Below are 56641 nucleotides of genomic sequence, written 5' to 3' on the forward strand. Positions count from 1 at the left end.
CCCCCCCCCCATAATTAGACTTGATGGAGTCTTCGATTGCTCGCGTGAAATGATTCGGGATATCAATGATGAAATCGGCTCCCTCGAATGGGATCGGGCTCCGACGACATCGGGTGAGCTTGACGATCATCGCACGCAATGAAGAGGCCAATCTGCCGGCCTGCCTGGCACCCGTGGCCGACGTGTTCGATGAAATCATCCTCATCGACACCGGTTCGATCGACCGCACGCGGGAGGTTGCCCGTTCCCTCGGGGCTCAGGTCTTCGACGTTCCCTGGATCGATGACTTCGCCGCCGCCCGGAACGCCGCGCTGGAACGGTCGACGGGCGACGTCATCTTCTGGCTCGACGCCGATGATCGGGTCGATCACGAGAATCGAGGTCGCCTGCGCAGTCTGCTTGACGGACTGTCGGACGTCGGAGCGGCCTTCGTCATGGGATGTCTGTCCGAATCGGTGAATGGAACCGAATCGGCGGTCCTGGCCGATCGGATTCGACTCTTCCCCAATCGCCCGGAGGTGCGTTGGGAGTATCGGGTCCACGAGCAAATCCTGCCCTCGCTTCATCGCGCCGGCATCCCGGTTCGCCGAGCCGACGTGACCATTCGCCACACGGGCTACACCGATCCCCAGACGCGCCGGCTCAAGGCCGAGCGGAACGCAAGGCTCCTCATGGCTGAGTTGCGGGACCGGCCGGGCGACCCGATCGTCCTCTTCAACCTCGCTCGGGCGGCGCTGGACCGCAAGGACACGCAAGCCGGGGTGAAATACCTGACGGAAGCCCTGAACGTCCTTACCCCGGGAGATCCGTTCGCCCGAGCGCTTCACGTCTATCTCGCGACGGCCTACCAGCTCCTGGGAGAGTGGGACGCGGCGTTGGAAGCCTGCGAGGCGGGGTTGGCGGCCGCGCCGGATGACGGAGAGCTGCTCTTTCGCGAGGCGGTCGTACGTTACCAGCTCGGGGACAAGGTGGGAGCGGGCGATCGTTGGCGGCGGATCCTGGAACTCGGGTGCCCCGAGCGTCCGACCTGCGTCACGCCGGAAATCTACGGGCACCTGACGCGCCGGAACCTCGCCATGCTCGCCGAGGAGCGGGGATCGCACCTCGAAGCCTTCCGCCTTTGGTCCGAAGTGCTCGCGGAATGCCCGAGCGATTCGCAGGCGATCTCCTCGAAGGCCCGGCTGACACGCAAATTCCTCCGGTCCCTCCCGGCCAGAGTGATGGACGGGTTCATGAGACGTGCTGGTTTCCGCTCCCGTTCGGCAGCAGTACGCGCCGACGACGAGGGTTGAATTCCTTCACCAAGGCGACTTCTGCTCCGAGCATTGCCTCGAATCGTCGGCATCGGATCGTTCTCGATGCTGCTCGAACCAGGCAAGGTTGCGAAAGGAGGCCGTTCCGATGGGGGGCACTGCCTGGCCGATTGTCGAACGGGCCGCGACGATGGCGCTCCGGCGGTTCCAGCAGTCGCGTCGCCTCGATCCCAACGACGCCCACGACCTGATCCAGGATTTTTGGCTCCATGTGATCGCGAATCAGGAAGCGATCTTCCGGACATTTCGCGGGACGACCGACGCCGAGTTGGGACGATTTACGTGGGTCCTTGCCGATCGGTTCGCGCGTCGCTGGCACTGGAGAGTACGAAGGAGACGTGCGCGCGAGGCCGAGGCGCTCCGCGGCTGCCCCGCGCCGGAACGCGAAGGCCCGGTCGAGGCGCGGGTCGCCCTGGCCATCCACGAGTTGAATACGCTCCTGTCCGACGAGGATCGTGCTCGCCTCCGGTGCGTCCGTGAGCATCTCGACGCGGCCGACGTGACGGATCGCTCGCCAGGCGTGCCACGCTCGACCAGGACCTATCGCCGCTGGCGTGAGGAGCTGTATCGCCGGTACGGCGACCGGATTCTCTGAGAGATTCCCCCGCGCATCCTCAACAGAGGTTCGAGTTTTTTCGGGATTTCGTGTCCACGCCACCCCCGCCTCGGACACTATGGAAAAGAGACGAGAGGAGAGCCACCCCGCCATCGTCCCGTCCCTCGGAGCCCAAACCCATGAACCGCAACGAATGGAAGCAGATGGTCCCCGGACTCCTCGGCATCGCTTCGGTGGCCATCGGATTCGTCGCCTGGGCGCTCATCCAGTTCGGTTCGCCCCGGGAGGCGGCATCCTACATCCAGGGCGACCGCCTGCTCATCGAACCGAGGATGGCCTGGGTCGGCGAGGGGCAAGCCGGAGAGGGGCGGCAGGCCACGTTCCTCGTCCGAAATCGCTCGAACGAGCCGGTCACCATCGTCGGCGCCAGTTCGTCTTGCTCCTGCGTGTTGACCGACCGCTTGCCGATCCAAATCCCGCCGGGGCAAGACCGTTCCTTACACGTCGAGTTCCACCTCGACGGGAAGCCCTCCGAGCGGGTCGAACAATCGCTCACGTACATCACCGACTACGCGCCGCAACCGACCATCCCTGTGAAAATCGCCGGACGCGTGGTTGAGCCCTCCGAGCCCCACTAGCCCCGAATTCATCACAGACTCATCCATACGATCCTACCTCGTTCGCTCGGTAATCTCGACCGCGGACTGTCCACGGTCGAATCGATTTCCTTGACAATCAGGAGGACGATCATGCGAGGGTTGCTTCAATTCCTTGGTTGGGCCAGCACAACCGTCTGCGCGACTGTGTTTTCGGGGGCCTTCCTCGTGTCACCAGCATCGGCGCAGGATGTTCCGCCTGTTTCGGACTGCGTTACGGAATGCACGTGTTCTCAGGTTACCCTTGACTGCGTGGGTACTCAAGTCACCGGATGCAAGACAACCTGCGATTGCACCGGCCTCGGACGAGGATGCGCATTTGAATGATACTGGGCGATGGGTTGAGGCGGGAATGTCCGAAATCAATCTTGCCTGGATCTTCCGCCAATCCAACTCACTGATCTTCAAAAGCGATCAGTGATGTTTACAAGAACGAAACACCGATCCGGGAATATTCAATGATCTACCCTCTTCTGGCCGTGCTCACAACACTGAGCTGGAATAGCCAAGTTGCATCGACGGATCTCGAAGCGGTTTGGCGCCGAGAGTATCCAGCCGCAGTGGCGCGGCTAGAGGAGGCGTCCCGAAAATTCACCAGTTCCGGCATTCTGACCAGGAGATCCCTGACCGGGAAGACAATCCTAACGAAGAACATCACATTGATTCGAGACCAGGACAGGAAGGTTCTTATTCGTGACAATCGCATTGTTCAAGGGACGAACGAACCATTCAACTCGGATGTGCTATGTACGACAGACGAGCATGTGTTCCGCCTTGTAAAGCCGCAGGGTGTTGGGCCTTGGGTCGTTGAGGCGTTCACGCTGCCGTCGAATTGGGAGACGCTCGCGGTACAATTCGAACTTCTCTTTGATCTCTATGTCGAAGCAGCCTATTCCGTCATGGGTATTTCCTTTTTCGAGAAAACGCGAGAAACTTCATTTTGTTTGGAAAAGATCGAAAGGATTTCGCGGTCCGGGGAATCTCTTATCCGGATCGACTATTCAATGGGTACTGGAGATGAGGCGGAAGCCGGAACAGTCCTTCTAGACCCACGCAAAGACTGGGCGATTCGAGAATGCGATGTCGAAGCGATGGTGAAATATCCAGGAGACGGAGTGGTAGAACGGCAACGGCATCACATGCAAGTCGACTATTTCACGAGAAGCGAGGGGTTTTTCCCGGAACGCATTCATTTCGTGACAAGGACCCCGAAACCCGAAGTCTTCGAAGAGATGCTGCTGGAATTCGATGAAATTCGGCTCGGCGAGGTCGATGAAGAGCGTTTTCAACTCACCGCTTACGGTTTGCCGGATATCCCCCTGACACCGGCACCCCGACCGCCGTCCTTGTTCTCGCTTCGGAACCCCATCTTCTGGGCGTCACTGCTCGTAGCGATCGCTGCATTCACCCTTCACCGTACCTTGCAACGCCGCACAGAGTCGGCTTCACATTAGGGGGGACTGAATACGAATGGTGCGATTGGCGTCTGGTGCCCTCTTCTGGCTGATCATCGTCTACGCGTTTGTCGCGCTCCTCGTCGAACTCTTCGGACAGAGCGAGGGGAGCCTTGTCTTCCGTGAGCCGACATTGAATTGCTCCGACCTCATTTCCGGCCGGGATTACGAACTGCTCCCGGTCCTTTGCAACGAATCCCGTCGGCCGATCCGAGTAATCGGCGCGGGGGCCAATTGCGGGAGCAACGGTTGCGTCTCCGTCGCCGGATTGCCCGTCGAGATCGCCGCGGGCGAGCGCCATCTCCTCGACGTCCGGTTCGAGGCCGGCGTGCCGGGACGATTCGAGCAAGAGTTACCGATCTATACGGATTGGCCGTCTCAGCCCTACCTCGTCCTCCGCATCGAGGGCGTGGTCCGATCGGGAGATCCGAGCGATGATCGTGAACCGACCGACGAATGAGCGTCCCGGGGAATCGACACGCGGCATCAAGGGGGACCACGGGCGGCCGTCCGGCTTCACGATGATCGAACTGCTGGTCGTGATCAGTGTCGTCGGGCTGTTGATGGCCCTGCTCCTGCCCGCGGTGCAATCGGCCCGCGAGGCGGCCCGGCGCGCCCAATGCACCAACAACCTCAAGCAGATCGGCCTGGCGCTCCAATCCTACGAAGGGGCGTTCGGCAGCCTCCCGCCCGGTCGGATGATGACTTACGACCCGCGCTACGCCGGTCCCCGGCCGCCTTGCACTTCGTCGATGGTCGATAAGAGCCTGTTCGTCCACATCGCGCCTTATCTCGATCATTCCCTCCTCTACGATTCGGTGAACAGCAGCCTGACGATCTTCGGCCACGAGAATCGGACCGCTCGGGCGGTCGCCGTGTCGACCTTCGCCTGTCCGAGCGACCCCGACGCCGGGGCCGTCCGACACGGTCATTCGGCCTCGCTCTACGGGCAAGGCTTCGCCGTTGCCGGCCAGCCCTATCCCGTGTTTTACGGCAGCTACGCGGGGATGTACGGTTCCTTCTACCACAACGCGATCCCCCGCGTCGCATCAGGATGCACGGTCCCCGCGGCGCAGATCGCGCAGGTCAACGGCGTCTTCAACGACCTCTCGCCGATCCGCCTGGCCTCGGTTTCCGATGGCCTGAGCCACACCATCTTCGTGACCGAGCGGGCACTTTGGCCGTTGAGAGAGACCTTCGACCATCAAGGGGCACTCTATAGCCGATATGGATGGATCATTTCCGGCAACTGGGGCGCTTCGCTCGTGTCCTCGTTTTACCCCCCGAATCTGTATCGCAAGGTCGCGCCGGGTCGAGGCTCGACCCAGTATTTCGCCGCGTCCAGCCTGCACCCGGGCGGCCTCAACGCGATGATGGGCGACGGCTCGGTCCGCTTCATCAAGGAAACGATCGCGACGTGGCCCTACAACCCGGAATCGGGCGGTCCCCTGGGGATTCGCACCTCGGATGAGGACGTCTGGGTGAACGTCCCCCCGACCGGGGTTTGGCAAGCCCTGGCCACCCGGGCGGGAGGGGAAGTCGTTTCCCTGGAATGATCGGACGCCGAGAGCAGGCGCTCGGATCGAGGTCATCCTCGAAAGCCTTCGCGGCAATGTCTGGCCTCGATCCTACGAGGGTCGGGACGGTTCTCAACCTCGTTTGCCAATTCCGAAGAGCTGTGATGGCTTAAGCCTGAGTGCCGGAAGGCCCCGATTCGGCCCTAAGCCGGTGTCCCAGCGGAGGCTCGATCCTCGTCCAGCAATCGTTTGCCGCTGCCGTCGTCGGGATGGCCGTCGGGTCCTCGACCGTGACCATCTCTCCGCCGAGGCGGGCCAGGGCCGCCTCGGCCTCATCGCGTTGCCGCAACTCGGCCCGCACCACGGGCACGTGCCTCGGCGCGTCGATGCCGAGGCGGACCTGCCCGCCTTCGAGCCGGACGACCGTGACGCAGATGTCGCGGCCGATGTAGAGTTTTTCCATGCGTTTGCGCGTCAGAACGAGCATCGTTGGCATGCTCCTGGGAGCGTCGAACCGGTCGTCCCGCCACCCTCGCGGCAGGGTCTGGTCGCGGTTCGTGCTCGCGGGGTCGAGGTGAGTCTCCAGGAACCTTAGGTCACACTTGGTCGACCCAATCGGCCGGTTCGCCCAGTTCCGCAACACTTTCCATCCCGCTCTGGGCGGCGACCCTCGAACTCTCGTATAATGCCCACTGGCGCGATCCGGCCGGGCCCCTCGCCCTTGCGCGAGCTGCCGGGGGCCGGCCGAGGCCCTCCGAGGCCGATTCAGGCGGCCCGGGGGCCGTTGCGTCAGGACGAACGACCCGGTGACGGAAGGGAACGTCGGGCCGCCGATGGCCCGTCGATCGATCGATTCAAGGTGAGGAAACGATGCCGCAGCACTCTGCCGTGATCATCATCGGTTCGGGCTCCGCCGGCCTGACCGCCGCGCTCTACTCGGCCCGCGCCAACCTCTCCCCGATCGTCTTCGAAGGCCGGGAGCCCGGCGGCCAGCTCACCCTGACCACCGACGTCGAGAACTTCCCGGGATTCCCCGAGGCCATCAACGGCCCCGACCTGATGAACAAGATGCGCGAGCAGGCCCAGCGATTCGGGGCCGACACCCGCTGGGAGACCGTCGTCGGGGTCGACCTCTCCGAGCGCCCCTTCCGCGTCAAGACGACCGACGACCCCAGCGGCGACCCCGAGAGCGGCACGATCACCGAATACACCGCCGACGCCCTGATCGTCGCCACCGGCGCCTCGGCCCGATGGCTCGGCAACGAGGGCCCCTTCAAGGGGGCCGGCGTCAGCACCTGCGCCACCTGCGACGGCCACTTCTACAAAGGCAAGGAAATCGCCGTGGTCGGCGGCGGCGACTCGGCCGTCGAGGAGGCCACCTTCCTCACCCGGTTTGCCTCGAAGGTCACCCTGATCCACCGCCGCGAGGAGCTGCGCGCCTCGAAGATCATGCAGGACAAGCTCTTCGCCAACGAGAAGATCGCCTTCGCCTGGAACTCCGTGGTCGACGAGGTGTACGGCGAGACCGACCCCCGGCCGATCCTCAAGGGGGTCAAGCTCCGGTCGACCGAGGAGACCGACACCGTCTCCGACCTGGACATCTCCGGCCTCTTCCTCGCCATCGGCCACATCCCGAACACCGGCGTCTTCAAGGGGAAGCTGGCCATGACCCCCGAGGGCTACCTCCTGACCCGGGCCGCCCTGGCCTGGGACGGGATCGAGGCCCCGGCCGACCTCCGCGATCGGATGCCCAACTACAGCTCCGCCACCGACGTCGAGGGGGTCTTCGCCTGCGGCGACGTGGTCGACACCCACTACCGCCAGGCGATCACCGCGGCCGGCTCCGGATGCGCCGCGGCCATGGATGCCGAGAAATGGCTCGAAGCCACCGACGCCGGCCACTGAGCCGGCCGTCTTGATTCTGCTTCGGAGGCCTGGTGGCGGTCGACCTGGAACGCCGCCTGGTCTACAATCGTAAGATCGAGGACCGGCTGGCCATTGATTTGCTCGCCAGCCACCCGCCCGACCCGAAGTGCCCCCGTCGGGCTGCCCAATTTAAGGACGGAACAACGAGCCGATGGAGAATCCGCGAGCCCCCAAAGACGGCGACCCCGACCGCAAGCCCGCCGATCGCCGCAAGCCCGGCAGTCAGAACTCCGGCGGCGGCGGTGGCGGCGGATCGACCGGCACGCCGACCCCCCCGTGGTCGCTCTTGTTCCTGATCGCGGCGATGGTCCTCGTCTTCTTGATGTGGAACCCGTTCAAGTCCGAGATCCGCGTCAGCTACTACCCCTGGTTCCTCGATCAGGTCAACACCGACAACGTCGAGTCGATCACCTTCCAGGGGCGCGACGTCCGCGGCAAGCTCCGCACCCCCGACGAGGAATACAAGGCCTCCGACAGCGCCAAGGCCCAGACCGTCTCCCAGTTCACCACCACCATCCCGACCGAGGACGCCCTCGATCGGGTCATGGCGGCCCTCCAGGGCGAGACCATCCCGGCCTCCGGCGAGGCCCGCTCGAACCCCCCGCCCCGGATCGAGGTGCTGGAGCCGCAGGCCCCCACCACCTTGCTCTGGCTCAGCTTCCTCTTGCCGATGCTCCTGATCGGCGGCCTCATCTTCTTCATGATGCGCCGCGCCCGCGACCAGTTCGACGGCGGCATCCTCGGCAACTTCACCAAGAGCCAGGCCAAGCGGCACGACAAGTCGAAGCAGCGCACCACGTTCGACGAGGTCGCCGGCCTGGAGAACGCCAAGTCCGAGCTGCAAGAAATCGTCGAGTTCCTCAAGACCCCCGAGAAATTCCAGCGCCTCGGCGGCCGGATCCCCAAGGGGGTCCTCCTGATCGGCCCCCCCGGCTCGGGCAAGACCCTGCTCGCCCGCGCCGTCGCCGGCGAGGCCGGCGCGCCCTTCTTCTCGATCTCCGGCTCCGAATTCATCCAGATGTTCGTCGGCGTCGGTGCCAGCCGCGTCCGGGACATGTTCAAGACGGCCAAGGAAAACTCCCCCTGCATCCTCTTCATCGATGAGATCGACGCCGTCGGCCGCGTCCGGGGGGCCGGCCTCGGCGGCGGGCACGACGAGCGCGAGCAGACGCTCAACCAGATCCTCACCGAGATGGACGGCTTCACCCCCAGCGAGACCGTCATCGTCCTGGCCGCCACCAACCGGCCCGACGTCCTCGACCCGGCCTTGCTCCGACCCGGCCGCTTCGACCGTCACGTCACCGTCGACCGGCCGACCCGCAAGGGACGCTTCGAGATCCTCAAGGTCCACACCCGCAACGTCCCCCTGGCAGACGAGGTCGATCTCGACTCCATCGCCCGAGGCTCCGTCGGCATGTCCGGCGCCGACCTGGCCAACCTTGTCAACGAGGCGGCGCTCATCGCCACCCGAGAGAACAAGGACAAGGTCGACATGCACGACTTCGAATCCGCCCGCGACAAGGTCATGATGGGGGCCAAGCGCGAGGAATACATCACCCAGAAGGACAAGCGAGCCACCGCCTACCATGAGGCCGGGCACGCCCTCGTCGCCTGGATGACCCCCAAGACCGACCCCGTCCACAAGGTCACGATCATCCCCCGCGGCCGGTCGCTCGGCGTCACCCAGTTCATCCCCGAGGAAGACCGCCTCGGCTACTCCGAGAGCCAGATCAAGGCCCGGCTCGACGTCCTGCTCGGCGGCCGGGCCGCCGAGAAGCTCATCTACGACGACCTCTCGACCGGAGCGGCCGAGGACCTGAAGCAGGCCACCCGCCTGGCCCGGATGATGGTCACCCAGTGGGGCATGAGCCCCCGCGTCGGCCCCGTCTACGTCCAGGGGGCCGAGGAACACCCCTTCCTCGGCCGCGAGATGACCGAGGCCCGCGACCACTCCGAGCACACCCAGCAGGTCATCGACGAGGAGGTCGCCCGCATCCTCCGCGAGGCCGACGCCCGCGCCTTCCGCCTCCTCGAAGAGAACCGCGAACATCTCGACCGCATGACCGACGCCCTCATCGAGCGCGAGGTCATCACCGACCTCGAGATCCAGGAGATGATCGGCAAGCGGGCCCTCGACCCGACCGACCCCCAGCCCGACGAGGTCGTCATCTCCACCGACGCCCAGCCCGGCAACCTCCCGTCCCAGGCCATCGACCAGAACGGGACGGCGGGATAGCGAGCGAGACGACCCCTGCGGGTCGTCTGGCCCGGCGCCCGACCGACGGGGCCGGGCCAGACGCTTCCCGACCCCGACCTTGCGCGGTAGCCTTGGGGGCCTGGGCATGCTCCCCCTCCGTTATTGATCCTCCCGCACCGTGCGAGGCCCGAGTTCACGATGTCCGCAACCGCTCCCAAGGGCACCCCGGTCGTTTGCGCCGGGGTGATCGTCGCCGATCACCTCACCCCGCCGATCGACCGCTTCCCCCAGCCCGGAGAACTCGTCAAGGTCGACGAGCTCGTCCTGAACATCGGCGGCCTGGCCGCGAACGTGGCCGTCGTGCTCTCGAAGCTGGGGGTCGGGGCCCGCATCTGCTGCCGGGTCGGCGGCGACGCCTTCGGCCGGTTCGTCGCCGAGACCCTCGAATCGGCCGGGGTCGAGACCTCAAGCCTCATCGTCGACCCCGACCGAGACACCAGCCAGACCCTCATCGTCAACGTCAAGGGGGAGGATCGCCGATTCATTCATAGCTTCGGCGCCAATGCCGCCCTCTCGGTCGCCGACCTCGACGCGGCCATCACGCCCGAGGCCCGCGTCCTCTACGTCGGCGGCTACCTGATCCTCCCCGGCCTCGACCCCGACGCCCTCGCCGACCGCTTCGCCCGGGCCCGATCCCAGGGGATCACCACCGTCCTCGACGTCGCCTGTCCCGGACCGGCCGACTACCTCTCGAAGCTCAAGCCGGTCCTGCCGCACACCGACGTCTTCCTGCCCAACACCGACGAGGCGGCCCTGATCCTCGGCGGCGAGACCGACGCCGTCCGCCAGGCCGAGGCCTTCCGCGCCCTCGGCGCCGCCCGGGTCGTCATCACCCGGGGCGAACACGGCTCGATCTCCCTCTCCGAGTCCCACCGCCTGAAGCTCGGCGTCTACCCGGTCGATTACGTCGACGGCACCGGCTCGGGCGACGCCTTCGACGCCGGTTACATCGCCGCCCTCATCTCCGGCCTCGACGAGCCGGGTTGCCTGAAGCTCGCCAGCGCCCTCGGCGCCAGTTGCGTCCGGGCCGTCGGCACGACCGCCGGCATCTTCTCCCGGCTCGAGGCCGACCGCTTCATCGCCGAGCACGACCTGCCCGTCGAGCCTTTCTGACCCGACCGGTCCCGACGCGTTGAGTGCCGAGATCTAGATATCCAGGATCAGCTCGGCAATCCAGCCGTCTCCCGTCCGCCCGAGTGATGCCCCGTGCTGGGTCGCCGCCTTCACTTCGTGATCCAGCACGTGCCGGTCGCGGTCGATCGCCTCTCCGACGATCGTGGCGTCGAGACTCCGACCGTCTTCGGAGAGCGTCAGGTCGAACCGCGTGTACAGCCGGTGCAACGTCTCGCACCGGAAGATCAGCTCATTGAGCCAGTCGATCAGCAGGTCCCCCGGCGATTCGGCCCGGAGGGAAACCGTCTCGCTCTCGACCGCCTGCACCCGGTCCCGATTGACGACGATGTAATCAAAGAGCCCCTCGGCGGCCGTCCGGAACAGGTCGGGCAGGTCGCCCGCCCGGACCCGAAACCCCACGTCGGCGGTATGTTCGAAATGCTCGACGGTGCCCATCACTCGCCCCTCCCCCCGGCCTCGTTCCGCGGCCACCTCGAAAACCGGCCCGCAATCGCGCCGGAAGCTCGGCCGCCGCGGCGCCTCGCACGCCTCCGACGGGCCAGGCCCGACGCCTCGCCGGCGGATCGCTGCCGGTTTCGGCCTCGGGACGCCCGCAACGACGAGGCTTCCCGGCCCCAATCGTCATGATACCCTCCGACCACCCCCGCAGGCTCGGCGTCACCCGGTTTCCTGCGTCGGCGGTGATCGACCGGGCCCTTTCACTTCGCCGACTCAGCCCCTCGTCACGTCCGGGATGATCATCACCCCCTCCTTGGGGTCGCCGACGGCGACGGCCCGGCCCTCTCGCCAGAGCCGGGCCGTGTAGGCGCAGACGATCGCGTCGAGCCGGTGTTCCGAGGCGTGCTGGCGGTCCAGCCCCGGCACCAGCGGCTTCAAGGCCCGTCGGATGCGACGACGGCCCTCGGGCGTCTTCTTGCCGGATGTCGGCAGGCCGAGCAGCCGGAGCGTGGCAAAGGGGTAGACCTCGATCGGCTCCACGCCCAGCCCCCGCAGCGCGGCCGCGACCCGCTCCCCTCGCCGGGCGAGGACCTTCAGCAAGGCGGTCGCGAGGGTGGGCACCCGCATCCGGCCCAGCTCGCGCTCGAGTTGCCGGCTCCGCGTGCCCGGGTCGGCCCGGCAAGGGCAGTCGTCGTCCAGGCAGCAGCGGCCCAGCGGGCGGGTCAGCGGCGCATTGATCGCCACCGTCCCCCCGGGGCCGGCCAGGCCCGCCAGGGCGATCACCTCGGCGTCGGGACCGGCCGAGGTCAGCAGCTCGAGCCGGCCGTCGACCAGCACCGCGACCCCGGTCTCTCGCCATTCCACCCCCGCCAGGTCGATCCCCACACATGCGGGCCGCCCCGCCGCCGCCAGTGCCCTGATCTTCCGCCCCCGCAACGTGGCCATCCGATCATTCTGACGATGTGCGGCGATCTGTACAAGTGGCCAGATTTGAGGGCGTGAAACCCGGGCAGGGGGGATCGCCCGGTCGACCGGATCGCCGGCCGACTCGTGGCCCCGGTGCCATCAGGATGCCCAGCGTCTATACTACTCGTCCGTCACGACGATGGTCGCGACGGAGCGTCGGCACCGACCACCCCAACGAGGAGCCCGTTCCATGGTCCCGGAAGGCCAGCCAGCCCCCGACTTCTCGCTGCCCGACCAGCACGGCAACCCCGTCTCCCTCTCCGGCCTCAGGGGCAAGCCCGTCCTGCTCTATTTCTACCCCCGGGACGCGACGCCCGGTTGCACGACCGAGGCGTGCGACTTCCGCGACGCCCGCGCCGACTACGAGGCGGCCGGCGCCGTCGTGCTCGGCGTGAGCCCCGACACGGTCGAGTCGCACCGGAAGTTCGCCGAGAAGCACGGGCTGCCCTTCACGCTCCTCGCCGACCCCGAGAAGGAGGCCATTCAGGCCTTTGGCGTCTGGAAGGAGAAGACCATGTACGGCAAGACGTCGATGGGCGTCGAGCGGACGACCTTCCTGATCGACAGGGACGGCGTCGTCCGCCGCGTCTTCCCCAAGGTCAAGGTGGCCGGCCACGTCGCCGCGGTGTTGCAAGCCCTGAAGGCGTTGTAACTCCGGCGCGGGTCGGCCTTCGGTGCATCCCGAGGGGGAGGCCGATGCTCGGGCGCGCCGGGGCAAGCCGTCGGTCGCCCGTCGAGCCTCAAGCCATCCCGCCCCCCAGGCGCCGCAAGCGCCCCGATGGCCCGGCCTCGCCGCCGGTCGTCCCGGCCCCTTGACTTCGGCCTGAGAATTGCGATGTGTTCGTGACATGGCTCGGTAAGTAGGACTGGAGCGGCGCCCCTCGCAGCCGAGGGGCGACACGTCCCCCGGCGATCGGGGACGAAAGGTGAGTTATGGGTGAAGGGCGGCCGGGAGACGACGCGGGTCGCGACGACCTCGCGATCGCTGGCACCATCTTGACCACCGTGCGCGAGCCGCTCGTCATCCTCGATGAATCCCTCGCCATCGAGCTGGTCAATCGCCCCTTCTGCGAGGCGTTCCAGGTCGGCCGATCGGAGGCCGAGGGCCGGTCGATTTACGAGCTGGGGGAGGGTCGATGGGACCTCCCCGGCCTCCGCGAACTGCTCGAGGTCATCTTGACGACGCGGCCCGCCGTCGAGGATTACCGGATCGAGTCCTGCGGCGACCACCGGACCCGCCGCGGCCTGTCGCTCAACGCGACGCGGCTCGACCCGGGCGGATCGAAAATCCTGCTCGCCTTTCGGGACGTCTCCCCCGTCGGTCACGCCGCTCGGCAGCAGCCCGACCCGGGCTCGGATCACCCCGAGGAGGCGAAGGCCCTGCTCGCCGAGACGCTCGACGCCCTGCCCAGCCACATCGCCGTGCTCGACGAGTCGGGCGTCATCCTCCAGGTCAACGCCTCCTGGCGGCGATTCGCCGAGGAGAACGGCCTGCGAGACGAGGCCTACTCCGTCGGCCGCAATTACCTCGATGCCTGCGTCCCGACCGACGACAGCTGTCTCGAGAATTCCACGATCGGGGACGGCATCCGGGCGGTGCTCGAGGGGCGATCGCCCAGCTTCTCCTGCGAGTACCCCTGCCATTCCCCGACCGAGCGGCGCTGGTTCGTCATGCGGGTCAACCGGTTCGGCGGCCCCGGCCCGACTCGCGTCGTCGTCTCCCACGACCTCATCACCGAGCGGGTCGTCGCCGAGGCGAGCCTGCGCGAGAGCGAGCGGCATCTGCAACTCGCCGTCGAGATCGCCCGCATGGGCACCTTCGAGATCGACCTCCGGACCGACGCGGTCACGGTCAACGAGCCGGGCCGGGCCATCTACGGCTGGGACGACCGCCACGGCACGTTCACACGGGTCCAGCAACACTTCCACCCGGAAGACCGAGACGCCGTGATCCGCCAGGTTGCCGAGGCCCTCGACCCGGACGGGCCGGGCAGCTTCGAGGTCGAGCAGCGGATCCTCCGGACCGACGGCGCCGTCCGCTGGATCCGGGTCCGCGGCAAGGCCATTTTCGAAGGCGAGGGCGAGGGTGTCGGCGAGGTCGAGGGGGATGGCGACGGCGACCCGGGCGGGCGACGGGCCGTCCGATGCGTGGGGACCTTCCTCGACATCACCGACCGCAAGGACGCCGAGCAGCAACGCGAGCGGCTCCTGGCCTCGCTCGCGCACGAGAAGTCGAGGCTCTCGACCATCGTCGAGCAGGCCCCGGCGTTCATCTGCACGCTCCGCGGGCCCGCTCACATCTTCGAACTGGTCAACGATCGCTACTACGAACTGATCGGCCGCGGGGGGATCATCGGCCTCCCCGTGGCCGAGGCCCTGCCCGAGGTCGTCGATCAAGGCTTCATCTCGCTCCTCGACCAGGTCTACCGGACGGGGGAGACCTTCTCGGGAGACGAGATCCCGGTGCTGATCCAGCGTTCCGAGAACGCCGAGCTGGAGCAGCGATTCGTCAATTTCGTCTACCAGCCCATGAGGGGCCCCGACGGCGCCGTCGAGGGGATCTTCGTCCATGGCGTCGATGTGACCGAGATGGTCCGGGCACGGCAGGCCGTCGCGTTCAGCGAGGCCAGCTTCCGCCAATTGGCCGACGCGATGCCGCAGATCGTCTTCGCCGCCCGCCCGGACGGGCACGTCGATTACTTCAACCGCAAATGGTTCGAGTACACCGGCTTCCTCGACGACGGGCGGACCGGCGACGAGAGCTGGGAGGCCGTGCACGAGCCGGGCAATCTCGATCGGATCAAGGCCGTCTGGTCCGAGGCCTGGAGCACCGGCCAGCCCTACGAGATCGAGTACCGCTTGCGGCGGGCCGACGGTGTCTTCCGCTGGCACCTCGGCCGGGCCTTGCCCATCAAGGACGAGGACGGCCGGGTCGTCCGCTGGTACGGCACCAACACCGACATCGACGACCAGAAGCGCGCCGAGGCCGCCGCGGCCGAGGCCCGGGACGAGGCCGAGGCCGCCAACCGGATGAAGGACCAATTCCTCGCCACCCTCAGCCACGAGCTCCGCACGCCGCTGAACGCCGTGCTCGGCTGGGCCCGGATCCTCCGCTCCGGCCCGATCGACGACGAGGACCTGCAGGAGGGCCTCGCCGCGATCGAGCGGAACGCGACCGCCCAGGCCCAGATCATCGAGGACCTGCTCGACGTCTCCCGGATCGTCTCCGGCAACTTCAAGCTGGAGGTCCAGCGGGTCGACGTCCGAGAGATCATCGAGTCGGCCCTGGCGGCCGTCCTGCCCGCGGCCAATGCCAAGGAGATCCGCGTCCAGAAGCTCCTCGATTCGCTCGCCGGGCCGGTTTCCGGCGACCCGGCCCGGCTGCAACAGGTCGTCTGGAACCTGCTCTCGAACGCCGTGAAGTTCACCCCGAAGGGCGGGAAGGTGCAGGTCCTGCTCGAACGGGTCAACTCGCACCTGGAGATCAGCGTCATCGACACCGGCATGGGCATCCGCCCCGAATTCCTCCCCCATGTCTTCGACCGCTTCCGCCAGGCCGACTCGACCACCACCCGGAGGCACGGCGGCCTGGGCCTCGGCCTCTCGATCGTCAAGCAGCTGGCGGAGCTGCACGGCGGTGCGGTGCGGGCCAAGAGCTCCGGGGAGGGGCAGGGCTCGACCTTCACCGTCATGCTGCCGATCACCGTCGTGCACCCCGAGCAGCCCTCGCCCGAACAGCCCAGGCCGAGGCCGTCGGAGCACCCGGACGAGTACTGCAAGGCGGGCGCGCTGGCCGGCGTCAGGGTCCTCGTGCTCGACGACGAGCCCGACGCCCGCCAGCTCATCCGCCGCGTCCTGTCCGAGTGCGATGCCGAGATCGCCCTGGCCTCCTCGGCGGCCGAGGCCCTCGGACTCATCGAGCAATTCCGCCCCGACGTCATCGTCAGTGACATTGGCATGCCCGATCAGGACGGCTATGATTTCATGAGACAGGTCCGGACGAAGCGGAACTCCCGCGACCTGCCCGCGGCGGCCCTGACGGCCTTCGCCCGGCCCGAAGACCGGAAGCAGGCCCTGCTGGCCGGCTTCCAGACGCACGTCGCCAAGCCGGTCGACCCCTCGGAGTTGGTGGCGGTCGTCGCGAGCCTCGCGGGGAGGACGGGAAGCATCCACGACCCGCCAATCCAGGGATGAGCCGACGATGAGCGACCAGGACGACCCCGCCCCCGGGACCCGCGTGTTGATCGTCGACGACAACGTCGACACGGTCCGCATGATGAAGATCCTGCTCAAACGCAAGGGCTTCCAGGTCCAGACCGCGAACGACGGCGCCGAGGCCCTCAACGCGGCCGCCACCTTCCGGCCCGAGGTCGTCCTGCTCGACCTGACCATGCCCGGCATGTCCGGCCAGGCCGTCGCGTCCGCCCTGCGCGAGGGCGCGACGACCGCCGACGCCCTGATCGTCGCCGTCTCCGGCTACGGCGACCAGGGCGTCCCCGAGGCGTTCGACCATCTCCTGGTCAAGCCCGTCGATCACGAGGCGTTGATGACGCTCCTGGAGCGAGCCGATCGCGGCCCCGGGGCGTGAGCAGCCCCTTCCGATCGCGCGGCGGCGCCCCGTCGTCTCCTCGATGACCGCACCTCGAAGCCCGATCGAGGCACCTGCGAGGTCGCCGAGATCCCGCCCGAAGCCGATCGCCCGACATGCCCCGGACCAGGGCGTCTCGCTCCGCCGCCCGCGAGGATGGGCGACCCCTGAACCCGACCAGGGCCGGGCGACCCGTCGGTCCAGGTCGGGCCCGGCTCTGGCGTCGTGAACGACGGTCCGATTACTCTTCGGCGGCCACGGGATTGCGGAGCACGCCGACCCCTTCCAGCTCGACCTCGACCACGTCCCCCGGCTCGATCGCCGAGGTCTCCCCGGGCGTGCCGGTGAAGATCAGGTCGCCGGGCTGCAAGGTGACGTACCGGCTGATGTAGCTGACCATGGTGGCGACGTCGTGGATCAGGTGGTCGGTCCGCTCCTGCTGCTTCACCTCGCCATTGAGGCGCAGCGTCATCAGCAGGTCATCCGGGTCCAGCCCCGTGGCGATGTAAGGCCCGACCGGCCCGAAGGTGTCGGCTCCCTTGGCGCGCCACCACTGCACGTCCTTGGCCTCGGGGTCGTTCTGCCAGTAGCGCTCGCTCACGTCGTTGCCGCAGGTCACGCCGAAGACGTGGTCGAGCGCCTCCTCCTCCGACACCTTGCGGGTCGTCTTGCCGATGACGACGACCAGCTCGGCCTCGAAGTGGACCGGGCCGGGCGAGTCCTTCGGGATGACGATCGGCTCGCCGTCGGCCACCAGGCTCGACGGGCTCTTGTAGAAGGGCTGCGGGATGCGGAACAGCGGCGGGATCTCCTCGTCTCCCAGGTGGCTCCGGTAGTTGCCGGCCAGGGCGAGCACCTGCGTCGGTTCGGTCGGGATCAAGACCTGCACCTCATCGAGTGCATAAGTGCGGTCGGTCTTGGAGAAGGAGCCGAACAGATCCCCGTCCAGCGCCCGCACGCGGTCCCCTTCCAGGATGCCATAGCTCGTGGTTTCCCCCACCTGGAACCGCAAATAGCGCTCACCTCCCTGGACCGGATCGGCGGCGATCGCCGCGGTCGCGGGAAGCAACAGCCCCAGGATGCCGAGCATCGGTGCCCAACGCAAACGTCTCATCATCAAAGTCCTTCGGGGGACGAGGTCTCGGGTTCTCACTGCCGAATCACGCCGAGGGCGGCAGTGGTCGAGGCCCCAGTCTGGGCCAGCCGCGGCCAAAGAGCAACAGAACACCCCCGTCCGCCCTCGCTTCCGGGCCGCCTGATGGGCCGGGATCGGCCTCCCCCGGGCGCGGCCCCGGTCAACTCGGACGGATGCCTCAATATTCATCGGCCGAGATGACTTCGTCGCCATCCCGGGTACAAAGCGACTGGAACGTTTGCTGGCGGATTGTCTCCTTGATGAACCGGACCGAGCCGTCGGCGAAGAGGAAATTGGCCCCCCCGGGGTGTCGGCTCCCGAAGTCCTCGACATGGCGATTCGGGTGGTTCGGCGTGCGGGGCGGGTCGACGATCCCGGCCGTGCCGAGGACCATCGCCCACGCCTCCTCCGGCTCGGGAGAGAACGTGTCGCCACCGCCCCCGACGATCAACGAGGTCTTGAACAGCCACCCGCCCCGCTGCCGGGCGAGCCAGGTGGCGTAACTGAGCTCCCGGCTCCGCTCGCCGACGGCGAGCGTCTGGCTCGTCCCGTCCCTGATGTCCCGGAATCGGACGCCGCTATTGCGGTAGAACACCCCCGTCCCCTCGCCGGGCGCATCGGCGATCCTGCCGATCCCATAGACCCCGACGTAGTTCGACGCCGGCAGCTCGGTGATCGTCACCGCGTTGTCCGCGTCGCGGACCGGCACGAGCGACGGCATGTCGTCGGAAGGGCAGAGGAACGTGGAGACCCGCACCGACCGGGGCGTGTAGTTGGCCGGGTCGGCCGGCAACAACTCCTGATTGATCGCGTCGTACAGCGCCTCTTGCTCAATCTGCCCGAGGATCGCCGTCCCCCAGGCCCATCCGGGGCCGAGGTCCGCGCCGGTCTCTGGGCTGACCACGCTCGCATAACCGGCCGGGAACTTCGAGCGGTTGTGAATCGCCAGGCCGATCTGCTTCAGATGATTGGCGCACCGCATCCGGCTCGCCGCCTCCCGGGCGGCCTGAACCGCAGGCAATAACAAGGCGATCAGGACGCCGATGATCGCAATGACCACCAGCAGCTCAATCAGCGTGAAGGCCGGCCGCCGTCGGCATCGGGAGCGGAAGGGCAGGGACATGGGCGATCGCTCCTGGAGCTCGTGAGGACCCCTCGCCCCCCATCGACCGAGAGGCGTCGCAATCCGCTTGCATCAAACGCTTCGAATCGTGAGGAATCCTTGGAGGCAAGTATCGTTCCGTCCGTACGACCGCCGAACCCGGGGGGCCTGCTGACGAACCCGCACCGCCCCGGACCCTCGGCGCGGTGGCTGTCCCCGGGGAGCGTCGAGGGACGGACCCCTCCGGTTCGCTCCCGGGTCGAGGGGGCAGCCCCGACCCCTCGACCGATCGGCCCCTCCACACCCGGCTCGTCGATCGTCAAGGGTCGATCACGAGAATTCGGCACGGTCTCGAACGCCTCACCAGGCGAAGGGCCGCCGCCCTCTCGTCGACCCCACGAGCAGGCCGACGTCATCGACGGCCACGGCGCCCCCCAGTGGCTCCGGACCCGTGCCGTCCGTCCTCCGCCCGACCGGCCGAACCGCACGAACGAACGACCTCCCTCGCCGACCGTCCCGAGAACGACGAGGGATTTGGGCCGCGACCGAGGACCGATCGGTCGACGGATCAGCCGACGAACCGGACGAACTCGTCTTGCTCATCCGCCGAGGGCAGATCCAGCTCGTCTCGACGGCCGGCAAGATGGCGTTCGAGCTTGCGGAGGGCCTTGTACTTCTCGTCGCTGACGCGGGCCGGATTCAGGGCGAGCGACTCGGCGATCTCGGGGACGGTCCAGCCCCGGGTCCAGAGCTCGACGATCCGGTCCTGCCGGGGAGACAGCACGGCGCGGCGGGCGGCCTCCAGGATCTCCCCCAGCTCCAGCCGATTGCGGTCGTCGTCCGAGGTGAAGCTCGGGGCGGTCTCGTCGAGCGGTTGGTACTTCTTCGACCGTTGGACGCGCTTGCGGACCATGTCGATGGCCCGGACCAGCTCGCGACGCTCGGGGGTGTCGTCCGCCAGGACCAGGTTCAAATCGAGCTGCCCGTCGCGGGCCTTGCCCAGCAACCGGACGCAGACCTCCTGCGTGCAGTCGTCCCAGAGGCTCGGGTCGAGGTGCGCATTCTTCCAGCAGACGGTGCAGTACCGCTGGATGTCGCGGACCAGGTCCGATTCCCGGGCGTTCGCCGTCAATGCGGCCAGGCCGATCACCAGGGCCGTCATGGCCGGGGCCGACTGGCGGATGCTCCGACTCGGGGCCGGGGTCGGGCTGGGAGGCGTCGACCTCGGCTGCGGCATGGGAGGGCTTTGGGGTGAATCACTCATCAATCGCTCAACTCCTCCTCGATCCGATCAAGGGGGCCGCGTCGTGCGACCGTCGCGGTCCCTTGAGCCGTCCTCGGATCCATCGGACGGCCTGACCGCTCAATCTGGCTCGCTCGTCCAGCTTTTCCCGGGAACTCAATGGGGCTTGCTGCCCGAGTGTTTGACGGTTCAATCCCCCTCGGGGGGCCGGCGATCGAGCCGGGGACGCCTGGGGGTCACGATCGTCCAGCCTTCCTGCAGGGCGAGCCTCCTGAGCTTCCGCCCGGGATGGACCACCACGGCGCGTCCGACGCGCTGCAGCAAGGCCCGGTCGCTCCAATTATCCGCGTAAGCGACCGCCAAGTCCATGTCGATCCCGCGTTCTTCGGCCCATCGTTCGGCCCAGTACAGCTTCCCCTCGCCGTAGCAGGCCGGGCCGGGGCCGAGGCCCGCGATCCTCCCGTCCTCGACCCGAAAGGGGGTGGTCAGCATGTCGGTGCAACCCAGGTAGAGGCCCAGCGGGGCGATCACCGGCGACGGGGACGACGACACCAGCACCAGCGGGGTGCCGGAAAACCGGAGCTGATTCAGGTGTTCGACCACCCCTTCATACAGCCTCGGCTTCACGTGATCCTTGAAATTCTCATAGGCCGCGCGTTCCAGCTCGACCAGCGGGATGTCCCGGATCAGCCGCAGGCCGTACTCGAGCAGCCGACCGTAGTCGAGCCGGCCGAACTTGTGCCGGAACCCGTGCAGGGCGGCGCGGAAGAGCAGCGACTTGTCGATCATCCCGCGGCGTCGGAGCAGCTTCCCGTACAGGTACGACGTGGTTTCTGCAAGGAGCGTGCCGTCGACATCGAGAAAAGCGATCGAGGGGGGATCGTCGAAGCTCGGCCAGTTCACGATGCGCTCCCCTCTCCGCCCGCGAGGCCGCCGATCGCCTCGGCCAGGCCCCGGGAGCGGTCGAGCCGGTCGGCCTCGGCGATCACCCGGATGATCGGCTCGGTGTTGCTCGCCCGGACGTGGACCCAGGCGTCCGGCCAGTCGAGCCGCAGGCCGTCGCGCCGGTCGGCCTTCGCCTCGGGGTGGGCGGCGGCGATGCGGTCGAGGATCGCGGCGATCGGCTCCGGGCCGGTCGGGAACTTCGTCTTGAGCATGGCGAACCTCGGCAGCTCGTCGACCAAAGCCGACAGCGGCCTGCCGGCCGTCGCCATCAGGTCGAGCACCAGGGCCATGCCGACGAGCGAGTCGCGGACCCAGCCGATCCTCGGGTCGATCACCCCGCCGTTGCCTTCGCCGCCGATCACGGCCTCCGACGCCTGCATCCCCTCGACCACATTGATCTCACCCACCGGGGTCCGGATCACCTCGCAACCGAACCCCCGGGCGACCTCCTCGGCCACCCGGGAGGTCGAGAGGTTCATCACCACCGGCCCGCGTTGCTGGCCGAGTCGGTGCCGGACGCAGAGGGCGAGCGTCAGTTCCTCGCCGATGTAACGGCCGGTCTCGTCGATGATCGCCAGCCGGTCGGCGTCGGGGTCGAGCGCGAAGCCGGCGTCGGCCCCGATGGCCGGGATGATGGCGGTGACCTCGCTCAGGTTCTCCTCGGTCGGCTCGGGGGTGTGGTCGTAGAGGCCGTCGGGCTCGCCGCCGAGCAGGCGGAGGTCGCACCCGAGCTGCCGGAGCATCCGGGCGGCCAGCCGCCCCCCCGCGCCGTGGTTGGCATCGACGACGACGCGGAACCGCCGCCCGGCGATCGCCGCCGCATCGACCAGCCCGAGGACCTTCGCCGCGTGAGCCTCCTGGCCTCCCGAATCACGCTCGATCCGGCCGAGGCGATCGAACGGGACCCAGCGGAAGTCGCGCCGCTCGAAGCGGTCGAGCATGGCCCGCCCCTCGTCCCGGCCGAGGACCGCCCCGCTGGCCTGGAAGAACTTCAGGCCGTTGTAATCGCCCGGGTTGTGCGAGGCGGAGATCTGGATGCCGCCGTCGGCCCCGGATTCCCGGACCAGGAAGCCGACCGTCGGCGTCATGGCCGGGCCGAGCGCCCTGGCGTGGCAACCCGAGGCCGAGAGGCCGGACAGGACCGCCCCGAGCATCATCTCGGCCGACCGCCTGCCGTCGTGGCCGACGAGGATCGTGGGGGCCTCCTTGCCCGACCGGGCGACGACCTCCGCCGCGTACGACGCCGCGAAGGCGGTCACGTCGACCGGGTCGAGCCCGTCGCCGATGATCCCTCGAAGTCCCGAGATGCTTGCGATCCGAGTCCCCATGCCTTGCTGCCTTTCAAGGAATCGCGGGCCGAGCCGACCGCGGCGGGCCCACTCATCAAACTCTAAGAAACAGTGCCCCCACCGGGCAAGCCGATGATCGGGCTCCGGCCGTCGATCGGGCCAGTCCTCGGACGGCCCGCCGTGAGGATTCGGGTGCCGACGCCAGAAACCTTGCGTCGGTCGGCCGGCCTCAGAAAATGTGCCGAACGGCCCCGGAAGGGACGTCGTCTCCCAACGTCCAACGCTGCCAGGAGGTTGGGACGACTGCCGGGGCTACCGCCGCCCGGGGCCCGCGTCATCGGCACGACTCCTGCCCTATGCTTGCGGAGCCGAAGGAAACGGATTTCCGGGGTGGGTCGCGACAGGGCGATCGAGCCGGGACCGTTGGACCTGGGACCTTCCTTTCCTCCCTGATCGAGGCCCGAGCCATGCCCCTCCGAAGCCGAGCCGGAACCTTGCTCCTGCTGATCGGCGGACTGGCCCTGGTGGGTTGGATGGGCTATGCCCTGACCTACCGGGGTGACTCCTCCGGCGCCGATCGCCGGGCCGGGGGCGTGGTGGACGTGGCCGTCTTCCTGCCCGAGCGGGCCGACTGGGCCGACATCCGCGAGGGGGTCGCCCTCTGCCGGGCTCGTGGGCTGCTCGGCGAGGTGGTCGAGGACCTGGAGACGATCACCTTCCGGACCCCCGAGCACGGCCGGGAGGTCCGGCTCTCCTGGTTCGAAGGCGGGGGCGTGGTCACGACCCGCGATCGGGTCAACCGCCTGATCGACCGGCCGATCGCGCCCCTGGCGTTCCTCGGTTCCAATAATACGGTCCTGACGGCCGGATTGGCCGAGGCGCTGCACGAGGCGGTCGATCATCGCGGGGGCTCGGGATTGCGGCCGGACCCGGTCCTGCTCGTCCCCTGGGCGACAACGGTCCGGGTCGATCGGCCGGGGGCGGCGTCGCTGCCCCTGCTCGACCTGTACCCGGGCCGGACCTTCCGCTTCTGCCCGAACAACCGGCAGGAGGCGGAGCTGGTGTCCCGGGTCGTCTCCGGGCAGGAGGGGGAGCCGGTCGGCGCGGTCCTGATGGTCGACGGCAACGACCCGTACTCCAGAGACCTGGCCGAGGGGTTCGAGCGGGCGATCGGCCTGGTCGCCCCGGAGGCGAAGGTGGTGATCCGACGGCTCGACCTGTCGTCTCCCGGGCTGGTCGGCTCGGACGACCGGCCGGGGCCGGCCGAGCTGGAGGAGGCCGACCGCATCTGGCGGTTCGTGGCCGAGGCCTCGGGAGAGGGGCCGGTCTGGGCGGTCCTGCCGCTGCAAGGCAGCCCGACCCGCCGGATGATCCGGGCGCTGGTCGATCGCTCCGGGCCGATCGGCCCCCGGGTGCTCGACCGGTTGCAGGTGCTCTGCGGCGACGGGATCGGCCGGACGACGCTGGCCACGCTCGCCGGCCGCTGCACGTTGCCGGTCTGGTGCGTCTCGTCGGGGACGCTGCCCGAGATCGAGGTCGAGGGGGCGGGGGAGGCCGCCGACCTGGGGGCCTCGCAGATCCCGGCCGAGATCATCGCTGCCCTGGCCCGGGTGCTCGATCAAGCCGGCCCGCCGCCCGACCTGGCCTCGGCCCTGGCCAGGCTCGACCTGTCGGCCGACGACCCGGCCGCCTTCGGCCGGTCGCTGGCGTTCGAGGCGTCGGGAGAGCGCCGGGCGACCGACCTGGGGCATGTGCTGGCGATCGTGCCGGGCCGGTCCGACGTGCTCGCCTTCGGGCCTCCCCGGGTCGAGGACCTGGGGGGCGAGCCCCGATCCCGCCGATCGCTGGCCGGGGCCGTCCCGGTCGACGATCACCGGGCGACCCGCTGAGGGGGCCCCGGCCCGGGCGAGCGATCGGGGGCCGGTGGGGGCCTCCGCAAAGGGGGGGAACCCGGTAGACTGGTGCAAAATCATGGTAGTGCGGTTCTGCCTCGGGGGCGTGCTCGGCCTGGTGATGGCCTGAGTCGCGGGACCTCGATGGACGGCTCCTCGGCCCGGACGGTTGCCCGATGTCCCTTGCCCATCGCCTGGCCCTCGCGACCCGGAAACCGGTGGAGACGCTCGGCGCGCCGGGGATGATTGTGGGGGTGGTCTCGGTCGCGGCCCTCGGGTTCAGCCTGATCGTGCTGGCCCGCGAGTACGACCTGCTGCGGAGGACCGGCCGGGAGGTCTCGGAGCGGGCGATCGAGTCGTGGGCACGGGCGACCCCGGTGGATGAGGTCGGCCGGACCCTGCCCGACTACGCCGACGCCTGGCGATCGGAGCCGGGCGACCCGGTCGTGCTCGGTCGGGTCCGCGAGGCCCTGGCGGCGCTCGGCGGGTCGGCCGAACTGCGCGACCCCCGGTTCGCCGTCGTGGCGGTCGAGCGGCTGGAACTGCTGCTCGACCGCGACCCCCCGGTCGCCTCGTGGGTCAGCCTGACGCCGCCGATGCCGGGCATCCCGGCCGAGGAGCGGCGGCTGGTCCTGCTCGACGCCTCCTCGGGCGCGGGGCCGGCGGTGCGGCTGGTGGTCGGCTATCGGCCGGGGGCGTTGGTCGAGGAGGCGCTGTCGGAGCTGGAGACGTCGTATCGGAGGCTCCTGCTGGCGGTGCTGGGGTTGTCGGGGTACTCGTTGCTCTGCCTGCTGGCGATGGTGCTCCAGGTCCGGATCCTCAGCGACCGGGCGGCCCGCGAGTCGGCCCAGCGGGCGACGCTGGATCTGGCCGACCGGACCTGCCACGAGCTGGGAAACGTCGTCTTCGTCCTGGCCAACGAGCGCCGGAACCTGGCCGACCACCTCGACCAGTTCGACCGGCTGATCGACCGCCTGCCCGAGGCCCTGGCCGACGCCCTGATCGATGCGGGGATCGACGCGTCGAAGGTCAACCGGGTCCGGCGGGCCTTCGAGCGTCGCCTGGCCGACGAGGGGCTCGACCCGGAGGTGGACCTGCGGACCGGCTCGGACATCGCCCGGGACGTGGCCCGTCAGATCAGCGTCTGCTCGCAGTACATCGCCCTGACCGTCCGGGAGCTGGACGGGTACTTGAAGCAGTCATCCCTGCCGGTCGAGCCGGTGCCGCTGCCCGTCGGCGAGGCGATCGACGAGGCCCTGACCCTGCTCGGCCCCCGGATCGAGTCGGCCTCGGCCTCGGTCGATCGCCCCTCGGCCGAGGGGCTCGGGTTGGTCGTCCGGGCCGATCGGCGATTGCTCGTTCATGCCCTGGTCAACCTCCTGAAGAACGCCCTGGAGGCGACCGCGACGACCCCGTCCGGCGCGGCCCCCCGGATCAGCCTGTCGAGCGATCGGGAGGGCACCCTCGTCCGGATCGGGGTCCGCGACAACGGCCCCGGGGTCCCCGACGCCATCGCCCCCCGCCTGTTCCAGGCCGGCACCTCGACCAAGGGGGCCGGACGCGGCCGCGGCCTGGCGATCGCCTCCGACTCGATCCGGGCTCAGGGGGGAACCCTCCGCCTCGCCCCGTCCGATCATGCCCCCGGCGCCTGCTTCCTGATCGAGCTTCCCGCCGCGAGCGACGCGCCGGCCTGACGGCGTTCGGGACGGGACCGGTGCGCGCCGATGCGCCGAGCGACTTTGAGGCGTGCCAAGGACTTACGTCGCGAAAATGGGTTCGCTCCGTCGCGGTGCGCCCGGGGAAGTGGCCGGGGGATGCTCCGCTCCGGGGGCTGCCATTCAATCGGGGGGAACGCCCTGCCGGAGGGATGGCTCGCAACGGCTTCGGTACGGCCAGTGCGCGGATCGGTGCGCTGAAATGCCGGAGACGAATCGTTGACGCCACAACGAGTTACGACCGAAAAATGGGTTCGCTCCGTCACGGTGCGCCCACCGTTCGCAGCAGGAGGGATCGTGGGAGGGGCTTCTCGTGCAGATTATCAAAGAACTACGATGAGCGCGCTTGGGTGTGTGGGTGATTGGGTGTTGGATTTCGAGGAGGATCGGCTCAAGGGAGGAGGTTCGGATCGGTCACCGGTTGGCGATGGGGTCGGGAAAAGGCAGGGGACCTTTCACCCTCACACGATGGTGGACACCCGGGAACAACCCACCCGGATTGGGTGGAAGGTCCGGTAGGGAACGTCGGTCATGCATTAGTATCGTGATTTTGGGCAGCCAAAATGGGAGAATCGGGAAGATTTCCGGGATGGGGCGAAGGATCGGGCCGCATTGCCTGAAACCGGGAGGGGAGAAGCGGGCATAGCAGGAGGAGGAGCGAGCACGACCCTCGACGCCCGGCGCGAAGCCCGGCGGGGGGGGTGGACCAGGATGAAGGGGGCGGCCGGATGGGAAGGCGGTTATCGGGGGACGTGATCCGGCAGATTGGCGCGATCTACCGGGGGGGGACGGTCGCGGGCCTGGGGGATGAGGACCTGTTAGATCGGTTCGTCACGCGGGACGACCGCGCGGTGGCCGAGGCGGCCTTTCAGGCGATCGTCACCCGGCATGGGCCGATGGTGCTGGGGGTCTGTCGTCGCGTGCTCCCGGACCCGGCCGACGCGGAGGATGCCTTCCAGGCGACGTTCCTCGTGCTGGCGAGGAAGGCAAGATCGGTCCGGGTGAGGGACGGATCGCTCGGCCCGTGGCTGCGGGGGGTGGCGCGGAAGGTCGCCGGGAAGGCGCAGCGCCAGGCGGTGCGGCGGCCGGACGGTCGCGGGTCGGGTGTGCCTGAGGTCGCGTCGACGGCCCTGGGGCCGACCGAGGCGGCGGAGTCCCGGGAGCGGGCGGTCCTCGTTCGCCGCGAGGTCGCCGGGTTGCCGGAGCACTACCGGCGGGCGGTGGAGCTGTGCCACCTGGAAGGCCGGAGCATCGACGAGGCCGCCGCGGCGCTCGGGCGCCCGAGCGGGACGATCAAGGTCCGCCTGGCCCGGGCCCGGGCCTTGCTTCGCGTTCGATTGAGTCGTCGGGGAGTCTCGCCCGACCCGCTGCCGGTCGTCCCGGCGGCCTTGATCGCCCGGACGGTCCGGGTGGTGGCGGTGGACACCTTCCGATCGGCCGGGGTGGCGGGATTGGGGGCGTTCGGTTCCGGGGCGGTGGTCACTCTTGCGGAAGGAGCACTCACGATGATGGCATGGGCGAAGGTGCAAGGGGCGGGCGTGGCGTTGCTCTCGCTGGGGGTGACGGTCGCGGCGGTCGGGGGCCTGACGGAAGGAATTGGGGGAGGATCGGGAGAGGACTCGGCCGAGGGCGGGGCGGTTGCGATTGCCAGCCCGGGCGATGGGGCCGGGACGCGTCCAATCTCCGAAAAAGACCCGGTCATGGGCGCGGACCCGGAACTTGCCGCACCAGGTCAAGAAGACGTGAATCCACGAGTTCAGCTCTTCTTATCCGGGGCGGAAATCGGCCGGGTTGAGGACGAGCTCAACCAGCTTGTCGCACGGCTCGCCGATCTGCAGGGACAGCAAGCCGAGCTGGAGGACCAGATCTCCGACCGATGGGACACCCTTCGTGAGATGGTCGGCCAGGCCAATCAGAATATTCAGGCCGACTCTGACGACCGACCGGAACGGCCGCCTGCCGGGCGTCGGACGGGGACCCCTGGCGATTCGCCGATCCAACGATCGCCCTTCGACCACCCTATTCGGCTCGATCGCGGCCGCGAGCGAAACCCCGAGGCGGATGCCGCCGCTGAGGAAGGGGTGGTGTTGCCGACCGTTCTTGAAGAGGTCGCCCAGGAAGGTGAGGCTGTTGCGGATCGGATCGCATCGCTCGACAAGGAAATTCAACATTTGAAGGGAAGGTTGATCCCCAAATACCGCGAAGAACTAACGGTGTTGCAGAGCAGGAAGGCCGAACTCGACGCAAAGTTCGACATGGTCACGAGCACCATAACCAAACTCGAACGCTTTGAGCTGGAACTGACCGCCGAGAGAAATCGGCTGAATTCACCTCCCGCGGAGCGGCCCAGCGAGGGACTTCCGCTTGATCAGTCTCGACCCGAGGAACCGCGTCGGGCCGAGGGGGAAGCGGATCGACCACCGGCGGGGCAAGGCGATGGTCCCTTCGATCTCCCACCGAGGAGATCACCCTTCGATCAGAACGACGTGCTGCCCGAGATCGGCGGGAGGCGGAACCCCGAGGCGGATCGGGAGGAGGGCCGATTGCCCGAGCCTCCGGAGTGGGTATCGCCCGAGGCACCTCGGGATCGGGAGCGTGCCGAGAATGCTCCGCCCGAGTACGTGGTGGAGCCGCCGGACATGATCCGCATCGAGGTCCTGGAGGCGCTGCCGGGTCGGCCGATCAATGGGGAACGCCTGGTCCGGCCCGACGGGAGGGTGTCGCTCGACTTCTATGGTGAGCTTTATGTCGAGGGGCTGACCCCGATGGAGATCAAGGAGAAGGTGGTCCTCCACCTTCGCCGATTCCTGGCCGACGCGGCGCTCGGATTGATCGAGGTCAATCCGAGGACGTCCGAGTACATGATGATACACCCTCGGGATTCGAAATGCGTCTTCGTCGATGTGACGACTTATAACAGCAAGAATTATTACATCCAGGGCGACGTCATCGTGCCGGGCCGACTCCACGTCACCGGCCGGGATACGGTCCTCGACGCGATCAACTATGCCAATGGCCTCCTGCCGACGGCCGACCTGAAGAACATCCGCCTGGTGCGTCCCCCGGCCGGGGGGAGCGAAGGGGAGGGCGAGGCCGAGGTCCTGCCGATCGACTGGGAGGGGATCGTCGAGCGGGGCGAGACCGAGACGAATTACACGCTGAAGCCGGGGGATCGCATCCTCGTGGGCCGGAAGGCCGAGCAGGTCGACGCGCGGCAGAAGATCGTGGATTGGTTCCTGGCGGATGAGAAGGTGCGGAATATGCGGGATGCGCTCATCAAGTTCGATCGTCGAATCGAGGAACTCCAGAGTCGCATTCGCAACGCAAACGACCCGGCCCTGAGACGCATGCAAGAGGGCCGACGGCAGTTGTGGGAACAGTATCAGGAACTCTGGGATGCGCGAGAGTCTGAATCTCGCTCCAGGCTGGCCGACAAGTTCGGGATGGACTGGGATCCGAGCTGGATGGAGGGGGGGCCGCCCCCGATTGACGATCACGCCTGGGATGCGCCGGGGGAGACGCCGGGCGATCCGGGATCGGAGGGGAGGACGCTGTCGGAGGTGGAAGAGGCCGTCCGAAGGATGGAGAGGAAACTCGATGCGCTGATGGAGCGGAGCGAAGCACGACCGGACGGAGCCGGGGCCGATGAAGCCTCGGCGGACGTTTCGGGGCCTTGATGGCACACCCACGTCAGCCTAGGTGAACTGCCCCACTCGACTTGTCCCGCGAGCGGGTGGGGTGGATGATGAGGGCAGTCCAGTCCGGGATTTCGAAGGGTTTGCTGGGGGGAACGATGATGGCCGGCGCCGCCACCACGACCGGGATGACGATCGAGGCGTTCCTGACGCTGCCCGAGGATGGGATGCGGCGGGAACTCATCAGGGGAGAGGTCTGGGAAAAGGAGATGACCCGTCGGAACCGGTGGCATAGCGCGGTGGAGAGCCGGATCGTGAAGGTGCTTGGCCTCTGGCTTGATACGCGACCGGAGCCGAGGGGGCTGGTTGTTTCGGGGGAGGCGGGGTTCGTCTTGCAGCGCGAGCCGGATTCGGGGGTGGGGATCGACGTGGCGTATGTGTCGGCGGAGGTGGCGGCGAGGAATCCGGAAGGGGCCTATTTCGAAGGGCCGCCGGTGCTGGCGGTGGAGATCCTGTCGCCGTCGGACATGCAGCAGGAGATTGATGAGAAGATCGTCCTGTACCTGGAAACGGGGGTCGCGATCGTCTGGATCGTCAACCCGCGGTTCAAGACGGTGACGGCCTACCGGCCCGACACGCCGCCGGAGCAGTTCAACGAGGTCCAGGAACTGACCGCCGAGCCCCATCTGCCGGGCTTTCGGGTGCCGGTGGCGAGCCTGTTCTGAGCCGGATCGCGACGACGGGGCGAGGCTCGGCGCGGTTCCCATTGGTACAATCTCGCATGAAGAGGATGAAGGATGTCCTGGGGGAAGTTCCCGGGGTGAGGCGTGATGGGCCATGGTCCGCAACGCCTCGTCGCGGCCAGCAAGGCGGGGCGGGATGGCGGATCACTCGAAGATCGAATGGACGGATGCGACGTGGAACCCGGTGAGGGGGTGCACGAAGATCAGCCCGGGGTGCGTGCATTGCTATGCGGAGACGTTCGCGGAGCGGTTCCGGGGGGTGCCGGGGCATCCGTATGAGCAGGGGTTCGACCTGAAGCTGATCCCGGGGAAGCTGCTGGAGCCGTTGAGGTGGTCGAGGCCGAAGATGGTGTTCGTCAACTCGATGAGCGACCTGTTCCACAAGGATGTGCCGGAGGAGTATGTGAGGGCGGTGGCGGGGGTGATGAGGGAGACACCCTGGCATACGTTTCAGGTGCTGACGAAGCGGTCGGAACGCTTGCGGGAGTTGCTGAACGGGGGATTGAGGGAGTTCGCGGGGGAGGCGCACATCTGGTGGGGGGTGAGCGTCGAGAACAGGAAGCACGGTTTGCCGAGGATCGAGCACCTGAGGGAGACGCCGGCGGCGGTCAGGTTTCTCTCGGTGGAGCCGTTGCTGGAAGATCTGGGAGCAGTGGATCTGGAGGGGATTGACTGGGTGATCGTCGGCGGGGAGAGCGGGCACGGGGCGCGGCCGATGCAGGCGGACTGGGTGCGGGGCTTGCGCGATCAGTGCAAGGAGTCGGGGGTGCCGTTCTTCTTCAAGCAGTGGGGCGGCGTGAGGAAGAAGGCGGCGGGGAGGGAACTCGACGGCAGGACGCACGACGAGCGGCCGGGGCCGAGCCGGGTGGCGATGGCAACGGCGGAGGAGCGGGCGGCCTTGATCCGGGGCTGGGAGCGTCGAGCGGCGGCGATCTGAAGGGCGGCGGGGAAGGAGGCGGGCGGGAGGGGCGGCTCGTACGATCCCGAGGAAACCCGGGCGAATGAATGGGAATGATGGTTCAGATTTGATCACGTCTGTGATCGACAAGGCCCCCTTGGATCCCGTCGTCAGCCCCTGGGAGGGGAGGACGACGGGGCGAGGGGGCGTTGAGGAACGAGCCGGAGGGCCGGGAGGGCCGGGATCATTGGCCTTGCTGCTGGGACAGCATGTGCATGAGATGATCCCGGATTTCCTCGACCTGGCGGATGTCCTGCTCCTGGAGTTTCTGGAGCATTTCGACGCATTCCTGCGCGTTTTCTCTCTTGGCGTCCGCGATGTACTTCTCGTAGGCGTTCAGGCCCTCGGCCTTGGACTGCAAGACGGTGATCCAGTCGTACATCAGGTCGGAAATGGGGCTGGTGGGGGTCTTCTGAGCGGCCATGAGCGTGTCTCCTCGGGTGTGTCATCGGTGGGGAATACCCGGGAGGATATTGAGCAATGATGATGCCGGTCGGGAGGGAGATTCGGTCGATCTGGCCGAATTGAAGTGAAGAGGGGGCGCTTGCCGGTCCCGGCCTCCAGGGAGGGAAGAGACCGGGACCGGGCCGGATTGCATCAGGAACGGGCAGACGAGGGGGACGCGTCGAGGGTTGGGCGGTGGCGGGGACGGCCGACGACCCCGGGGCAGGCGAGGGCGATGGCCCAGAGGCCGAGCAGCGCGAGGGTGGCGAGGTCGGCGAAGAGGAGGGGGGCGAAGATGGGGGCGCCGTAGATGAACGATTCCCAGAGGGTGGGCATCGGGCCGCGGAGGTTCGGGATCAGGTGGAAGAGGAAGCCGAGGAGGCCGACGACGAACTGGGCGAGCAGGACGAGGACGGCGAGGCGCCAGGTCGATCGGCTGGCGGGGAAGGCGGCGACGGCGATCAGGGAGCCGACGGCATAGGCGGCGGCGATGACCCCGATCCACTCGGAGGGGTAGAAGAAGCCGTTCTGGGCGTGGTCGGCCAGGCAGAGGACGAAGTTGCCGAGGAAGCCCCCCATCGCCAGCAGGACGACCCAGCGGGCCCATTCGAGGCTGCGGGCGTGCTCGGTCCGGTTGAGGATGACGAGCAGGCCCAGCCCGGCGTAGGCCAACGGGGCGGCGAAGGGGGCGGTGTAGACGAGGTTGTGGATCGTCTGCGAGGTGAAGAAATGGCTTTGCAGGTGCAGGATCATCCCGGCCACGCCGACGACGATGCCCAGCGCCCCGACGAGGATCCCCAGCCATCGCGCGAGCCAGCGTCGCCAGCGGGGAGGGCCGTCGTCGAGGGGGTCGCCGGGGAGGTGCGGGGAGAGTCGGCCCTGGATGAGCCAGCAGAAGACCAGGGCGGGAGCCGCGGCAAGGGAGTAGAAAAAGGGGATCCACTCGCCGGCGTGGGCGAAGCGGTTCATGGAGTGGGCGAGGTAGATGTCGAGGGTCAGGACGGCGAAATTGACGGCCGCGAACAGCTCGACCCAGAAAAGGGGACGGGCCCACCAGGGGGACGAGGTGGGGGCGGCGGCCGGGTCAGTCGGCGTCGGTGGCGGCGTCGGATGAGTCGGCATCCGGCTGGCCCTCCCCGCGCAGTTCGGCGGCCTGGTGCTTGATCTCGGCGAGCTTGGCGACGAGCTCGTAGAAGCCGTGCCACTGGACGAAGTCGGCCCCCCCCATGAAGGCGCCGTGCTTGGCGGTGCGGCCGTAGTAGTGCCAGAGGTCGAAGTAGAGGAACTCGATCGGCTCGTCGAAGGGGTCGGGGGTGAGCAGGTTTTCCTCGCGGAGCCCTTCCATGACCTCTCGGGCCTGCTTGACGAGGGAGTTGGTGGACTTGAGGACGGCCTCGGCCTCGCGGTAGAAGGTGCTGATATTGTTGTTCGTGTGGCATTCGAGGCAGGACGCCTTCATCTCGATCTGCTTCTTGCGGAAGTCGTCGCGGCGGTCGGAGACCTCGGCGAAGAGGTAGTACGAGAGGCGTTCGCCGACGTCGTGGGTGGGGTCGAGGCGGTCGCCGATGCCGCTCATGTGGCAGGTGGAGCAGGTGGGGACGGGCATGTCCTTCGAGGTGAGGGTCTTCGGGTCGGCCGAGAGGTTCATGTGGTGGCGCTGGGCGTGGAAGAGGACGCCGTGCTTGGATTCGTTGTAGATTTCGAGCTGCGAGTGGTCGGGCCCCATGTGGCACTGGCCGCAGGTCTGGGGGGATCGGGCCAGCTCGACCGAGGCGACGTGCCGGGCGTGGCACGAGGTGCACGAGCCGATCGAGCCGTCGTCGTTCGGCTTGCCGATGTCGTGGCACTTCTGGCACCCCTTGGTGATCGAGGCGGGGCCCTGGAGGATGGCCAGGGCGTTCGGCTCGCGGTCGACCCAGCCGGGGTGGTGCTGCTCGCCGAAGGCGACCTGCTCGGCGGTGAAGTCCTTCGACCCGGTGACGGCGGCCCAGGAGGGGGCGGCGTGCCGGCTGCGGAGGTACTGGTCGTATTGGTCCTGGTGGCAGCCGGAGCAGTTGAGGGAGGTGACCTGTTTGGCGATCTCGAACCCCTGGTGCGGCAAGATCTCCTGGCCCTCCTTCGGGGTGTGGCAATCCATGCAATTGAGGCCGGCGGAGGCGTGGGCGCTCATCTCGAATTCGTGGACGACGGCGCCGGTCTCGTGCTCGTGGCACTGGGCACAGCGGCCGGTGGCCTTGACCATGGCCGGGGTGGTGCGGGCGACCTCGACGCTCGGGCGCCGGCTGTTGACGACGAAGGCGGCCACGATCATGGCCGTGCCGAGGAAGACGGCGATGAAGACACCGCGGAAGGACATAGCGACCTGCTCGACCTGAGGGCTTGATTGACGAGGAGCCGATCCCGGGGTCGGCTCGGTTCCGATCCCGGCGGTTCGGGACGTCGGGCAACCGAGATCCGGGGCGTCGGTCGACCGAGGCCCGAATGTTGCACACGACGTACCGAGGACTCGAGACGGGGCCGGCCCGGACGATTCGGAGAAGGGGGCGAGCCGGGCCTCGTGATCCGCTTATAATCGAGATCGTCCCGAGGCCGCTTCAGAATGACCCGGAGCCTGGGGCGAATCAAGGCGACTCTTTCTGATTTTTCCCGAAAAGGCCCGCCCGGAGGTTCGATCGGCCCCGATCGCCCGAGAGGATGAGGTCTGTGCCCTTGACGACGAGGCGATTGACATGACCCACGCCGCCGACCGACCCGCCAACCGCCTTGCCGGGGAGACGAGCCCGTACCTGCTCCAGCACCAGCACAACCCGGTCGACTGGTATCCGTGGGGCGAGGAGGCGTTCGCGAAGGCGAGGGCCGAGGACAAGCCGATCTTCCTGTCGGTCGGCTACTCGGCCTGCCACTGGTGCCACGTGATGGAGCGGGAGAGCTTCGAGGACGAGGCGATCGCCCGGATCATGAACGAGCACTTCGTCAACGTGAAGGTCGATCGGGAAGAACGGCCGGACGTGGACCAGATCTACATGGCGGCGATTCAGGCATTGAGCGGGCACGGCGGCTGGCCGATGTCGGTCTTCCTGACCCCCGACGGGAAGCCGTTCTGGGGGGGGACTTATTTCCCGCCGAGAGACGCGAGGGGGATGCCGGGATTTGCTCGCGTCTTGACCAGTATCCATGACGCCTGGACCGACCGGCGCGAGGCCTTGATGAACTCGGCGAAGGAGTTGACCGAGCACCTGGGGGCGGCGGGACGGGTGCCGGCGTCGGAGGGAGAGCTGGACGCGGGGTTGCTCGATCATGCGCTCAAGCAACTGGAGCGGGCATTCGAGCCGAAGGACGGCGGGTTCGGATCGGCGCCGAAATTCCCGCATCCGATGGACCTGCGATTGCTGTTGCGATTGCATCTGCATAAGGGGGATGATCACTCGTTGTACATGGTGCGGCACACGCTCGGGAAAATGGCGCGAGGGGGGATCTATGACCACCTGGGCGGCGGGTTCGCGCGGTATTCGACGGACAACGAGTGGCTGGTGCCGCACTTCGAGAAGATGCTCTATGACAATGCGTTGCTGGCCTCGACCTACATCGAGGCGTATCAACTCACCGAGGACCCGGAGTTCGCCCGGGTGGCCCGGGAGATCTTCGACTACACGCTCGGCCGCATGACCGACCCCGAGGGGGGCTTCTACGCCACCGAGGACGCCGACAGCGAGGGGGTGGAGGGGAAGTATTACGTCTGGACGCTCGACGAGATCGGCAAGGTGCTCGGGGGCGATCGGGCCGAGGCGTTCGCGACGGTCTACGACGTGACCGAGCGGGGGAACTGGGAAGGGCATACGATCCTGAACATGCCCAGGCCGCTCGATCAAGTCGCGGCGTCGCTCGGGCGGGACGTGGACGACCTGCGGCGCGAGCTGGACGAGGACCGGGCGAAGCTGCTGGCGGTGCGCGAGCAACGCATCGCGCCGGGGAAGGATACGAAGGTGCTCACGTCGTGGAACGGCCTGATGATCGCCGCGATGGCCGACGGGGGGCATGCCCTGGGGGACGATCGCTACCTCGACGCGGCGGAGAAGGCGGCGGGGTTCCTCCTCGATCGGATGCGGGGGGACGAGGGGCGCTTGCTGCACAGCTTCAAGGATGGTCAGGCGAAATTCAATGCGTATTTGGATGACCATGCGAACCTGATCGACGCCTTGACGCGGTTGTACGAGGCGACGGGCCGGGTGCGCTGGATTGCCTCGGCGTTGGAACTGACGGACGTGATGATCGCCCAGTTCTTCGATGCCGAGGAAGGCGGGTTCTTCTACACGGGGGTCGATCACGAAACCTTGATCACCCGCACGAAAGACGCGTACGACAACGCGACCCCTTCGGGAAACGCGATGGCCGCGACGGCCTTGGCGAGGCTGGCGGCGTTGACGGGGCGATCGGATCTGGAAGACCTGTCGCGGCGGACGATTCAATCGGTGAAACTGGTGCTGGAGAAGGCACCGACGGCGGCGGGGCAGAGCCTGATCGCGCTCGATTTCCTGCTCGGCCGGACGAAGGAGATCGCCGTGGTGGCAGGGGAGGATCGGGGGGAGATGGTCGAGGTCTTGCGGCGCATCCGGGGCCGGTTCTTGCCCCATGCGGTCGTCGCGCCGACGGCCCCGGAGGAGGGCGACCGGGCCGCGGCGGCCCGGATCGTGCCGTTGCTGACCGATCGGCCGGCGAGGGACGGGAAGACGACGATTTATGTCTGCGAAAACTTCACGTGTCGGGAGCCTGTCTTCGCGGATCGGCTCGACGAGGCACTCCGGGACAACTGACCGTCGGCGCGAACCGAGGAGGGTCCTCCCGTGTCGGCGATCGTGGGAGGGCCTTCGACGATGGCATCGCGGTCGATTCGGGTCAGCAAGTTCCTGAGCCTCGTGCTGCGGCACGCGCCGGGATCGATCGGCCTGACGCTCGACGAGGGAGGTTGGGCGTCGGTCGAGGAGTTGATTGCTTGCGCCGGGAGGCACGGGACGCGCCTGGACCGGGAGCTGATCGTCGAGGTCGTTGCATCGAATGACAAGCAGCGGTTCCGCCTGAGTGACGACGGGCTCCGGATCCGGGCGAGCCAGGGGCACTCGATTGCGGTGGACCTGGGGCTGGAGCCGGTCACGCCGCCCGAGGTGCTCTATCACGGGACGGCGAGGCGGTTTCTGGAGGCGATTTTGCGCGAGGGGCTCCGGCCTTCGGGCAGGCAGCACGTCCATCTCTCGGGGGATGAGGAGACGGCCGTCGCGGTCGGCCGTCGGCACGGGTCGCCGGTGGTCTTGCGGGTGGCGGCCGGGAGGATGGCGGCCGACGGTCTGGTCTTTTATCGATCGGACAACGGGGTCTGGCTGACCGATCGGGTTCCGTCGGCCTATTTGGAGGAGTTGGGTCGGGAGCGTTGACCGACCCACCGCCCGGTCAGGGGGCGGCGGGGTCGGCGACGTCGACCGAGGGGAGGGTGAAGCAGAAGGCGCTGCCCGAGCCGATCGGGGAGGGTTCGACCCAGATCCGGCCGCCGTGGGCCTCGACCACGCGCTTGCAGAAGGCGAGGCCGATGCCGGTCCCGGAGATGGTGGTCGGCTGGTGAAGCCGGCAGAACATCTCGAAGACCCGTTCGCGGTCCTCGGGCTTGATGCCGAGCCCGTTGTCGATGACCCGGAAGAGGGCGAAGCCGGCGTCGGCGGGCTGGGCCTCGATGCGGATGGCGGGGGGGGCGTCGCCGCGATACTTGACGGCGTTGCCGATGAGGTTCTGCATCAGGTGGTCGAGCTGCATCCGCTGGCCCCGGACGGCGGGAAGGGGGCCGTTGGAGACGGAGGCCCGGCCCTCGCGGAGGGTCTCGCGGAGGACGTTCAGGGCGTCGGAGAGCACGCGCTCCATCGGGACGATCTCGTTGCCCCGGCGCTCTTCGTTCTCGGCGTCGGCGAAGCGGAGCAGCTCGGAGACCAGCTCGCCGAGGCTCCGGATCGAGCCCTCGGCCTGGCCGAGGGCGTCGGCCAGCCGCTCCGGATCGGCCGCCACCCGTCGGGCGAGCATCAGGTTCAGCGAGACGACGTTCAGGGGGTTGCGGACCTCGTGCGCCATCAGGTGGGCGAAGCGTCGCAGCTCCTCGTTCCGGCGTTCGAGCTGGGCGGCGTAGTCCTGGAGCTGGCGCTGGGCGGCCTTGCGCTCGATGGCGTAGCGGATCGATCGGAGGAGGATCTCGCCGGTGATCTCGGATTTGACGAGGAAATCCTGGGCGCCGCGCTGGAGGGCATCGGCGGCGAAGTCGAGGTCATCGAGCGAGGTGAGGACGACGACCGGCAGCTCGGGCCGGGCGTCGAGGACGGCCTCGAGGGTCTGGCCGAGTCGGCTGTCGGGCAGGACCAGGTCGAGCAGCAGCGCGTGCAGCTCGTCGGCCCTGGCCAGGCGATGGCGGGCGTCGGCGAGGCACTGGACGTGTTCGAGGAGGACGGGCCGGCCCTTGGGCCGCGATCGGACGAGGTGTCGTCGGATCAGGTCGGCGTGGTCGGGGTCGTCCTCGACGAGCAGGACGCGGAGGGGTTGCGAGACCATGGAGGGGTGCTCACTCGTCGGTCCGAGGCGGGAGGACGTTCCAGACTCCCCAGTAGAGGCTCAGGTCGTTGACCATCTGGCGGAACTTCTCGAAGTCGACCGGCTTGACCAGATAGCTGTTGACGTGATGTTCATAGGCCCGTTCGCGGTCGGCCTCGGCGTCGGAGGTGGTGAGGATGACGACGGGCAGGTCGCGCAGTTCCTCGTCGGCCCGGATGGCGGCGAGGACCTCGAGGCCGTCGAGCTTCGGCAATTTCAGGTCGAGCAGGACGACGTCGGGCCGCTCGGCGTCGGGATACTTCTCGTCGCGGCGGAGGAAGGCGAGGGCCTCGACCCCGTCGGGGACGTGGGTGACGGAGTTGGCGACCCGGGCACGCCGGAGGTTCCGCTTCACGAGTTCGGCGTGGTCCTCGTCGTCTTCCACGAGCAGGAACTTGACCATGCGGCTCATCGGTGGAGGGGTCCTTGCGGGAGGGGGATGATTGCTCGTCGCGTCGGCGGTTCGCGGCGCGACGCGCGGGCCGGGTCGCGGGCACTGGGCCGGCAGGGATGGTCAGGCTTCACGAGGGTCTGAAATTCGGGCCGTGTGCCTCGCCGTCGCCGTCCTCGTCGGGATCGGGCTGCTCGGGCAAGGCGATCCAGAAGGTCGAGCCCTGGCCCAACTCGGAGTCGACCCAGGCCCGGCCGCGGAGGACCGAGGCGACCTTGGCCACCGAGGCCAGGCCGACCCCCGTGCCCGGCTTGGCGGTGTCGAGCCGCTGGAACAGGCCGAAGATCTTCTGATGATATTCCGGGGCGATCCCGGGGCCGGTGTCGCGGACGAACAGGAGGACCTGGCCGTCTTCGTTCTGGCCGCCGAGGGTGACGACCGTGCCCGGCTGCTCGCACGCATATTTGAGCGCGTTTTCGAGGAGATTTTCGAGGGCCCGCGACAGGTCGCGGTCGACGGCGAAGACGCGGTCGGGGAGGTTCGGGGCGACGTCGAGCCGGGCCTCTCGGTCCTCGAACCGGGGGCGCATGAACTCGACGACCTCGCCGACGAGCCGGGGCAGGTCGAGGGACTTCGGCGGGGAGTCGGAGCGGCCGATCCGGCTCAGTTCGAGCAGGTCGTCGATGAGCTGGTTCATCCGGGTGACGGCGTTGCGGACCCGCCGGGCGGCGTCGAGGGCCGACTCGGTGTCGCCGGCCTCGAGGTCTTCCTCCAGCAGGCCGACGTAGCCGGTGCAGGTGACGAGCGGGCTCTTCAGGTCGTGCGAGACGGTGTAGACGAACTGCTCCAGCTCGTCGCTCCGGCGGCGGAGGTCGCGGCCGGCGGAGACGAGCCGGCGTTCCATGGCGCGTCGGCTGGTGACGTCCTGGGCGATGATCGAGGCGCCGACGCTCTCTCCTCGGGCGTCCCGGATCGGCCCCATGCGGAGGGACAGCTCCAGGCGGTCGCCGTCGTCTCGGCGATGCACGACCACCTGGCCGGAGATGGTCTCGCCGCGCAAGGCCCGGGGCAGGAGGTCGGGCAGGAGGTCGAGCCGGACCCAGGGGGCGAGCGCGGCGAGCGGCCGGCCGAGGATGTCGCCGGAGGATCGGCCGAGGAGGCGCTCGGCCCCGCCGTTCCAGGCGATCACGACCGCGTCGCGATCGACGCCGATCACGGCATCGTCGTCGGCGTCGACGATCGCGGTGAGGTAGGCATTGCGGTCGAGCGTCCGGTGGAGGTCGTCGGTGTCCTGGATCGACCCGGCGAGGGTCTGGATGGGCAGGTCGTCGGAGGGTGGCGCCCCCCGGGCGCGGAACCAACGGGGGCCGGAGGCGGCCTGGAGGCGGAAGGCGACGTCGAGTTCTCCGCGGGTGGTCGCCTCGGCCAGGGCGGCGTCGAAGGCGGGGGCGTCGTCGGGGTGCATCCGGCGGCGGAGGGCGTCCCAGTTGGGCGGGATCGTCGTGGTCAGGGAGCCTTCGAGCAGCAGGTTGGTCCGGGGAGAGAACCAGACCATGCCGGTCGGGACGTCCCACTCCCAGAGCCCCTCGGTCGAGCCGTTGATGGCGCGACGGAGGCGGTCGATGTCCGCCTCGGCCAGGAAGGGGAGGTCGGGCATGATTCTCCTCGTTCGATGCGGCATCCTTCCGTGTCCTTCTCGCGACCGCTTGCCCGTTCTGCCCTTCGAAGACTAGGATTATAGCGTTCGACTGTCGCGCTGAGTACCACCTGGATCCCCCGACGGATGATCGGCGGCCACTCGGCGATCGCAAACGACCGACCCGATCGGCCCCTCATTGAGGAGGATACCGGCCCATGCCGCAACGCAACCTGCTGGCCATCGCGGCCGTCGGCCTCGCCTCGATCGCCTGCTGGCAGACGAGCCGGGGTGACTCGAAGGATTCGAAGGACGAGCTGATGGAGCTCTACGGCGTGTTCATCGATGCCGTCGAGCAGGTCGAGTCGAATTACGTGCGGGAGGTCTCGCGGCGCGAGCTGCTGGAATCGGCCCTGCAGGGGATGCTCCAGGACCTCGACCCGCACTCGACCTATTACAGCGAGTCGGAGTGGAAGACGTTCCAGCGCACGTTCGAAGGCAGCTTCAGCGGGATCGGGATCCAGGTGGAGGTGGACGCCAAGAGCAAGCGCCTGAAGGTGCTGGCGCCCTTGATCGGCACGCCCGCCTATCAGGCCGGGATCCTGGCCGGCGACCTGATCCTGGAGGTCGATGGCGAATCGACCGAGGGGATCACCCAGGACAAGGCCGTGGAGATGCTCCAGGGGCGCCCGGGGACCTCGGTGACGCTGACCGTGCTGCACCCGGGCAGCGAGAAGTCGGAGACGCTCGATGTGACCCGGGAGGTGATCGCCTCGGAGAGCGTGCTGGGGGTGGACCGCCGGGCCGACGACACGTGGGAGTACTTCCTCGACCCGGAGGCGAAGATCGGCTACATCCGCGTGAGCAGCTTCTACCAGACGACCGCGGCCGACATCCGCCGGGCGATGGAGCAGCTCCAGGGCGAGGGGATGCGTGGGCTGATCCTCGACCTGCGGACCAACCCCGGCGGCCTGCTGTCGGCGGCCGTGGAGGTGTCGGACCTGTTCGTCGACGGGGGCGTGATCGTCAGCACGAAGGGGCGGAACACCCGGGAGCGGCGGTTCATGGCCAACGGCAGCGGGACCTACGGCGAATTCCCGATGGTCATCCTGGTGAACAGCCACTCGGCCTCGGCCGCCGAGATCGTCTCGGCCTGCCTGCAGGACGCAGGGCGGGCGAAGGTGGCGGGGGAGCGGTCGTTCGGCAAGGGGTCGGTCCAGAACATCATCCCGCTCGAAGGCGGGGCGAGCTTCCTGAAGCTGACGGTCGAGAGCTACTTCCGCCCGTCGGGCGGGAACATCCACAAGTTCCCCGACATGACCGACGAGGACGAGTGGGGCGTCTCGCCCGACGAAGGATTGGAAATCGAGCTCTCGCCCGAGGAATACGTCCGGTGGGAACTGGCCCGGCGTCGCAAGGACGTGACCTCTCGGATCGCCCGGCGCGTGGTCGAGGAGGACCAGGCCGATGGCGAGGTGCCGCCCGACCGGCAGCTCGACAAGGCCCTCGAGTTTCTCCGGGGTGAGCTGGACGGGGAGGACGCGGCCTCGGACGCCGGCGAATCGGAACCGTCTGGGGAGTCGGAGGACGCGGCGCCGGAAAGCGACACCACCGAGACGCCGAGCCTCTAGGACAGTTGCCTCATCGTCGTCGAGTCCCGATCGGGGGACGGAGCCCTTTCCCGCAGGAAAGATGTGCAAGGGGGTGCTCCGGCCCCCGTCGCCCCTGAGCTAACCAAGGCCGGTCGACCGTGGAGGACGCTTGCGGCAGGGGACGAACGAAGTCCGTGTCTCAGGCGTTCCCGGGATGGAGGGCCCATCGACAGCCCTGGGCCGATCGGGAGAGGGCCGAACGCCGTGGTTGAGGAGTTCGACATCTGGCAATGTCTTCAAGGCGAGCTGGAGGCTGTTCGGCGGTTTCAGGAGAGCGTGGACGGCGATCCGGAGGGGGAGGGGCTGGAGGCGATCGCCCCCGCCGGGGTGTTTGCGATGCGTCGTCTGGTGACCCCGCTCGACGCGGAACAGGTCCGGGCGATGACGGGGGGCGCCGTCCCGGTGATCCTGCTGCCCGATGGCTCGTGGGAGGCGCTTGATGCGGAGTTGCAGGCCGAGGCGCTCGTGACGACCTGGCGGGGCGACGAGGCGGATTGCCGGCTCGAGGCCCTTCGGCATGGTGCCCGACTCGTGATCCGCGTCACGGGCAGGGCGGTCCTGGACCTGGATGTTCAATCGAGCCTTGTGGATGAATTGTGGCACCCTTCGAGTCGATGGCAATTGTGACCGATTCCTTGCTCCTGCTGGCGATCGAGACGACCTGCGACGAGACCGGCGCCGCCGTGCTGGAAGGCCCGAGGCCCCCGAAACGAGGGGTGCCGAGGGTGCGGTCGAGCGTGGTGGCGTCGCAGGTGGAGTTGCATGACCGGTTCGGCGGGGTCGTGCCGGAGATCGCCTCGCGAGAACATGTGAGGCAGCTCCTGCCGATCGTCGACGAGGCGCTGAGGCGGGCCGGGGTGGGGCTCGACGAGATCGGCGCGGTGGCGGTGGCGACGAGGCCGGGGCTGGTCGGGTCGCTCGTCGTCGGCCTGACGGCGGCGAAGGTGCTGGCGATGGCGCTGGATGTCCCCCTGGTGGCGGTCGACCACCTGGAAGCCCACCTTTATGCCTGCCAGCTCGCGGAGCCTGAACGGGAGCTCTTTCCGAGCGTCGGGCTCGTCGTCTCGGGGGGGCACACGAGCCTGTTTCGATGCGACGGGCCGATCGACTCGGAACTCCTGGGCGGCACGATCGACGACGCGGCCGGAGAGGCGTTCGACAAGGTCGCCAGCTTGCTCGGCCTGGGGTATCCGGGGGGGCCGGGGGTCGAGCGGGCGGCGAGGGCCGGGAACCCGAAGGCGTTCGCGTTCCCGAGGGCCTTTTTGCGCGAGGAGCGGCTCGACTTCAGCTTCTCGGGGTTGAAGACGGCCGTGCTGTATGCCCTTCGCGGGCAGGATTCGCGAGGCAAGACGGGGGCTGATCCCGGCACGCCCGCACCCGAGGTCGTGGCCGATCTGGCTGCGAGTTTCCAGGAGGCGGTGGTGGAGGTTTTGGTGGCGAAGTGTCGCCAGGCGTTGCGGCAGACGGGCCTGAGGAGGCTGGGGATCGGCGGCGGTGTCGCGGCGAACGGGAGGTTCCGCGATCGGGTCGCGGCCATGGCCGTTGAGGAAGGAATCGAGCTGTTCATCCCGCCGATGGCGTTCTGCACCGACAACGCGGCGATGCTGGGCGTGGCCTTCCCGAAGCTGGCCGCGGGCCAGGTGGCCGACCTGGACATCGACGTGACCGCCGGCCTGGTGCGGCCGACGCGGCGATAAGGGCAGTCTCGGGGCAGGTGTTTTTTCCGGGGGTTGGTCCCGATGTCGGGGCCTGGGTCCCCTTTCCGATTGGTCGGGCGGGTTCACAATAGGAAGTTGAGGCTGCGATTGCGGGCGATCGCGGCGAACCGGGGGCGACGGAACGAAGGAGCAGGTATGGCCGTTGACGGGAGGAGGTTCGACGGGATCGAGGCGGTGGTGCTCGACGCGGTGGGCACCTTGATCGAGCCGAGCCCCTCGGTGGCCGAGGTGTATGCCGCGGCGGCCCATCGGCAAGGGATCGAGGCCGATCCCGAGGTGGTCCGGGTCCGGTTCAAGGAGCATTTCCGCCGCGACGAGCTGGACGACCTGCGCGGGCCGATGGTCACGGATGAGGCGATCGAGTACCGCCGGTGGCGGCGAATTGTGAGCGGGGTCTTGCCGGATTTGCCCGATCCGGAGCGGGCCTTTCTGGAACTCTGGGAGCATTTCGGCCGCGCCGAGGCCTGGCGATGCTTTGCGGATGTGACCCCGGCGTTGCGTCGCCTGCGGGCGGTCGGGCTTTCGATCCGGGTCGGCTCGAACTTCGATGGCCGATTGCGGGGGGTGCTCAACGGCTTGCCCGAGGTGGCGGAGCTGGCCGGGGCGGTTTCGATTTCGTCGGAGGTGGGGTATCGGAAGCCGCATCCGTCGTTTTACCGGGCGGTCTGCGATCGCCTGGCGATGCCGCCGCACCGGGTGCTCTCGGTGGGGGACGACCCGGAGAACGACGTGGACGGGGCCGGCCGGGCGGGATTGCGGGCGGTGCTCGTGGATCGGTCGGGTCGGCATCAGGATCGGCCGGGGGTGTTTCCCGATCTGGTGTCGGTGGCCGAATCGTTCGGGGGTTGAGGCCGGCTGCCCTGCGCGGGGGAGAGGTGATCGTGGTAAGATGAGCGTCTTGATTCCTTGATCCCTTTGCGATGGAAAGCCTCCTCGATGAGTCGATCTCCTCAGCCGTTTACGGTCGGACTTGTGCAGATGCGTTGCTCGACCGACCCGGACGAGAACCTGCGCCGAGCCTGCGACTTCCTGCGCGAGGCCGCGGGCAAGGGGGCGCAGGTGACGTGCCTGCCCGAGCTGTTCCGCTCGCAGTATTTCTGCCAGACCGAGGACCACGCGAATTTCGACCTGGCCGAGCCGATCCCCGGCCCCTCGACCGAGGCGATTGCCGAGGTGGCGAGGGAGACGGGGATGGTGATCGTCGCCTCGCTCTTCGAGTGGAGGGCGGCGGGCCTGTATCACAACACGGCGGTCGTGATCGATGCCGATGGGTCGATCCGGGGTCGGTATCGGAAGATGCACATCCCCGATGATCCGCTCTATTATGAGAAGTTTTATTTCACGCCCGGCGACCTCGGCTTCCAGTCGTTCCGGACGAGCCGGGCGAACGTCGGGACGTTGGTGTGCTGGGACCAGTGGTATCCCGAGGCGGCCCGCCTGACGGCGCTCAGGGGTGCGGATATTTTGTTCTATCCGACCGCCATCGGCTGGCACCCGAGCGAGAAGGACGAGTACGGCGAGGCCCAGGCCGACGCCTGGATGACCATGCAGCGCGCCCACGCGATCGCCAACGGCGTGTTCGTCGCCGGCGTGAACCGGATCGGCCACGAGGGGGACCCGGTCGGCGGCATCGAGTTCTGGGGCGGCACCTTCCTGGCCGACCCGTTCGGCCGCATCCTGGCGAAGGCCGGGCACGACACGGAGGAGGTTTTGGTCGTCGAGTGCGACCCGAAGCTCATGGAGACGACGCGGCGGCACTGGCCGTTCCTGAGGGACCGGCGGATCGACGCCTATGCGCCGATCGTGGAGCGGTTCCTGTCTTAATCGGAGTCGAGTTTTCGGTAGACCGTGAGGAGATTCCCGTCTGCCTCGGTCGCTTCGAAGGCGGTCGGCCTCGTCCCGCGATGGGACGTGCAAATCGTCAATGTTCCTTCGTCAAGCTCGTAAATTCCCAGGATTGTCTGGTCGTCCCGGAGGCGCGTGAGGTTGATCTGTCGAGGGGACGTCGTGGGATCCAGGTGGGTGATTTCCGATACGAATGCCGCTTCGTCTCCGAATCCGGATGTCACCTGATCGCCGCTGATCCTGATCCAACGACTTGGGAGCCCGGAATCGATCGTTTGAACCTTGTCGAGAAATGTCAAAGAAACGCACGTCCACGTGCCTGCGAGGTCGGGCAGCCCCTCGGCGTCAACCTCGAGCGTGGTGGTCGTTGCCCCGGAGGGCGGGCTGAATCCGGCCTCGTCGCGGATTTTGCTGGCTTCTGCGACAAGGGCATGCTTCAGGCGATCTGTTCCGTCCTCGTCGAGATTCCGGGCCGTTCGCTCGACCATCGAAAGGAAGTGCTCAATCCCCTCGTCCAGGACCGGATAGCCGATATTCCCATCGGGGCCGTTCGAGGTCACGATCGCTTCGCCGTCGACGTCCAGGATCGCATACCAAGGGATGCCGGGCACGCCCTCCGGTAGGTATCGCTCGAGGACTTCGGGGGCGTCCTTCATGCGGCCGACATCGATTTTCGCGATGACATATTCGCGCTCCATGACGGGGGCGACATGCTCGTGCGTGAGCAGGCGATCGAGCGTGTCACACCAGACGCAGTTGGGTCCTCCGACCTGGAGGAAGACCCGCTTTCCCAGGGATTTCGCCCGTTCCAGGGCTTCATCGAGGCTTTCCTGCGCGAGGGGCACGCGAGCCGTGTCGTCCTCGACACCTGGCGGAGTCGCGGCGGCTCCGGTGCCGAGGAGCGACAGCATCACGACGAAGCGAATCGGTGGGGCGAGTAAAACCATGGGGTCACACCTTGTTGCGAGTCCGGCGGGGACGCTCCCTGGCGGGCCGGAGCAGCCGGTTCGAACGCCAACTCCCTGAGGAGAATGGGCGTCGGCGGGCGCGCCGTCGCCCCGTCTTTCTCCGGAGGTCTGGTGTGGTCGCGCATGGTGTTGGAATGGGGGGCCGAGTCAGAGCTTCATCCGGGCGGCGATGATGTTGCGCTGGATGTCGTTGGTTCCGGAGAAGATGACGCCGCCGACGCTGTCGCGGAGGTCGCGCTCGATGCCGGTCTCGGTGATGTAGCCCTGGGCGCCGAAGTGGCGGATGGAGTCGAGGGAGTTGGCGACGAAGCACTCGGAGACGTGGAGCTTGGCCATGGCGGCCTCGAGCGTGGCGTCCTCGCCCCGGGCCTTCTTGCGGGCGAAGCTGTAGATGAGCTGGCGTGAGGTCTCGTGGCGCAGTTTCATGTCGACGATGCGATGGGAAACCGCCTGGAACTTGCCGATGGACTGGCCGAACTGCTTGCGCCTGCGGGCGTGGTCGACGCAGCGTTCGAGCTGGCGGCGCATGGTGCCGAGGGTGCCGGCGAGGATGGCGCCGCGTTCCCATTCGAGCGCGGCGTTGAAGACCCGGGCGCCGCGGCCTTCGCGTTCGAGGATGGCGTCGAGCGGCAATTCGCAGTCCTCGAAGGCGAGCTCGGCCATGGGGGCGGTCCGCATGCCGAGCTTCGGGATCTCGCGGACGACGCGGAGGCCGGGGGTGTCCCTCGGGACGATAAAGGAGGTGAGGCCGAGCGCCCCCTTGCCGGGGTCGATCGTGGCGAAGACGACGAGGACGTCGGCGATCGCGCCGCCGGTGATCCAGACCTTGCGGCCGTTGAGGACCCAGCGGTCGGCCTTCTTCTCGGCGGTCGTGTTCATGCTGAAGATGTCGGAGCCGGCCTCGGGCTCGCTGGCGGCGTTGGCGCCGAAGAGGGAGCCGTCGCAGAGGCCGGGGAGCCATCGGCGCTTCTGCTCCTCGGTGCCGAAGGCGAGGATCGGCATGGTGACCGTCCAGAGCGAGGCGCCGAGGGCGAAGACGAGGCCGGTGTCGGGGCAAGCGTAGCCGAGCCCCTCGACGGCGGCGACGGCGGAGACGAGGTCGTCGGACCCGCCGCCGTATTCCTTCGGCACGGGCAGGCCGAGCAGGCCGAGCGATCCGCACTTGCGGTAGCCGTCGCGGTGGAATTTGCCGAGGAGGTCGCGGTCGGCCACGTCGTCGCAGAGCTCGGAGCGGGCGAAGGTGACGGCGGCGTCGAACCAGGAGCGCTGGGCGGGGGTAAGCAGGTCGTCCATCGGGAAGCCTCCGTGCTCCTCGTCGAGGATATCGAGACACAGGCGATACGAACCGCGCCGCTGCCAGTCTAGTGGGATGGCGAATCGTGGCAAGGCGAACTCGGGGGGGACGGCGGCAAATCGGGAGGGGGGGCGACACGCCCATGACCGCAACCGGGGGCATCGGTTAGGATGGTCCGATCGCGAAGGTCGGGCAGACAGGAGCCTTCGCGCGACTTCCCCGCGATTGGGCCGAGACGATGTCATTGAGCGACGAATCGACCACGACGACCGAGACGCCGGCGGCGCTCGGATACCGATTGCCGGCGGAGTGGGAGCCGCACGAGGCGACCTGGATCGCCTGGCCGCAGAACCGGGAAGATTGGCCGGGGAAGTTTGGGCCGATCGAGTGGGTCTATGCCGAGATCGTGCGGCATCTGAGCCGATCGGAACGGGTCCGGATTTTCGTCGGCTCGAAGAAGGCCGAGCGGAAGGCCAACGAGGCGCTGACGAAGTCGGGGGTGGACCTGGGCCGGGTCGATTGGGTGAGGGAGAAGACCGATCGGGGATGGCTGCGCGACTCGGGGCCGATGTTCGTGGTGCGGGACCGCTCGCATGGCGAAGACGGGGAGCTTCCCCCCGTGGCCCTGGTCGACTGGAAGTTCAACGCCTGGGCGAAGTACGACGAGTACAAGCGAGACAACCGCGTGCCTCGGGTCGTGGCCGAGGGGCTGGGATTGACCCGATGGGAGCCGAGGACACCGATCGACGGCAAGGCGAGGCGGGTCGTGCTGGAAGGCGGCGCGATCGACGTCAACGGCAAGGGGACGCTGATCACGACCGAGGAATGCCTGCTGTCGACGCAGCAGGAACGCAACCCGGGGCTCGATCGCGCCGATTACGAGCGGCTGATGGGGCAGTATCTCGGGGTGACGAAGGTCATCTGGCTCGGGCAGGGGATCGAGGGGGACGACACGCACGGGCACGTCGACGACATCACGCGGTTTGTCGATGCGTCGACGGTGGTGACGTGCGTTGAAGAGAATGAGAGCGACCCGAACCACGCGAGGCTCCGGGAGAACCTGGAACGGTTGAGGGACGCGACCGACCAGGACAACCGCCCCTTTCGGGTCGTCGAGCTGCCGATGCCGGAGCCGGTCGTGTTCGAAGGGCAGCGGATTCCAGCGAGTTATGCGAATTTCTACATTGCCGATTCCGTGGTGCTGGTCCCGACGTTCAACGACCCGAAGGACCGGGTTGCGCTGGGGATGCTGGCGGAGCTGTTCCCCGATCGGACGGTGGTGGGGATTCACGCCGTCGATTTGGTCTGGGGGCTGGGGACGTTGCACTGCCTGACGAGGGACCAGCCGCGCGGGCCGTTGCAAGGCTGAGGTCGGGCCGACGCGATCCATCGCGTTGCCGTGGCATTTCGAGAGCGTTGCGTGGGGCGGGTTGCCGAGGGGCGTGCTCCCGATTTCTAAAGAGAGTTCCGTTGACCATGAGACAAGCTAGCGATTCAGGCTCACCGCGGTTCGCGGAGCGGCCGACCCGATCGCGCCAGGTCGTCTCGCTCGTGATGCTGATCGGGGTGAGCCTGACGGTCGCGGTCCTGTTCTATCAGGTGATCCGCCCCTTGTTCTTGCCCCTGTTCCTGGGGGCGGTGTTCGCGCTGCTGGCGATGCCGATTCAGCGTGACCTGATGCGTCGGGGGCGATTGCCCGACTGGCTGGCGTCGTTGATCATCACGGTGGTCGTGGTCCTGGTGGTGGTGATTCCCACCACGGCGGGGTTCTTCCTCATCAAGGATCAGGCGCAGCGGGCCATCGACCAGGTGGAGCAGGCGGCGCTCGATCCGGCGGCTCGCGAGCGGTTGCTGGAACTGGCCGGGGACCGGCTGCCGATCGACACCGACACCCTGGAGGAACAGGTGGTTCGGTTCTTGCGCGACGGCGAGGCGCTCCTGTTCCAGCGGGCCATGAAGGCGCTCGGCAGCGCGACGGCGTTCGTGATCGGGTCGCTCCTGTTCCTGATCTCGGGGTTCTTCTTCCTGAAAGATGGCGAGTCGATTCTCAGGGCGTGGGAGGATCTGACGCCGCTCGATCCGGAGCAAGACCGCCAGATCCGCTGGCGATTTGCCGAGGTCTGCCGGGGGGTGGTGCTGGCCATCTTGCTGGCGGCGATGGTGCAGTCGATCGGCCTGGGGATCATCATCGCGATCCTCGACCTGATCTTCGGCATCGGGATCGGCCCCTGGATCTTCCTGCTGATGTTGCTGACGGCGATCGCGGCGATGATCCCCTTCGTCGGCCCGCCGGTGGTCTGGATCCCGCTGGCCGGTTATCTGTTCTACGACGGCAAGTACGCCGCGGCGATCATCCTGAGCGTCCTGGGGGCGGTGGTGATCGGGAACCTGGATTATCTTGTGCGGATGATGGTGCTCAAGGGGACCACGGAGATGCACCCCTTGATGGCATTGATCTCGATCCTGGGCGGGGTGCAATTGCTGGGGGTGGTGGGGATCTTCGTCGGACCGATCGTGGCGGCGGTCTTCGTCTCCCTCTTGCGCATCCTGAGGCAGCAGTTGGTGGCCTTCGAGCGGGCGAGGCCGGCGGTCTGACCGGCGCGAATGGGCTTCGGGACGGGCGGTCGATGATCGCCTCGCCGCGCACGGGAAAGGGGTCGGCCTCCCCTGATGGGAACGCCGACCCCAAGCTCGGGTCGAATCAGGAGGGGGCGGTTGAACCGGCCCCGAGGGGTCGGCTCAGGCGCCGGAAAGGCTCGCACGGAGGTATTCGCGGTTCATCACCGTGATGTTCTGCGTGCTGATCCCCTTCGGGCAGACGGCCTCGCACTCCTGGTAGTTAGTGCAGTTGCCGAAGCCTTCCTGGTCCATCTGCTCGACCATGTTCAGGACGCGTCGCTTGCGCTCGACCTGCCCCTGGGGCAGTCGGGAGAGCTGGGCGACCTTGGCCGAGGTGAAGAGCATGGCCGAGGCGTTCTTGCAGGCGGCGACGCAGGCGCCGCAGCCGATGCAGGTGGCCGAGTCGAAGGCGAGGTCGGCGTCTTCCTTGCGGACGGGGATGGAGTTGGCCTCGGGGGCCGACCCGGTGTTGATCGAGACGTAGCCGCCGGCCGAGATGACGCGGTCGAAGGCGGAGCGGTCGACCATCAGGTCGCGGATGACCGGGAACGGGTCGGCGCGCCAGGGCTCGATGTAGATGGACTCGCCGTCCTTGAAGCTCCGCATGTGGAGCTGGCAGGTGGTGGTCTGCTCGGGGCCGTGGGCGACGCCGTTGATGACCATGCCGCACGAGCCGCAGATCCCCTCGCGGCAGTCGTGGTCGAAGACGACCGGGTCTTCGCCGCGGAGGATGAGGTCCTCGTTCAGGCGGTCGAGCATTTCGAGGAACGACTGGTCGGGGCTGACGTCATTGGCCTGATACGTGACCATGCGGCCCGGGTCGGAGGGCCCCTTCTGCCGCCAGATGTGTAGTGTCAAGTTCATGGGATTACTTGTAGCTCCGGGTCGCAAGTTCGACGTGTTCGAAGACGAGCGGTTCGATCACCAGGTCGGGTTCGGCGTCGGGGCCGTTGGACTTCCAGTTCGAGACGTGGCAGAAGTTCTCGTCGTCGCGGAGGGCCTCGCCTTCCTCGGTCTGGTGCTCCTCGCGGAAGTGGCCGCCGCAGCTCTCCTCGCGGGCGAGGGCGTCGCGGCACATGAGTTCGCCCAGCTCGATGAAGTCGGCGACGCGGCCGGCCTGCTCGAGGGCGATGTTCAGCTCCTCTCCGGAGCCGGTGACCTTGACGTTCTCCCAGAATTCCTGGCGGATCTCGGGGATCTTGGCGATGGCCTCGCGGAGGCCGTCGGCGTTGCGGGCCATGCCGCACTTGTCCCAGACGATTTTTCCCAGCTCGCGGTGGAAGGAGTCGGGGGTGCGCTTGCCGTTGATCGAGAGCAGGGTGCGGACCCGGTCCTTGGCGCGGGCTTCGGCCTGGTCGAACTCGGGGTGATCGGTGCTGGCGTCGAGCTTCTTGAAGCGGGCGAAGTAGTCGCCGATGGTGTAGGGCAGGACGAAGTAACCGTCAACCAGCCCCTGGAGCAAGGCACTGGCCCCGAGGCGGTTGGCTCCGTGGTCGGAGAAGTTGGCCTCGCCGATGACGAACAGGCCGGGGATGTTGCTCATCAGGTTGTAATCGACCCAGAGCCCGCCCATGGTGTAGTGGCTGGCCGGGTAGATACGCATGGGGACCTTGTACGGGTCCTCGTCGGTGATGCGCTGGTACATGTCGAAGAGGTTGCCGTACTTGGCGGCGATGCTCTTCTGGCCGAGGCGGTTGATGGCGTCCCGGAAGTCGAGGTAGACGCCGACGCCCGAGGGGCCGACGCCGCGGCCCTCGTCGCAGACCTTCTTGGCGGCCCGGCTGGAGATGTCGCGCGGGGCGAGGTTGCCGTAAGAGGGGTAGATGCGTTCGAGGTAGTAGTCGCGTTCGTTGTCGGGGATCTGGTCGGGGTGGCGCTTGTCACCGACTTTCTTCGGGACCCAGACGCGGCCGTCGTTGCGGAGCGACTCGCTCATCAGCGTCAGCTTCGACTGGTGCTCGCCGTGCGGGGGGATGCAGGTCGGGTGGATCTGGGTGTAGCAGGGGTTCGAGAAGTAGGCCCCTTGCTGGTAGGCCCGGAAGGCGGCGGTGACGTTGCAGCCCTTGGCGTTGGTCGAGAGGTAGAAGACGTTGCCGTAGCCCCCGGTGGCGAGGACGACGGCGTCGGCGCAGTGCTTCTCGACCTTGCCGGTGACCATGTCTCGGGTGATGATGCCGATGGCGCGGCCGTTGGCGATGACCAGCTCGAGCATCTCGGTGCGCGGGTGCATCGTGATCTTGCCGGCGTGGACCTGGCGCATCATCGCCTGGTAGCAGCCGAGCAGGAGCTGCTGGCCGGTCTGGCCGCGGGCGTAGAAGGTCCGGGAGACCTGGGCGCCGCCGAAGCTGCGGTTGTCGAGCGTGCCGCCGTATTCGCGGGCGAAGGGGACGCCCTGGGCGACGCACTGGTCGATGATGTTGGTGGAGAGCTCGGTGAGGCGGTAGACGTTGGCCTCTCGGCTGCGGAAGTCGCCCCCCTTGATGGTGTCGATGAAGAATCGTTGGACGGAGTCGCCGTCGTTCTGGTAATTCTTGCAGGCGTTGATGCCGCCCTGGGCGGCGATCGAGTGGGCGCGTCGGGGGCTGTCCTGGTAGCAGAAGGAGTGGACGTTGTAGCCGAGCTCGGCCAGGGTGGCGGCGGCTGAGCCGCCGGCCAGGCCGGTGCCGACGACGATGACCGAGTACTTGCGCTTGTTGTTCGGCGAGACCAGCTTCAGCTCGCCCTGGTGCCGGGTCCATTTCTGGTCGATCGGGCCGTCGGGGATCCGGGCGTCGAGCGTCTCTTCGAGGACCTTCATACGCGTGCCTTTCCTGATCGGTCGGGGTGAGCGGTTCGGGCGGGGCGGGGGCTCGGCCTCGGCCGCAGGCTCAGATGTCGATGTTGAAGAAGCCGAAGTTGGTCCAGTAGTCGAGCAGGATGAACGCCGGGATCGAGACGTTGCCCAGGACGATGATCGTCGCGGCGGCCGGGCCGACCAGGAACATGCCCTTGCGGTACTTGGGGATGGTCAGGCCGAGGGTCTGGAACATGGCGCTGGCGCCGTGGCTCAGGTGCAGGCCGAGCAGGACCTGGGCGACGATGTAGGTCAGGGCGATCAGGGGGTCTCGGAAGCCGAGGATGACCATCCGGTAGACGTCGCGACGGTACTCGCGGCGGGCTTCTTCGCCGACCGAGTCGGCGGGGATCTCACGAATGGCCTGGGCGGCCTCGGTGGCGATGTCGTCGTCCGGGGATGCGGCCTCCGCGGCGGCGTCGGCATCGGCGTCGGCCTGGCTCGGGCCGAGCTGCGCCGGCTCGAGGCTGACCAGGGTGACGGGACGCCCCTCGTGCTCGTAATACTGCTTGTAGTCGGGGTTCGTCACCTGCACGGTGAAGTGCAGCAGGTGGTAGACGATGAAGGCGAACACCAGGAGCCCGGAGAGCAGCATGGTTCGGGACGCGGGGGTCGCCCGGGTGGTGCGTTCCATGACGTAGCGCTGGGGCCGGGAGGCGCGGTTTTCCTTCGAGACCCAGATGGTGAAGACGATGTGCAGGACCACGGCGACGAGCAGGCCGATGCGGGCGGCCCAGAGCAGCTCGGGCATGGAGTGGAGGAACTCGGCGTAGTTGTTGATCGTCTCGCGGCCGAGGAAGATCTGGAGGTTCCCGACCATGTGGCCAATGACGAAGCCAAACAGCAAGAGGCCGGTGATCGCCACCACGGCCTTCTTCGCGATCGATGAGCGGATCATGCCAGCACCCTACTGAGGAAGACATCCCCGATTCCGAAGCAGCCTCCCGGACCTGGGATCGAGCCGGACGTCCGTTCGTGAGTCGCGGACGCGAGGCCGTCGTCGGCCTCGGCGGACGGACGATTCGAATCGGCTCCGGATCCGCAGGGAGGCGGAGGCGGAGCAGGGTCGATCAACCGGGACGGCGAGAGGTTGCTTTTTCGTATCGTAATGCGTCGGCGACCGAATTACCATCGCTCGGCGAATCGCCGCGAGGTCGGCTCGGGGAGGGGCGGAACGGGGAAGGGGATCGCGCCGGACGTCGATCGCTCGAGCCAAGAGAGTCTCGGCGAAAGGCCGCCCGCATCTTCTGTTTGTTTTAGGGAGTCGAGCCGCAGCGTCAACTCATTCTCGGACAAAAGCGCGACGGCGCGTGAAGGGAGGGAAGGGGCGCGGCAGGGCGTCTCGGGGGGGCGACGACGGCGAAAACGCGGTCAGCGGGTGAGTTCCAGGTCGGTGACCTTCAGGGCGCCGTCGCGTCCGGGGCGGAGCCGGAGGGAGACCGGGCTGCCGTGGCAGAGATTCTCGGCCAGGTCGGCGAGCCAGCCGAGGTCGGGGACGAGGGCGGCGTCGGCCTCGGCAATGACCAGTTCCCGGCTGCGGCCCCGGGGGGCGATCTGGAGGACGAGCTTCGAGTTCCAGTCGCAGTGGCCGGCCGGCTCGACCCAGGAGTCGACGATCGCGCCAATGACCCGCAATTCCACGCTCAGGGCGGAGGAGGTTGCGGGAGCAGGTCGAACCATGCGATCAACAGCGCTGGGTGCGAGAGCACTCATGCGACGGACTCCTTGCTGATCGGACCGGCACGCGGGACATTCTGCCGCGAGATCGGGATTCTCGGCCCCGGATGCATCCATCATAGTGCGCGGTCGTCGGCTCGACAAGCTCAAAGTTCGCGGAACGGTCGGGCTCCGCGGCGGGGAGGAACGTCTGCGGGATATCGGGGGGCGTCGCGGGCGGCCCTGTTGGGAACGGGGGAGGGCCCAGGACGATCGTCCAACGTGGGGTCGGTTCCAGACGGGCGGTAAGCCGGATTCTGTCGGGCGCCCCGGAGGGCGACCGGATGACCATTTCTCTGGGACGCCGGTTTCCCGGCGCCTCGAGCGACCTACCCGGGAGTCGAGAACGGGCCGGGCAGACCCGCGGGGGTGTCCGATCGCTCGAACGCCCCACTGCTCCCTTATTTGGTCTTGCTCCCGATGGGGTTTACCGAGCCAGGCCGGTCGCCCGGCCTGCTGGTGAGCTCTTACCTCACCGTTTCACCCTTACCGCCCCGGCATGTGAGGGCCGGGGAGGCGGTTTGCTTTCTGTTGCACTGTCCCTACCCGGCCCGTCGCCGGACCGGGCGGTGGGCGTTACCCACCATCGTGCCCTGAGGAGTCCGGACTTTCCTCCCCGGGATGATCCCGGCACGTTCGTTTTTGCGAACGATTGCCGGGCCCCGAGGCGGTCATCAGCCCGTCTCGAACCGTATAATGATTCTAGCAGCCGGGACGGCCCGGAGCAATTCAACGCCCGATTCGACCGCCTGCTCGGTCGCCCACGACGCAAACTTGGGTCAATTTTGAGTCGCAGGACGCAAAAATGTTACCCAATCTTCCTAGATCGACTATAATGACAAGGGGTAACCGCATCGATTGGGAGGGTCGTACGATGTGCATCCAGGGATACCTGCAACAGCACCGGGTGCGATTTGAGGCGATGCTCCACCGCCCTGAATCGACGGCATCGCGTCGGGCGCATAGTGTTCATGTGCCGGGGGATCAGGTGGCCAAGGGGGTCTTGATCCGGGCCGATGACCGGTTCGTGCTCACGGTCCTGCCGAGCACGCATCGGGTGGACCTGGAGCGCCTGGCCCTGGTGCTTGAGGCGAATCGGGTCCGGTTGGCCACCGAGGACGAGGTGGGCCGGGTCTTCGTCGATTGCGAGCGGGGGGCCGTGCCGCCGTTCGGCCGGCTCTACGGCGTGATGACCGTGGTGGACACGAGCCTGGCGGCCTGGGCCGAGATCGTGGTCGAGGCCAACCTCAGGCATGAGGATTTGCGGCTGCGATACCGGGATTACGAGGCGGTCGAGGAACCGCTCCGGGCTCGGTTCGCCAGGCCGATTGTCGCGAGACGGCCACGCTCGAGCGGTCGCCAGGCGGGTTGATCAACGCGGATCACCACGCGCGGAGCACCAGGGCCAAGGAGGATTTGGGCAGGTTGGATGTCCCCGAGCCAAC

47 protein-coding genes and 1 other RNA gene are annotated in these 56641 nt (G+C 67.7%); 27 read left to right on the top strand and 21 right to left on the bottom strand.

Annotation, left to right across the window (positions count from 1 at the left end; genetic code table 11):
* Positions 1 to 119 precede the first annotated feature (119 nt).
* The 6 genes from AB1L88_RS00005 (at position 120) to AB1L88_RS00030 (ending at position 5535) form a co-directional block, all read left to right on the top strand.
* The gene (locus AB1L88_RS00005; RefSeq protein ID WP_367094567.1) at positions 120 to 1292 is read left to right on the top strand and encodes a glycosyltransferase; all 1173 of its coding nucleotides are present in this window, start codon (positions 120 to 122) and stop codon (positions 1290 to 1292) included.
* A gap of 109 nt (positions 1293 to 1401) precedes the next feature.
* On the top strand, positions 1402 to 1908 hold the full coding sequence (locus tag AB1L88_RS00010; protein ID WP_367094568.1) for a hypothetical protein: 507 nt from the start codon (positions 1402 to 1404) through the stop codon (positions 1906 to 1908).
* 140 nt (positions 1909 to 2048) lie between these two features.
* Positions 2049 to 2507: a DUF1573 domain-containing protein gene (locus AB1L88_RS00015; protein WP_367094569.1), complete on the top strand. Its 459-nt coding sequence runs from the start codon at positions 2049 to 2051 to the stop codon at positions 2505 to 2507.
* Between the two features lie 476 nt (positions 2508 to 2983).
* Complete coding sequence (locus tag AB1L88_RS00020; protein WP_367094570.1) at positions 2984 to 3979, top strand: hypothetical protein; 996 nt, start codon at positions 2984 to 2986, stop codon at positions 3977 to 3979.
* 16 nt (positions 3980 to 3995) lie between these two features.
* Positions 3996 to 4439 carry a DUF1573 domain-containing protein gene (locus tag AB1L88_RS00025; protein WP_367094571.1) on the top strand — a complete coding sequence of 148 codons (444 nt, stop codon included), beginning with the start codon at positions 3996 to 3998 and terminating at the stop codon, positions 4437 to 4439.
* Positions 4414 to 5535, top strand: coding sequence for a DUF1559 domain-containing protein (locus AB1L88_RS00030; RefSeq protein ID WP_367094572.1), 1122 nt, complete (start codon positions 4414 to 4416; stop codon positions 5533 to 5535). Before AB1L88_RS00025 ends, AB1L88_RS00030 begins: the two co-directional genes overlap by 26 nt.
* Before the next feature lie 130 nt (positions 5536 to 5665).
* Here AB1L88_RS00030 and AB1L88_RS00035 read toward each other — a convergent pair whose 3' ends face one another.
* Entirely contained in the window at positions 5666 to 5983 is a 318-nt protein-coding gene (locus AB1L88_RS00035) for a carbon storage regulator (protein ID WP_367094573.1), read from the bottom strand.
* Positions 5984 to 6366: 383 nt separating this feature from the next.
* Between AB1L88_RS00035 and trxB the strand changes: the two genes are divergently transcribed.
* The 3 genes from trxB (at position 6367) to AB1L88_RS00050 (ending at position 10792) form a co-directional block, all read left to right on the top strand.
* Positions 6367 to 7401, top strand: a complete 1035-nt coding sequence (trxB, locus tag AB1L88_RS00040; protein ID WP_367094574.1) for a thioredoxin-disulfide reductase — start codon at positions 6367 to 6369, stop codon at positions 7399 to 7401.
* Positions 7402 to 7573: 172 nt separating this feature from the next.
* A complete protein-coding gene (ftsH, locus tag AB1L88_RS00045; protein ID WP_367094575.1) occupies positions 7574 to 9658 on the top strand; it encodes an ATP-dependent zinc metalloprotease FtsH in 2085 nt (694 codons plus the stop codon).
* A 159-nt stretch (positions 9659 to 9817) separates the two neighbouring features.
* Positions 9818 to 10792, top strand: a complete 975-nt coding sequence (locus AB1L88_RS00050) for a carbohydrate kinase family protein (RefSeq protein WP_367094576.1) — start codon at positions 9818 to 9820, stop codon at positions 10790 to 10792.
* A 33-nt stretch (positions 10793 to 10825) separates the two neighbouring features.
* On the opposite strand, the gene AB1L88_RS00055 is transcribed toward AB1L88_RS00050, so the two are convergent.
* Both AB1L88_RS00055 and AB1L88_RS00060 read right to left on the bottom strand, forming a co-directional pair.
* Positions 10826 to 11248: an archease gene (locus tag AB1L88_RS00055; protein WP_367094577.1), complete on the bottom strand. Its 423-nt coding sequence runs from the start codon at positions 11246 to 11248 to the stop codon at positions 10826 to 10828.
* 276 nt (positions 11249 to 11524) lie between these two features.
* Positions 11525 to 12196 carry a DUF429 domain-containing protein gene (locus AB1L88_RS00060; protein ID WP_367094578.1) on the bottom strand — a complete coding sequence of 224 codons (672 nt, stop codon included), beginning with the start codon at positions 12194 to 12196 and terminating at the stop codon, positions 11525 to 11527.
* A 211-nt stretch (positions 12197 to 12407) separates the two neighbouring features.
* On the opposite strand from AB1L88_RS00060, the gene bcp reads away from it, so the two are divergent.
* The 3 genes from bcp to AB1L88_RS00075 all read left to right on the top strand — a co-directional run bounded on the left by bcp (position 12408) and on the right by AB1L88_RS00075 (position 16805).
* Positions 12408 to 12869 (top strand): thioredoxin-dependent thiol peroxidase, encoded by a 462-nt coding sequence (bcp, locus tag AB1L88_RS00065; RefSeq protein ID WP_367094579.1) that lies wholly within the window; start codon positions 12408 to 12410, stop codon positions 12867 to 12869.
* Between the two features lie 281 nt (positions 12870 to 13150).
* Complete coding sequence (locus AB1L88_RS00070) at positions 13151 to 16411, top strand: PAS domain-containing protein (RefSeq protein WP_367094580.1); 3261 nt, start codon at positions 13151 to 13153, stop codon at positions 16409 to 16411.
* 7 nt (positions 16412 to 16418) lie between these two features.
* A complete protein-coding gene (locus AB1L88_RS00075; protein WP_367094581.1) occupies positions 16419 to 16805 on the top strand; it encodes a response regulator in 387 nt (128 codons plus the stop codon).
* Positions 16806 to 17046: 241 nt separating this feature from the next.
* Here AB1L88_RS00075 and AB1L88_RS00080 read toward each other — a convergent pair whose 3' ends face one another.
* The 5 genes from AB1L88_RS00080 to glmM form a co-directional block, all read right to left on the bottom strand.
* Positions 17047 to 17919 (bottom strand): fumarylacetoacetate hydrolase family protein, encoded by an 873-nt coding sequence (locus AB1L88_RS00080; protein WP_367094582.1) that lies wholly within the window; start codon positions 17917 to 17919, stop codon positions 17047 to 17049.
* Positions 17920 to 18118: 199 nt separating this feature from the next.
* Complete coding sequence (locus AB1L88_RS00085) at positions 18119 to 19063, bottom strand: DUF1559 domain-containing protein (protein WP_367094583.1); 945 nt, start codon at positions 19061 to 19063, stop codon at positions 18119 to 18121.
* Positions 19064 to 19610: 547 nt separating this feature from the next.
* Positions 19611 to 20306: a sigma-70 family RNA polymerase sigma factor gene (locus tag AB1L88_RS00090; RefSeq protein ID WP_367094584.1), complete on the bottom strand. Its 696-nt coding sequence runs from the start codon at positions 20304 to 20306 to the stop codon at positions 19611 to 19613.
* A 168-nt stretch (positions 20307 to 20474) separates the two neighbouring features.
* Positions 20475 to 21188 (bottom strand): HAD-IB family hydrolase, encoded by a 714-nt coding sequence (locus AB1L88_RS00095; protein WP_367094585.1) that lies wholly within the window; start codon positions 21186 to 21188, stop codon positions 20475 to 20477.
* Positions 21185 to 22558, bottom strand: a complete 1374-nt coding sequence (glmM, locus tag AB1L88_RS00100; protein WP_367094586.1) for a phosphoglucosamine mutase — start codon at positions 22556 to 22558, stop codon at positions 21185 to 21187. The genes AB1L88_RS00095 and glmM overlap by 4 nt, the downstream gene beginning before the upstream one ends.
* Before the next feature lie 428 nt (positions 22559 to 22986).
* Here glmM and AB1L88_RS00105 point away from each other — a divergent pair, with 428 nt between their 5' ends.
* The 5 genes from AB1L88_RS00105 (at position 22987) to AB1L88_RS00125 (ending at position 31441) form a co-directional block, all read left to right on the top strand.
* Positions 22987 to 24408 carry a hypothetical protein gene (locus tag AB1L88_RS00105; RefSeq protein ID WP_367094587.1) on the top strand — a complete coding sequence of 474 codons (1422 nt, stop codon included), beginning with the start codon at positions 22987 to 22989 and terminating at the stop codon, positions 24406 to 24408.
* Positions 24409 to 24587: 179 nt separating this feature from the next.
* Positions 24588 to 26105, top strand: a complete 1518-nt coding sequence (locus AB1L88_RS00110) for an ATP-binding protein (protein ID WP_367094588.1) — start codon at positions 24588 to 24590, stop codon at positions 26103 to 26105.
* Between the two features lie 749 nt (positions 26106 to 26854).
* Positions 26855 to 29803, top strand: a complete 2949-nt coding sequence (locus AB1L88_RS00115) for a sigma-70 family RNA polymerase sigma factor (RefSeq protein WP_367094589.1) — start codon at positions 26855 to 26857, stop codon at positions 29801 to 29803.
* 116 nt (positions 29804 to 29919) lie between these two features.
* Positions 29920 to 30486 carry a Uma2 family endonuclease gene (locus AB1L88_RS00120; protein WP_367094590.1) on the top strand — a complete coding sequence of 189 codons (567 nt, stop codon included), beginning with the start codon at positions 29920 to 29922 and terminating at the stop codon, positions 30484 to 30486.
* A 154-nt stretch (positions 30487 to 30640) separates the two neighbouring features.
* Complete coding sequence (locus AB1L88_RS00125) at positions 30641 to 31441, top strand: phage Gp37/Gp68 family protein (RefSeq protein WP_367094591.1); 801 nt, start codon at positions 30641 to 30643, stop codon at positions 31439 to 31441.
* Between the two features lie 205 nt (positions 31442 to 31646).
* Here AB1L88_RS00125 and AB1L88_RS00130 read toward each other — a convergent pair whose 3' ends face one another.
* From AB1L88_RS00130 to AB1L88_RS00140, 3 genes are all read right to left on the bottom strand, one after another.
* Positions 31647 to 31886 carry a hypothetical protein gene (locus tag AB1L88_RS00130; protein ID WP_367094592.1) on the bottom strand — a complete coding sequence of 80 codons (240 nt, stop codon included), beginning with the start codon at positions 31884 to 31886 and terminating at the stop codon, positions 31647 to 31649.
* 173 nt (positions 31887 to 32059) lie between these two features.
* The gene (locus AB1L88_RS00135) at positions 32060 to 33028 is read right to left on the bottom strand and encodes a hypothetical protein (RefSeq protein WP_367094593.1); all 969 of its coding nucleotides are present in this window, start codon (positions 33026 to 33028) and stop codon (positions 32060 to 32062) included.
* Positions 32991 to 34262, bottom strand: a complete 1272-nt coding sequence (locus AB1L88_RS00140; protein WP_367094594.1) for a multiheme c-type cytochrome — start codon at positions 34260 to 34262, stop codon at positions 32991 to 32993. Before AB1L88_RS00140 ends, AB1L88_RS00135 begins: the two co-directional genes overlap by 38 nt.
* 373 nt (positions 34263 to 34635) lie before the next feature.
* Here AB1L88_RS00140 and AB1L88_RS00145 point away from each other — a divergent pair, with 373 nt between their 5' ends.
* Both AB1L88_RS00145 and AB1L88_RS00150 read left to right on the top strand, forming a co-directional pair.
* Positions 34636 to 36717: a thioredoxin domain-containing protein gene (locus AB1L88_RS00145; RefSeq protein ID WP_367094595.1), complete on the top strand. Its 2082-nt coding sequence runs from the start codon at positions 34636 to 34638 to the stop codon at positions 36715 to 36717.
* A 60-nt stretch (positions 36718 to 36777) separates the two neighbouring features.
* Positions 36778 to 37332, top strand: coding sequence for an RNA 2'-phosphotransferase (locus tag AB1L88_RS00150; RefSeq protein ID WP_367094596.1), 555 nt, complete (start codon positions 36778 to 36780; stop codon positions 37330 to 37332).
* A gap of 16 nt (positions 37333 to 37348) precedes the next feature.
* Here the strand turns inward: AB1L88_RS00150 and AB1L88_RS00155 are convergent, their stop codons facing one another.
* From AB1L88_RS00155 to AB1L88_RS00165, 3 genes are all read right to left on the bottom strand, one after another.
* Positions 37349 to 38485, bottom strand: a complete 1137-nt coding sequence (locus tag AB1L88_RS00155; RefSeq protein WP_367094597.1) for an ATP-binding protein — start codon at positions 38483 to 38485, stop codon at positions 37349 to 37351.
* 10 nt (positions 38486 to 38495) lie between these two features.
* Complete coding sequence (locus AB1L88_RS00160; RefSeq protein ID WP_367094598.1) at positions 38496 to 38936, bottom strand: response regulator; 441 nt, start codon at positions 38934 to 38936, stop codon at positions 38496 to 38498.
* Between the two features lie 109 nt (positions 38937 to 39045).
* Positions 39046 to 40572 (bottom strand): ATP-binding protein, encoded by a 1527-nt coding sequence (locus AB1L88_RS00165; protein ID WP_367094599.1) that lies wholly within the window; start codon positions 40570 to 40572, stop codon positions 39046 to 39048.
* A gap of 197 nt (positions 40573 to 40769) precedes the next feature.
* Here AB1L88_RS00165 and AB1L88_RS00170 point away from each other — a divergent pair, with 197 nt between their 5' ends.
* From AB1L88_RS00170 to AB1L88_RS00190, 5 genes are all read left to right on the top strand, one after another.
* Entirely contained in the window at positions 40770 to 42182 is a 1413-nt protein-coding gene (locus tag AB1L88_RS00170; protein ID WP_367094600.1) for a S41 family peptidase, read from the top strand.
* 225 nt (positions 42183 to 42407) lie between these two features.
* Complete coding sequence (locus AB1L88_RS00175) at positions 42408 to 42830, top strand: hypothetical protein (protein WP_367094601.1); 423 nt, start codon at positions 42408 to 42410, stop codon at positions 42828 to 42830.
* Complete coding sequence (tsaD, locus tag AB1L88_RS00180; protein ID WP_367094602.1) at positions 42818 to 43900, top strand: tRNA (adenosine(37)-N6)-threonylcarbamoyltransferase complex transferase subunit TsaD; 1083 nt, start codon at positions 42818 to 42820, stop codon at positions 43898 to 43900. The genes AB1L88_RS00175 and tsaD overlap by 13 nt, the downstream gene beginning before the upstream one ends.
* Before the next feature lie 156 nt (positions 43901 to 44056).
* Positions 44057 to 44770, top strand: a complete 714-nt coding sequence (locus AB1L88_RS00185; protein ID WP_367094603.1) for an HAD family hydrolase — start codon at positions 44057 to 44059, stop codon at positions 44768 to 44770.
* Between the two features lie 87 nt (positions 44771 to 44857).
* Positions 44858 to 45745, top strand: a complete 888-nt coding sequence (locus tag AB1L88_RS00190) for a carbon-nitrogen hydrolase (protein ID WP_367094604.1) — start codon at positions 44858 to 44860, stop codon at positions 45743 to 45745.
* Here the strand turns inward: AB1L88_RS00190 and AB1L88_RS00195 are convergent.
* Positions 45742 to 46713, bottom strand: a complete 972-nt coding sequence (locus tag AB1L88_RS00195; protein WP_367094605.1) for a TIGR03067 domain-containing protein — start codon at positions 46711 to 46713, stop codon at positions 45742 to 45744. The two genes, AB1L88_RS00190 and AB1L88_RS00195, sit on opposite strands and share 4 nt — an antisense overlap.
* A 168-nt stretch (positions 46714 to 46881) precedes the next feature.
* Positions 46882 to 48027 (bottom strand): acyl-CoA dehydrogenase family protein, encoded by a 1146-nt coding sequence (locus AB1L88_RS00200; RefSeq protein ID WP_367094606.1) that lies wholly within the window; start codon positions 48025 to 48027, stop codon positions 46882 to 46884.
* Between the two features lie 245 nt (positions 48028 to 48272).
* Here AB1L88_RS00200 and AB1L88_RS00205 point away from each other — a divergent pair, with 245 nt between their 5' ends.
* On the top strand, positions 48273 to 49397 hold the full coding sequence (locus AB1L88_RS00205; RefSeq protein WP_367094607.1) for an agmatine deiminase family protein: 1125 nt from the start codon (positions 48273 to 48275) through the stop codon (positions 49395 to 49397).
* A gap of 107 nt (positions 49398 to 49504) precedes the next feature.
* Positions 49505 to 50623 carry an AI-2E family transporter gene (locus AB1L88_RS00210; protein WP_367094608.1) on the top strand — a complete coding sequence of 373 codons (1119 nt, stop codon included), beginning with the start codon at positions 49505 to 49507 and terminating at the stop codon, positions 50621 to 50623.
* 144 nt (positions 50624 to 50767) lie between these two features.
* On the opposite strand, the gene AB1L88_RS00215 is transcribed toward AB1L88_RS00210, so the two are convergent.
* The 5 genes from AB1L88_RS00215 to rnpB all read right to left on the bottom strand — a co-directional run bounded on the left by AB1L88_RS00215 (position 50768) and on the right by rnpB (position 55883).
* Positions 50768 to 51511 (bottom strand): succinate dehydrogenase/fumarate reductase iron-sulfur subunit, encoded by a 744-nt coding sequence (locus AB1L88_RS00215; protein WP_367094609.1) that lies wholly within the window; start codon positions 51509 to 51511, stop codon positions 50768 to 50770.
* A gap of 4 nt (positions 51512 to 51515) precedes the next feature.
* Complete coding sequence (locus AB1L88_RS00220) at positions 51516 to 53444, bottom strand: fumarate reductase/succinate dehydrogenase flavoprotein subunit (protein WP_367094610.1); 1929 nt, start codon at positions 53442 to 53444, stop codon at positions 51516 to 51518.
* 70 nt (positions 53445 to 53514) lie between these two features.
* A complete protein-coding gene (locus AB1L88_RS00225) occupies positions 53515 to 54378 on the bottom strand; it encodes a succinate dehydrogenase cytochrome b subunit (protein ID WP_367094611.1) in 864 nt (287 codons plus the stop codon).
* 473 nt (positions 54379 to 54851) lie between these two features.
* Entirely contained in the window at positions 54852 to 55193 is a 342-nt protein-coding gene (locus AB1L88_RS00230) for a hypothetical protein (RefSeq protein ID WP_367094612.1), read from the bottom strand.
* Positions 55194 to 55426: 233 nt separating this feature from the next.
* Positions 55427 to 55883: RNase P RNA component class A (rnpB, locus tag AB1L88_RS00235), an RNA gene on the bottom strand.
* Between the two features lie 187 nt (positions 55884 to 56070).
* Between rnpB and AB1L88_RS00240 the strand changes: the two genes are divergently transcribed.
* Positions 56071 to 56568, top strand: coding sequence for a YbaK/EbsC family protein (locus AB1L88_RS00240; RefSeq protein ID WP_367094613.1), 498 nt, complete (start codon positions 56071 to 56073; stop codon positions 56566 to 56568).
* Positions 56569 to 56641: the final 73 nt, after the last annotated feature.

The organism is Tautonia sp. JC769 (genome assembly GCF_040717455.1).
In the GTDB taxonomy this organism is placed as follows: domain Bacteria; phylum Planctomycetota; class Planctomycetia; order Isosphaerales; family Isosphaeraceae; genus Tautonia.

Bases quoted from the DNA above. Each gene is read 5' to 3' on its own strand.
- AB1L88_RS00010 (WP_367094568.1), top strand. From the start codon at position 1,402: ATGGGGGGCACTGCCTGGCCGATTGTCGAACGGGCCGCGACGATGGCG.
- AB1L88_RS00015 (WP_367094569.1), top strand. From the start codon at position 2,049: ATGAACCGCAACGAATGGAAGCAGATGGTCCCCGGACTCCTCGGCATC.
- AB1L88_RS00020 (WP_367094570.1), top strand. From the start codon at position 2,984: ATGATCTACCCTCTTCTGGCCGTGCTCACAACACTGAGCTGGAATAGC.
- AB1L88_RS00025 (WP_367094571.1), top strand. From the start codon at position 3,996: ATGGTGCGATTGGCGTCTGGTGCCCTCTTCTGGCTGATCATCGTCTAC.
- AB1L88_RS00030 (WP_367094572.1), top strand. From the start codon at position 4,414: ATGATCGTGAACCGACCGACGAATGAGCGTCCCGGGGAATCGACACGC.
- AB1L88_RS00035 (WP_367094573.1), bottom strand. From the start codon at position 5,983: ATGCTCGTTCTGACGCGCAAACGCATGGAAAAACTCTACATCGGCCGC.
- trxB (WP_367094574.1), top strand. From the start codon at position 6,367: ATGCCGCAGCACTCTGCCGTGATCATCATCGGTTCGGGCTCCGCCGGC.
- ftsH (WP_367094575.1), top strand. From the start codon at position 7,574: ATGGAGAATCCGCGAGCCCCCAAAGACGGCGACCCCGACCGCAAGCCC.
- AB1L88_RS00050 (WP_367094576.1), top strand. From the start codon at position 9,818: ATGTCCGCAACCGCTCCCAAGGGCACCCCGGTCGTTTGCGCCGGGGTG.
- AB1L88_RS00055 (WP_367094577.1), bottom strand. From the start codon at position 11,248: ATGGGCACCGTCGAGCATTTCGAACATACCGCCGACGTGGGGTTTCGG.
- AB1L88_RS00060 (WP_367094578.1), bottom strand. From the start codon at position 12,196: ATGGCCACGTTGCGGGGGCGGAAGATCAGGGCACTGGCGGCGGCGGGG.
- bcp (WP_367094579.1), top strand. From the start codon at position 12,408: ATGGTCCCGGAAGGCCAGCCAGCCCCCGACTTCTCGCTGCCCGACCAG.
- AB1L88_RS00070 (WP_367094580.1), top strand. From the start codon at position 13,151: ATGGGTGAAGGGCGGCCGGGAGACGACGCGGGTCGCGACGACCTCGCG.
- AB1L88_RS00075 (WP_367094581.1), top strand. From the start codon at position 16,419: ATGAGCGACCAGGACGACCCCGCCCCCGGGACCCGCGTGTTGATCGTC.
- AB1L88_RS00080 (WP_367094582.1), bottom strand. From the start codon at position 17,919: ATGAGACGTTTGCGTTGGGCACCGATGCTCGGCATCCTGGGGCTGTTG.
- AB1L88_RS00085 (WP_367094583.1), bottom strand. From the start codon at position 19,063: ATGTCCCTGCCCTTCCGCTCCCGATGCCGACGGCGGCCGGCCTTCACG.
- AB1L88_RS00090 (WP_367094584.1), bottom strand. From the start codon at position 20,306: ATGAGTGATTCACCCCAAAGCCCTCCCATGCCGCAGCCGAGGTCGACG.
- glmM (WP_367094586.1), bottom strand. From the start codon at position 22,558: ATGGGGACTCGGATCGCAAGCATCTCGGGACTTCGAGGGATCATCGGC.
- AB1L88_RS00105 (WP_367094587.1), top strand. From the start codon at position 22,987: ATGCCCCTCCGAAGCCGAGCCGGAACCTTGCTCCTGCTGATCGGCGGA.
- AB1L88_RS00110 (WP_367094588.1), top strand. From the start codon at position 24,588: ATGTCCCTTGCCCATCGCCTGGCCCTCGCGACCCGGAAACCGGTGGAG.
- AB1L88_RS00115 (WP_367094589.1), top strand. From the start codon at position 26,855: ATGGGAAGGCGGTTATCGGGGGACGTGATCCGGCAGATTGGCGCGATC.
- AB1L88_RS00120 (WP_367094590.1), top strand. From the start codon at position 29,920: ATGATGGCCGGCGCCGCCACCACGACCGGGATGACGATCGAGGCGTTC.
- AB1L88_RS00125 (WP_367094591.1), top strand. From the start codon at position 30,641: ATGGCGGATCACTCGAAGATCGAATGGACGGATGCGACGTGGAACCCG.
- AB1L88_RS00130 (WP_367094592.1), bottom strand. From the start codon at position 31,886: ATGGCCGCTCAGAAGACCCCCACCAGCCCCATTTCCGACCTGATGTAC.
- AB1L88_RS00135 (WP_367094593.1), bottom strand. From the start codon at position 33,028: ATGCCGACTCATCCGACGCCGCCACCGACGCCGACTGACCCGGCCGCC.
- AB1L88_RS00140 (WP_367094594.1), bottom strand. From the start codon at position 34,262: ATGTCCTTCCGCGGTGTCTTCATCGCCGTCTTCCTCGGCACGGCCATG.
- AB1L88_RS00145 (WP_367094595.1), top strand. From the start codon at position 34,636: ATGACCCACGCCGCCGACCGACCCGCCAACCGCCTTGCCGGGGAGACG.
- AB1L88_RS00150 (WP_367094596.1), top strand. From the start codon at position 36,778: ATGGCATCGCGGTCGATTCGGGTCAGCAAGTTCCTGAGCCTCGTGCTG.
- AB1L88_RS00155 (WP_367094597.1), bottom strand. From the start codon at position 38,485: ATGGTCTCGCAACCCCTCCGCGTCCTGCTCGTCGAGGACGACCCCGAC.
- AB1L88_RS00160 (WP_367094598.1), bottom strand. From the start codon at position 38,936: ATGAGCCGCATGGTCAAGTTCCTGCTCGTGGAAGACGACGAGGACCAC.
- AB1L88_RS00165 (WP_367094599.1), bottom strand. From the start codon at position 40,572: ATGCCCGACCTCCCCTTCCTGGCCGAGGCGGACATCGACCGCCTCCGT.
- AB1L88_RS00170 (WP_367094600.1), top strand. From the start codon at position 40,770: ATGCCGCAACGCAACCTGCTGGCCATCGCGGCCGTCGGCCTCGCCTCG.
- tsaD (WP_367094602.1), top strand. From the start codon at position 42,818: ATGGCAATTGTGACCGATTCCTTGCTCCTGCTGGCGATCGAGACGACC.
- AB1L88_RS00185 (WP_367094603.1), top strand. From the start codon at position 44,057: ATGGCCGTTGACGGGAGGAGGTTCGACGGGATCGAGGCGGTGGTGCTC.
- AB1L88_RS00190 (WP_367094604.1), top strand. From the start codon at position 44,858: ATGAGTCGATCTCCTCAGCCGTTTACGGTCGGACTTGTGCAGATGCGT.
- AB1L88_RS00195 (WP_367094605.1), bottom strand. From the start codon at position 46,713: ATGGTTTTACTCGCCCCACCGATTCGCTTCGTCGTGATGCTGTCGCTC.
- AB1L88_RS00200 (WP_367094606.1), bottom strand. From the start codon at position 48,027: ATGGACGACCTGCTTACCCCCGCCCAGCGCTCCTGGTTCGACGCCGCC.
- AB1L88_RS00210 (WP_367094608.1), top strand. From the start codon at position 49,505: ATGAGACAAGCTAGCGATTCAGGCTCACCGCGGTTCGCGGAGCGGCCG.
- AB1L88_RS00215 (WP_367094609.1), bottom strand. From the start codon at position 51,511: ATGAACTTGACACTACACATCTGGCGGCAGAAGGGGCCCTCCGACCCG.
- AB1L88_RS00220 (WP_367094610.1), bottom strand. From the start codon at position 53,444: ATGAAGGTCCTCGAAGAGACGCTCGACGCCCGGATCCCCGACGGCCCG.
- AB1L88_RS00225 (WP_367094611.1), bottom strand. From the start codon at position 54,378: ATGATCCGCTCATCGATCGCGAAGAAGGCCGTGGTGGCGATCACCGGC.
- AB1L88_RS00230 (WP_367094612.1), bottom strand. From the start codon at position 55,193: ATGAGTGCTCTCGCACCCAGCGCTGTTGATCGCATGGTTCGACCTGCT.
- AB1L88_RS00240 (WP_367094613.1), top strand. From the start codon at position 56,071: ATGTGCATCCAGGGATACCTGCAACAGCACCGGGTGCGATTTGAGGCG.